The 57,671-nt window shown below is 35.0% G+C and carries 60 protein-coding genes (1 of these 60 running past the window's edge); 40 read left to right on the top strand and 20 right to left on the bottom strand.

Translation table 11 applies throughout. The features are described 5' to 3' along the window. Positions 1-963, top strand: partial view of an EamA family transporter gene (locus J7E44_RS05265; RefSeq protein WP_214826303.1) — the 3' portion only. The gene continues 21 nt to the left of window position 1, outside the view; 963 of the gene's 984 nt are visible here — the last part of the coding sequence; its start codon lies beyond the left edge, outside the window; its stop codon occupies positions 961-963. Positions 964-1,042: 79 nt separating this feature from the next. Beyond that, positions 1,043-2,038: an alpha/beta fold hydrolase gene (locus tag J7E44_RS05260; RefSeq protein WP_214826302.1), complete on the top strand. Its 996-nt coding sequence runs from the start codon at positions 1,043-1,045 to the stop codon at positions 2,036-2,038. 130 nt (positions 2,039-2,168) lie between these two features. On the opposite strand, the gene rplS is transcribed toward J7E44_RS05260, so the two are convergent. Continuing rightward, positions 2,169-2,525, bottom strand: coding sequence for a 50S ribosomal protein L19 (gene rplS / locus J7E44_RS05255; protein WP_214826301.1), 357 nt, complete (start codon positions 2,523-2,525; stop codon positions 2,169-2,171). A gap of 298 nt (positions 2,526-2,823) precedes the next feature. Here rplS and J7E44_RS05250 point away from each other — a divergent pair, with 298 nt between their 5' ends. Further along, positions 2,824-5,559, top strand: a complete 2,736-nt coding sequence (locus J7E44_RS05250) for a fibronectin type III domain-containing protein (protein ID WP_214826300.1) — start codon at positions 2,824-2,826, stop codon at positions 5,557-5,559. 91 nt (positions 5,560-5,650) lie between these two features. Here J7E44_RS05250 and J7E44_RS05245 read toward each other — a convergent pair whose 3' ends face one another. The 3 genes from J7E44_RS05245 to J7E44_RS24205 all read right to left on the bottom strand — a co-directional run bounded on the left by J7E44_RS05245 (position 5,651) and on the right by J7E44_RS24205 (position 7,868). Next, the gene (locus tag J7E44_RS05245) at positions 5,651-7,180 is read right to left on the bottom strand and encodes a membrane-binding protein (protein ID WP_214826299.1); all 1,530 of its coding nucleotides are present in this window, start codon (positions 7,178-7,180) and stop codon (positions 5,651-5,653) included. 310 nt (positions 7,181-7,490) lie between these two features. Beyond that, positions 7,491-7,709: a DoxX family protein gene (locus J7E44_RS24210; RefSeq protein WP_502757489.1), complete on the bottom strand. Its 219-nt coding sequence runs from the start codon at positions 7,707-7,709 to the stop codon at positions 7,491-7,493. Between the two features lie 12 nt (positions 7,710-7,721). Further along, positions 7,722-7,868: a DoxX family protein gene (locus tag J7E44_RS24205; protein ID WP_353050446.1), complete on the bottom strand. Its 147-nt coding sequence runs from the start codon at positions 7,866-7,868 to the stop codon at positions 7,722-7,724. Positions 7,869-8,212: 344 nt separating this feature from the next. Here J7E44_RS24205 and J7E44_RS05235 point away from each other — a divergent pair, with 344 nt between their 5' ends. Beyond that, positions 8,213-8,824: a hypothetical protein gene (locus J7E44_RS05235; protein ID WP_214826297.1), complete on the top strand. Its 612-nt coding sequence runs from the start codon at positions 8,213-8,215 to the stop codon at positions 8,822-8,824. Positions 8,825-8,993: 169 nt separating this feature from the next. Further along, on the top strand, positions 8,994-9,695 hold the full coding sequence (locus J7E44_RS05230) for a CoA transferase subunit A (RefSeq protein ID WP_214826294.1): 702 nt from the start codon (positions 8,994-8,996) through the stop codon (positions 9,693-9,695). Between the two features lie 64 nt (positions 9,696-9,759). Here J7E44_RS05230 and J7E44_RS05225 read toward each other — a convergent pair whose 3' ends face one another. Next, a complete protein-coding gene (locus J7E44_RS05225) occupies positions 9,760-11,562 on the bottom strand; it encodes an ABC transporter ATP-binding protein (protein ID WP_214826292.1) in 1,803 nt (600 codons plus the stop codon). A gap of 121 nt (positions 11,563-11,683) precedes the next feature. On the opposite strand from J7E44_RS05225, the gene J7E44_RS05220 reads away from it, so the two are divergent. Next, positions 11,684-12,337 carry a CoA transferase subunit B gene (locus J7E44_RS05220; protein WP_214826290.1) on the top strand — a complete coding sequence of 218 codons (654 nt, stop codon included), beginning with the start codon at positions 11,684-11,686 and terminating at the stop codon, positions 12,335-12,337. Between the two features lie 74 nt (positions 12,338-12,411). On the opposite strand, the gene J7E44_RS05215 is transcribed toward J7E44_RS05220, so the two are convergent. Then, the gene (locus J7E44_RS05215; RefSeq protein ID WP_214826288.1) at positions 12,412-13,230 is read right to left on the bottom strand and encodes a DUF4197 domain-containing protein; all 819 of its coding nucleotides are present in this window, start codon (positions 13,228-13,230) and stop codon (positions 12,412-12,414) included. Positions 13,231-13,334: 104 nt separating this feature from the next. Here J7E44_RS05215 and J7E44_RS05210 point away from each other — a divergent pair, with 104 nt between their 5' ends. The 7 genes from J7E44_RS05210 (at position 13,335) to J7E44_RS05185 (ending at position 21,689) form a co-directional block, all read left to right on the top strand. Continuing rightward, the gene (locus tag J7E44_RS05210; protein WP_214826286.1) at positions 13,335-15,602 is read left to right on the top strand and encodes a glycoside hydrolase family 20 protein; all 2,268 of its coding nucleotides are present in this window, start codon (positions 13,335-13,337) and stop codon (positions 15,600-15,602) included. A gap of 44 nt (positions 15,603-15,646) precedes the next feature. After that, positions 15,647-16,642, top strand: a complete 996-nt coding sequence (locus tag J7E44_RS05205) for an isoaspartyl peptidase/L-asparaginase family protein (RefSeq protein ID WP_214826284.1) — start codon at positions 15,647-15,649, stop codon at positions 16,640-16,642. A gap of 89 nt (positions 16,643-16,731) precedes the next feature. After that, entirely contained in the window at positions 16,732-17,394 is a 663-nt protein-coding gene (locus J7E44_RS05200; RefSeq protein WP_214826282.1) for a copper homeostasis protein CutC, read from the top strand. A 339-nt stretch (positions 17,395-17,733) separates the two neighbouring features. Then, complete coding sequence (locus tag J7E44_RS24200) at positions 17,734-17,874, top strand: GxxExxY protein (protein ID WP_315941742.1); 141 nt, start codon at positions 17,734-17,736, stop codon at positions 17,872-17,874. A gap of 38 nt (positions 17,875-17,912) precedes the next feature. Beyond that, the gene (locus J7E44_RS24195) at positions 17,913-18,125 is read left to right on the top strand and encodes a GxxExxY protein (RefSeq protein WP_353050450.1); all 213 of its coding nucleotides are present in this window, start codon (positions 17,913-17,915) and stop codon (positions 18,123-18,125) included. Next, a complete protein-coding gene (locus tag J7E44_RS05190; RefSeq protein WP_214826280.1) occupies positions 18,118-20,598 on the top strand; it encodes a beta-mannosidase in 2,481 nt (826 codons plus the stop codon). The genes J7E44_RS24195 and J7E44_RS05190 overlap by 8 nt, the downstream gene beginning before the upstream one ends. A gap of 182 nt (positions 20,599-20,780) precedes the next feature. Then, positions 20,781-21,689, top strand: a complete 909-nt coding sequence (locus J7E44_RS05185) for an AEC family transporter (protein WP_214826278.1) — start codon at positions 20,781-20,783, stop codon at positions 21,687-21,689. Here the strand turns inward: J7E44_RS05185 and J7E44_RS05180 are convergent, their stop codons facing one another. After that, positions 21,690-22,439, bottom strand: a complete 750-nt coding sequence (locus J7E44_RS05180) for a sulfite exporter TauE/SafE family protein (protein ID WP_214826276.1) — start codon at positions 22,437-22,439, stop codon at positions 21,690-21,692. 104 nt (positions 22,440-22,543) lie between these two features. On the opposite strand from J7E44_RS05180, the gene priA reads away from it, so the two are divergent. The 7 genes from priA (at position 22,544) to J7E44_RS05145 (ending at position 31,633) form a co-directional block, all read left to right on the top strand. Further along, positions 22,544-24,991, top strand: a complete 2,448-nt coding sequence (priA, locus tag J7E44_RS05175; RefSeq protein WP_214826275.1) for a replication restart helicase PriA — start codon at positions 22,544-22,546, stop codon at positions 24,989-24,991. 161 nt (positions 24,992-25,152) lie between these two features. Next, positions 25,153-26,625: a D-alanyl-D-alanine carboxypeptidase/D-alanyl-D-alanine endopeptidase gene (dacB, locus tag J7E44_RS05170; RefSeq protein WP_214826272.1), complete on the top strand. Its 1,473-nt coding sequence runs from the start codon at positions 25,153-25,155 to the stop codon at positions 26,623-26,625. 159 nt (positions 26,626-26,784) lie between these two features. Next, positions 26,785-28,638, top strand: a complete 1,854-nt coding sequence (locus J7E44_RS05165) for a M1 family metallopeptidase (RefSeq protein ID WP_251040495.1) — start codon at positions 26,785-26,787, stop codon at positions 28,636-28,638. Between the two features lie 128 nt (positions 28,639-28,766). Next, positions 28,767-29,681 (top strand): T9SS-dependent choice-of-anchor J family protein, encoded by a 915-nt coding sequence (locus tag J7E44_RS05160; protein WP_214826267.1) that lies wholly within the window; start codon positions 28,767-28,769, stop codon positions 29,679-29,681. Between the two features lie 396 nt (positions 29,682-30,077). Next, positions 30,078-30,395 carry a hypothetical protein gene (locus J7E44_RS05155; protein WP_214826266.1) on the top strand — a complete coding sequence of 106 codons (318 nt, stop codon included), beginning with the start codon at positions 30,078-30,080 and terminating at the stop codon, positions 30,393-30,395. Between the two features lie 55 nt (positions 30,396-30,450). Then, positions 30,451-30,903, top strand: a complete 453-nt coding sequence (locus tag J7E44_RS05150; RefSeq protein ID WP_214826265.1) for a hypothetical protein — start codon at positions 30,451-30,453, stop codon at positions 30,901-30,903. A gap of 154 nt (positions 30,904-31,057) precedes the next feature. Beyond that, positions 31,058-31,633, top strand: coding sequence for a dihydrofolate reductase family protein (locus J7E44_RS05145; RefSeq protein WP_214826264.1), 576 nt, complete (start codon positions 31,058-31,060; stop codon positions 31,631-31,633). A gap of 63 nt (positions 31,634-31,696) precedes the next feature. Here the strand turns inward: J7E44_RS05145 and J7E44_RS05140 are convergent, their stop codons facing one another. Continuing rightward, positions 31,697-32,566: a cupin-like domain-containing protein gene (locus tag J7E44_RS05140; RefSeq protein WP_214826263.1), complete on the bottom strand. Its 870-nt coding sequence runs from the start codon at positions 32,564-32,566 to the stop codon at positions 31,697-31,699. Between the two features lie 160 nt (positions 32,567-32,726). Here J7E44_RS05140 and kbl point away from each other — a divergent pair, with 160 nt between their 5' ends. The 5 genes from kbl (at position 32,727) to gldG (ending at position 37,577) form a co-directional block, all read left to right on the top strand. Next, on the top strand, positions 32,727-33,923 hold the full coding sequence (kbl, locus tag J7E44_RS05135) for a glycine C-acetyltransferase (protein ID WP_214826262.1): 1,197 nt from the start codon (positions 32,727-32,729) through the stop codon (positions 33,921-33,923). Positions 33,924-33,942: 19 nt separating this feature from the next. After that, on the top strand, positions 33,943-34,476 hold the full coding sequence (locus J7E44_RS05130) for a hypothetical protein (RefSeq protein ID WP_214826261.1): 534 nt from the start codon (positions 33,943-33,945) through the stop codon (positions 34,474-34,476). A 66-nt stretch (positions 34,477-34,542) separates the two neighbouring features. Further along, positions 34,543-35,097, top strand: a complete 555-nt coding sequence (locus J7E44_RS05125; protein ID WP_214826260.1) for a CopD family protein — start codon at positions 34,543-34,545, stop codon at positions 35,095-35,097. Positions 35,098-35,176: 79 nt separating this feature from the next. Further along, the gene (locus tag J7E44_RS05120) at positions 35,177-35,905 is read left to right on the top strand and encodes an ABC transporter permease (protein ID WP_214826259.1); all 729 of its coding nucleotides are present in this window, start codon (positions 35,177-35,179) and stop codon (positions 35,903-35,905) included. A 4-nt stretch (positions 35,906-35,909) separates the two neighbouring features. Continuing rightward, positions 35,910-37,577 carry a gliding motility-associated ABC transporter substrate-binding protein GldG gene (gene gldG / locus J7E44_RS05115; RefSeq protein WP_214826258.1) on the top strand — a complete coding sequence of 556 codons (1,668 nt, stop codon included), beginning with the start codon at positions 35,910-35,912 and terminating at the stop codon, positions 37,575-37,577. Between the two features lie 68 nt (positions 37,578-37,645). Here the strand turns inward: gldG and J7E44_RS05110 are convergent, their stop codons facing one another. The 3 genes from J7E44_RS05110 to J7E44_RS05100 all read right to left on the bottom strand — a co-directional run bounded on the left by J7E44_RS05110 (position 37,646) and on the right by J7E44_RS05100 (position 39,337). Continuing rightward, a complete protein-coding gene (locus J7E44_RS05110) occupies positions 37,646-38,089 on the bottom strand; it encodes a DUF1801 domain-containing protein (protein ID WP_251040494.1) in 444 nt (147 codons plus the stop codon). A 37-nt stretch (positions 38,090-38,126) separates the two neighbouring features. Further along, positions 38,127-38,495 carry a helix-turn-helix domain-containing protein gene (locus J7E44_RS05105; RefSeq protein WP_214826257.1) on the bottom strand — a complete coding sequence of 123 codons (369 nt, stop codon included), beginning with the start codon at positions 38,493-38,495 and terminating at the stop codon, positions 38,127-38,129. Positions 38,496-38,968: 473 nt separating this feature from the next. Continuing rightward, positions 38,969-39,337, bottom strand: coding sequence for a hypothetical protein (locus tag J7E44_RS05100; RefSeq protein ID WP_214826255.1), 369 nt, complete (start codon positions 39,335-39,337; stop codon positions 38,969-38,971). A 380-nt stretch (positions 39,338-39,717) separates the two neighbouring features. Between J7E44_RS05100 and J7E44_RS05095 the strand changes: the two genes are divergently transcribed. Beyond that, positions 39,718-40,161, top strand: coding sequence for a hypothetical protein (locus J7E44_RS05095; protein WP_214826253.1), 444 nt, complete (start codon positions 39,718-39,720; stop codon positions 40,159-40,161). Between the two features lie 312 nt (positions 40,162-40,473). On the opposite strand, the gene J7E44_RS05090 is transcribed toward J7E44_RS05095, so the two are convergent. The 5 genes from J7E44_RS05090 to J7E44_RS05070 form a co-directional block, all read right to left on the bottom strand. Next, positions 40,474-41,211 (bottom strand): SDR family oxidoreductase, encoded by a 738-nt coding sequence (locus J7E44_RS05090; RefSeq protein ID WP_214826251.1) that lies wholly within the window; start codon positions 41,209-41,211, stop codon positions 40,474-40,476. A 75-nt stretch (positions 41,212-41,286) separates the two neighbouring features. After that, positions 41,287-41,856, bottom strand: a complete 570-nt coding sequence (locus tag J7E44_RS05085; protein ID WP_214826249.1) for a Crp/Fnr family transcriptional regulator — start codon at positions 41,854-41,856, stop codon at positions 41,287-41,289. Between the two features lie 656 nt (positions 41,857-42,512). Then, positions 42,513-43,703 carry a spondin domain-containing protein gene (locus tag J7E44_RS05080; protein ID WP_214826247.1) on the bottom strand — a complete coding sequence of 397 codons (1,191 nt, stop codon included), beginning with the start codon at positions 43,701-43,703 and terminating at the stop codon, positions 42,513-42,515. 198 nt (positions 43,704-43,901) lie between these two features. Then, positions 43,902-44,711, bottom strand: coding sequence for a hypothetical protein (locus tag J7E44_RS05075; RefSeq protein WP_214826245.1), 810 nt, complete (start codon positions 44,709-44,711; stop codon positions 43,902-43,904). Positions 44,712-44,896: 185 nt separating this feature from the next. After that, positions 44,897-45,343: a hypothetical protein gene (locus J7E44_RS05070; RefSeq protein ID WP_214826242.1), complete on the bottom strand. Its 447-nt coding sequence runs from the start codon at positions 45,341-45,343 to the stop codon at positions 44,897-44,899. A 618-nt stretch (positions 45,344-45,961) separates the two neighbouring features. On the opposite strand from J7E44_RS05070, the gene J7E44_RS05065 reads away from it, so the two are divergent. From J7E44_RS05065 to J7E44_RS05010, 12 genes are all read left to right on the top strand, one after another. Next, positions 45,962-46,177: a RebB family R body protein gene (locus tag J7E44_RS05065; RefSeq protein ID WP_047400697.1), complete on the top strand. Its 216-nt coding sequence runs from the start codon at positions 45,962-45,964 to the stop codon at positions 46,175-46,177. 17 nt (positions 46,178-46,194) lie between these two features. Then, positions 46,195-46,695, top strand: a complete 501-nt coding sequence (locus tag J7E44_RS05060; RefSeq protein ID WP_214826240.1) for a hypothetical protein — start codon at positions 46,195-46,197, stop codon at positions 46,693-46,695. Beyond that, on the top strand, positions 46,692-46,943 hold the full coding sequence (locus tag J7E44_RS05055; RefSeq protein ID WP_214826238.1) for a hypothetical protein: 252 nt from the start codon (positions 46,692-46,694) through the stop codon (positions 46,941-46,943). The genes J7E44_RS05060 and J7E44_RS05055 overlap by 4 nt, the downstream gene beginning before the upstream one ends. Next, positions 46,921-47,730 carry a hypothetical protein gene (locus J7E44_RS05050; RefSeq protein WP_214826236.1) on the top strand — a complete coding sequence of 270 codons (810 nt, stop codon included), beginning with the start codon at positions 46,921-46,923 and terminating at the stop codon, positions 47,728-47,730. The genes J7E44_RS05055 and J7E44_RS05050 overlap by 23 nt, the downstream gene beginning before the upstream one ends. 42 nt (positions 47,731-47,772) lie before the next feature. Next, positions 47,773-48,153, top strand: a complete 381-nt coding sequence (locus J7E44_RS05045; protein ID WP_214826234.1) for a hypothetical protein — start codon at positions 47,773-47,775, stop codon at positions 48,151-48,153. 29 nt (positions 48,154-48,182) lie between these two features. After that, positions 48,183-48,404, top strand: a complete 222-nt coding sequence (locus J7E44_RS05040) for a RebB family R body protein (protein ID WP_214826233.1) — start codon at positions 48,183-48,185, stop codon at positions 48,402-48,404. Between the two features lie 471 nt (positions 48,405-48,875). Continuing rightward, positions 48,876-49,136 carry a RebB family R body protein gene (locus J7E44_RS05035; protein WP_251040493.1) on the top strand — a complete coding sequence of 87 codons (261 nt, stop codon included), beginning with the start codon at positions 48,876-48,878 and terminating at the stop codon, positions 49,134-49,136. Positions 49,137-49,217: 81 nt separating this feature from the next. Then, positions 49,218-49,478 carry a RebB family R body protein gene (locus J7E44_RS05030; RefSeq protein ID WP_251040492.1) on the top strand — a complete coding sequence of 87 codons (261 nt, stop codon included), beginning with the start codon at positions 49,218-49,220 and terminating at the stop codon, positions 49,476-49,478. An 80-nt stretch (positions 49,479-49,558) separates the two neighbouring features. Further along, positions 49,559-49,819: a RebB family R body protein gene (locus tag J7E44_RS05025; RefSeq protein WP_214826232.1), complete on the top strand. Its 261-nt coding sequence runs from the start codon at positions 49,559-49,561 to the stop codon at positions 49,817-49,819. Between the two features lie 82 nt (positions 49,820-49,901). Beyond that, positions 49,902-50,162, top strand: a complete 261-nt coding sequence (locus J7E44_RS05020; protein ID WP_251040491.1) for a RebB family R body protein — start codon at positions 49,902-49,904, stop codon at positions 50,160-50,162. A gap of 78 nt (positions 50,163-50,240) precedes the next feature. Further along, positions 50,241-50,501 (top strand): RebB family R body protein, encoded by a 261-nt coding sequence (locus tag J7E44_RS05015; RefSeq protein WP_251040490.1) that lies wholly within the window; start codon positions 50,241-50,243, stop codon positions 50,499-50,501. A gap of 102 nt (positions 50,502-50,603) precedes the next feature. Further along, positions 50,604-51,317: a hypothetical protein gene (locus tag J7E44_RS05010; protein WP_214826231.1), complete on the top strand. Its 714-nt coding sequence runs from the start codon at positions 50,604-50,606 to the stop codon at positions 51,315-51,317. Positions 51,318-51,569: 252 nt separating this feature from the next. Here the strand turns inward: J7E44_RS05010 and J7E44_RS05005 are convergent, their stop codons facing one another. From J7E44_RS05005 to J7E44_RS04990, 4 genes are all read right to left on the bottom strand, one after another. After that, entirely contained in the window at positions 51,570-52,250 is a 681-nt protein-coding gene (locus J7E44_RS05005; protein ID WP_214826230.1) for a response regulator transcription factor, read from the bottom strand. Positions 52,251-52,316: 66 nt separating this feature from the next. Further along, a complete protein-coding gene (locus tag J7E44_RS05000; protein ID WP_214826229.1) occupies positions 52,317-53,066 on the bottom strand; it encodes a sensor histidine kinase in 750 nt (249 codons plus the stop codon). Continuing rightward, positions 53,036-53,581 carry a hypothetical protein gene (locus tag J7E44_RS04995; protein ID WP_214826228.1) on the bottom strand — a complete coding sequence of 182 codons (546 nt, stop codon included), beginning with the start codon at positions 53,579-53,581 and terminating at the stop codon, positions 53,036-53,038. The genes J7E44_RS05000 and J7E44_RS04995 overlap by 31 nt, the downstream gene beginning before the upstream one ends. Before the next feature lie 85 nt (positions 53,582-53,666). Continuing rightward, a complete protein-coding gene (locus J7E44_RS04990; protein ID WP_214826226.1) occupies positions 53,667-54,374 on the bottom strand; it encodes a hypothetical protein in 708 nt (235 codons plus the stop codon). Positions 54,375-54,801: 427 nt separating this feature from the next. On the opposite strand from J7E44_RS04990, the gene J7E44_RS23895 reads away from it, so the two are divergent. After that, a complete protein-coding gene (locus J7E44_RS23895) occupies positions 54,802-55,707 on the top strand; it encodes a RebB family R body protein (protein ID WP_251040489.1) in 906 nt (301 codons plus the stop codon). 297 nt (positions 55,708-56,004) lie between these two features. Continuing rightward, complete coding sequence (locus J7E44_RS04980) at positions 56,005-57,573, top strand: type I restriction-modification system subunit M (protein WP_214826224.1); 1,569 nt, start codon at positions 56,005-56,007, stop codon at positions 57,571-57,573. Positions 57,574-57,671: the final 98 nt, after the last annotated feature.

Genomic DNA, 57,671 nt, shown 5'->3' with positions numbered 1-57,671 from the left:
AAAGGAGTGTTATTTGTCGGTATTGGAGCAAGTGTATACGGTATGTTGGCCACATTTGTTAAAATGTCTTATCAGGAAGGATACACTACATCTGAGGTTACTACATCTCAGTTTATGTTAGGATTGATCGGGCTTTTAATGCTCAATTTCATCCAGACTGTCACCTCAAAATCAAAATTACCATCGCCTACCCGTAAAGAGGTTAAAATGCTTTTGGTAGCGGGTACATCTTTAGGTTGTACAAGTTTATTTTACTATATCGCAGTTCAGTATATCAATGTTTCAATAGCCATTGTATTACTTATGCAGTCTGTATGGTTCAGTGTTGTTGTAGAAAGTTTTTTGACCAAAAAATTTCCTAATGCAAGAAAAATAATAGCTACAATCATTGTTCTATTGGGAACCGTATTAGCAACCAATCTTATCAATGTTGATATAGAGCTAGACTGGCATGGTGTCTTTTGGGGATTAATGGCAGCCTCATCATATACATTAACGATGTTTACATCAAATACGCTGGCGACTCATTTACCTGTTCTCAGAAAAAGTATGATTATGCTTACGGGAGGTTCTATTGTGGTTCTGGCATTTTTATTCTTTGCTCAGATTGGGCCACTTTATTTTGATGGATTAAGATCAGTTTATTTAAACTTCACTGAAAACACGCAACATATCCATTCATTTGACTATTCTATATTTTGGACCTACGGATTTATTCTTGCCGTGTTTGGAACTATTATTCCACCTATTTTATTTAATATGGGATTTCCGAATACAGGATTGGGATTGGGAAGTATTATTTCTTCATTAGAGCTTCCGGTATCCGTAACCATGGCTTATGTTTTATTGGGTGAAAAAGTAATTTTGGTTCAGTGGGCAGGAATTGCACTCATTCTTTTTGCTATTGTCTTGATGAATTTACCAGCCAAAAAGGAATTGAAAGTGGCTGAACAATTATCTTAAGCTTATAATTAAAATAAAAAAATAAAAAACCGTTTCTTTTGGAACGGTTTTTTTAATTTTAATACACAAATAAGATTTCATGATGTATTTTAAAAATGTAATCACGCTTATGCTGTTTTTGATAGCACCAACTTTAGTATTTTCCCAGTTGAAGCCCTTGGATGGAATGCTTACTAATTATCAGTATCCCTATGAAGTTCATTTTGTTGATTTGAATTCTCAGAATCAGAATTTGAAAATGGCTTATATGGATGTACAGCCAAAAAATCCCAATGGAAAGATCATTATGCTTCTTCATGGGAAAAATTTTAATGGAGCTTATTGGGAACAGACTGCAAAAGATCTTTCAGATAAAGGGTTTAGAATAATTATTCCTGACCAGATCGGATTTGGAAAATCTTCAAAGCCCAAAAGTTATCAGTTTTCTTTTGCACAGCTCGCTGTCAATACAAAGGCTATTTTGGATGGACTTAAGATTAATAAACTAATTGTTCTGGGGCATTCTATGGGTGGAATGGTTGCAACGAGATTTACACTGATGTATCCTGAAGTAGTAGAGAAGTTAATTCTTGAAAATCCTATAGGTCTTGAGGATTATAAAGTTTTGGCAAAATATCAGACAATCGATGCAGCTTACCAGTCTGAATTGAAAAATACTTATCAAAGCTATAAAGACTATCAGTTGAAGTTTTATTACGATAACCAATGGAAACCTGAATATGATAAATGGCTGGATCTGTTAGCAGGCTGGACATTAAGTAAAGATTATCCTTCAGTCGCATGGAATGCAGCATTAACCACCGATATTGTATTCAACCAACCCGTAGTATATGAATTTAAAAATATTAAAGTGCCCACGCTATTAATTATAGGAACAAGAGATCGAACGGCAATAGGAAAGGACAGAGCTCCCAAAGAAGTTCAGGCAAAAATGGGACAGTATCAGGAATTAGGAAAGAAAACCCAACGTGAAATTATAGGATCAAAATTGGTTGAACTTGATAATGTAGGACACCTTCCTCATATTGAAGTGTATCCAAAGTTTTTTGATGCTTTGTATAACTTTATTAAATGAGAATAAAAATAAGGTTGTTTCGAATTTAACAGTCATTATTTCTAAATCTTACATTTTTTAAAGATATGAATAAATAAAAAGAGGCTTTCTAAATTTAGAAAGCCTCTTTTTGTATGTATTGTTGTCTGAATTATTTCTTTTTGTAAGCAGCGTCTTTGATTCTAGCTTTCTTACCTCTAAGATCTCTGAAGTAATAAATTCTAGATCTTCTAACTCTACCTTTTCTGTCAACTTCAATTTTTTGAAGAGCTGGCATATTGATAGGAAATACTCTTTCTACACCTACATCACCACTCATTTTTCTGATAGTGAAAGTTTTTGTAGAACCTGTACCTCTTAATTGGATAACTGTTCCTTTGAAGAACTGAGTTCTTGTTTTTTGTCCTTCTTTAATTTCGTAATACACTGTAATTGTATCACCTGCTTTGAATTCCGGGAATTCTTTTTTTGCAATGTACTTCTCTTGTACGTACTTTAATAAATCCATTATTAATGATAATATAATGTTAAGGCTAAGCAACTTACACGTTTTTCGTCAGAGGTTGAATAACAGGTTGCAAATGTACAAAATTACTTTTATATAATCCAAATAATTTTATATTATGAAACAAGATATTTTCAGTGGGTTTCCGGTCTAAAACTTAACACAGCGTTTACTTTCCCATGAGCCTGAGTTTACATAGGAAATCTACTTTTGCAAAAAAGTAAAAATAACGGGATATTTCTTTTCAGATTTATCGGAATACAGTAATACCCCATTCAACACCACCTAAAATTAATCCATTATGAGAATTTGTTTATTTCTTCTTTGTTTTGTCGTCCAGATGGCATTTGGACAGGCATTATTTCCCTATTTACAAAATCCGACACCCAATTCAATGATCGTCAATTGGAAAACCGGATCGAACAGTGAAACGACAGTGCTTTATGGTACTTCATCAACAAATTTAAATGTTACCGTAACCGGAACGACCAATATTTTTTCAGATACAGGTTATAATAACAATTATTTTTATCACACCGCTAAGATTACCAGCCTGCAACCTAATACCAAGTATTATTATAAAATAAAAACGGGTACAAGTGAATCTGCGATATATAATTTCAGAACCCTTCCTTTACCAGGACAAGCTACTACTGCAGATGGTAAAATACGCTTCCTGATTATGGGAGATAACCAGATCAAAGCAGAACCAAGATATGATACCCTTACCTTAAATGCATTTAAAAAATTAAAGCAAAAGTTTGGTGCGAACTCAGATCCCTCAGATAATGTGGCTCTTACTTTTATGGTAGGAGATCAGGTAGACGTCGGGACGTTAGATCATTATGAGAATGTTCATTTTAAAAAGAATATTAAACTATCACCATACCTTCCTATTCAGACAACAGTCGGAAATCATGAAACATATGGAACATTAGGGATGAATTCTTACTATGCTCACTTTTATATTGATGAAATTAAATACAATAATATAAGCTCAGGAAATGAAAATTATTATGCTCAGCAAGCTGGAAATGTATTATTTGTAAGTTTAAGCTCTGAACATACGGGTGCAGCACAACAAACGTGGTTGCAACAAATTTTAACAGAAGCCAATAATGACCCTAATATAGATTGGATTATTTCTCTAAGTCACAGACCCTATCAGGCAGAACAATATGTAGGTGATATTTCAACATGGGTGCGAAACAATGCAGTTCCTCTTTTAACTTCATCAAGCAAATATTTAATGCATGTTGGAGCGCATCATCATTTGTATCACAGAGGACAGTTAAAAGATACTCCGAATTATCAGATTATTTCAGGTGGAACTGCCTGGGATCAGTATTGGGGAATGTCTACAGAACAGGATTTTGATGATGTTCAGAAAACACTAACAGACTGGACCTATCAGATCGTAGAAGTAGATGTAACCAATGGTAAAGTAGATGTAGAATGCTATTCTATTGGTGGTGTTTATACTAAGAAATATAATGAACTTGTAGATTCTTTTCACAGATATAAAAATCAGCCGAAACCAACAAAACCAAGTATCACCAATACTTTTTCAGGTCCTATAACATTACCACTAACCCTAAACGGAAGTGCTTTTGCATCACCTAATGGCGAACTTTTAAATACCACACAGTTTCTAATCAGTAAAGCAGCAGATTTTTCTGTTATTGAAAAAGAATTTTATCGTGATTATGAAAACTGGTTTGGAAAAGATGGAACACCGGATAAGGCTAAGAACCTTAATGCGGGAGTGGATATTACAAAAGTTACTTTCCCTGCCAATTCAATTTCTAATGGAATTTATTATGTAAAAGCCCGTTACAGAGATAGAAATTTAGAATGGAGTGACTGGAGTGATGTAAAACAATTCCAAGTTTCTGGAAGTGTAGTTTCAAATCCTACATTTACTTTAAATGCCACAGAATACCTGCAAAATACTCCAATTATCGCTACCTATACTGGTGGACCTGGAAATCAAACAGATTGGGTCGGAATTTATAAAAAAGGGCAGGTTCCTGCTACTGTAACTTCTCAGACATACCTTTATACCAATGGTCAAACTGCAGGAACTGCGACTTTCAATAATGGATTAGCTGTAAAAGGGCAATATTTTGCTGGATTTTTTGCTAATGATGGGTATACCGAAATTACACCGAGGAAAAATTTCTATGTTGGACCAAAAGTAGTATTACAGGCAACAGCAGATACTTATCCTGTAGGCGGAACTGTGAAAATTAACTTCACGAACGGACCAAATTTAGTAAAAGACTGGATTGGGATTTACAAAATGGGACAAAGCCCGGGAACTAATACTTCAGCAACTTATCAATATGTAACAACTGCTGCAGGAAGCCTTAACTTTACAGGACTTCCAAAAGGATATTATTTTGCACAGTATTTCCTTGAAGATGGGTACACCGCGATTGGTGAGAAAGTTTTCTTTAAAGTAGGAGATATTGTCACCGAATTATGGATCAATAAACCTGTTTATACTTTAGGGGAAAATATTACTGCTTCATGGACCGATTCTCCGGGAATCATCAAAGATTGGTTGGGAATCTATCCTCAGAGTGTTCAGACACCAGACGACAACTTTGTTTCCTATACCTATTTTGACGGAATAACTCAGGGAACAAAAACATTAAGCGGTGCAGCATTACCTACAACTCCCGGAAATTATTATATGGTTATGTTTACCAATGATTCTTATACTGAAGTTTCAAACAGAAAGCAATTTCAGGTTACTTCATCAACTTTAGGAACTGATGATGTGCAAAAAAGCACTGAAAAAAATGTAGTATTATATCCAAATCCTACAAAACCAGGTGAACCTACATTTATTAAGAGTGATTATCCAATTGATAAGATTGAATTATTATCCGCAACAGGCGATTTATTGTATGAATCTAAAAACGTACATAATCAGCGTTTCTCTTTAGTGAATGAAAACCTTCCAAAAGGAGTGTATTTTGTGAAAGTTCACACCAGAAAACTATTTACATTAAAACTTATTATACAATAATAGTTCTATTACACTAATAAAAACCGCCACTTAAATTTTAAGTGGCGGTTTTTTATTTTTCTGAAACTCTTATTTAAAAGACTATTTATATTTAAAAAATATTATACAATAAATTATCTTCCGATATACCGGTCTGGGGGCTATAATTTGTTTCATCCTGTTCCGAATCGGCTAAAATTTTCGAATCCTGAGTAAGTTTTCCATTGGAATCATAAATCTTTAATAATATCCATTTTCCACTGCGTTCTATTTCTTTTGTGCCAGAATCTATTTTAAGTTTAATCTTTCCACTTTGAAGAATTCCATTTTTTACAACAGCTTTGTTGGCCGGTTTACCATTGATATATTGTGCAATTTGTGCCGTAAAAAGATAGCTTTCATCCACTGGTTGATTATAAACGTAAAGAATAGCTCCCTTATCATTATAAACAGTTGCTTCATATGTGTTTTTATCAGCGTTTAATTTCTTTTCGTATTGCAGTTTAGTTCCTTCAAAAAATGTCTTCGAATGAACTAAAACCCCATCTTTATAAAGTTGTTCATTATGGTCATCATATGAAGTGCCATTATAAGGCAGATCGTTTTTGTAGGTAATATTGGATTTTAAAGTGCCATTATCATTATAGTATTTCATTTCCTGTACAGAATCATCTTTAAGAATTTTCTCTGAGTATAACTTTCCATTATCACTAAAGCTTTTATTTAATACAAGTGACCCGTTTTTATAAACATCAATGGTAGAAATTTGCAAATAATCATAAGTAAATTGATAATCTTCACCTTCGTAAGGTGTAAGATATTCAGCTTCTGTATTTGATTTATATACTAAATTTCCTATTTTTTTTCCGGATTCATCGTAGGTTGTTTTGTATCCGTCTTTTTTGTTTTTTTTCTCTTCTTGTAAAAGATTTCCATTTTTGCCAAATACAGTACTCTCAATTACATTTCCATTTTTATATTTTTCAATTTTAGAAACCCGCATTGGATTATAATAATATTCTACAACAGTACCACTATTGGTTGTGGATGAAGAATAGCTGTTACTACCAAGTGATTTACCTTTATCCCCGTAGTATTTAGTTTCAGAATCTCCATTTTTCTCAATGCTCGTCTCATATCTGATTCCTTTGATGTCTTCATCGTAAATTATTGTTTTATATACTTCAGGACTTTCATATATGGTTAGAGAATTAAAATAAGATGAATTTTCAACATCTTTGTAAGCGTAGCTCTTTCCCTTATAGCCGCCATCTGAATTATAGGTGAAATCCTCAAGTATTCTTCCTTTCTCATCAAATGATTGAGCTGGACCCAATTGTTTTCCTTTAGAAAAAGTGGTAGAATTGATTACTTTTCCTTCTTTTGTATACCAGGTCACTTTTCCTTCATATACTTCATTTTGTGGAGTTATATCTGAAGCTAAGCCTTCCATTTGAAGAGTTCCGTTTTTGTAATAATCTTTTATTAAGGTAAACTTACCTTTTGGTTCAGTTTCCCGATAATATTCCATTTTATTTTGAGTGGTCTTTTCCCAGTTTTCATCAAAATAGATTTTCTCTTGTGAATAGACCTTTATTGTAAATAGTAGCGCTAATAGCGTTAGGGTAAATAATTTTTTCATGTATACATTAATTTTTGTAAAGGTGAAGTTTAAAAATTGATCTCGATGAATTTCTTCATCTTAGGTCATATATTCTTTGGAATTAAATAAGAAGATATTTTTATCTGTGATTAGATATAGAGTAGGAGAAACGGCTAAGCTGCAGTTAGGTATTTTTTTTCTCATGGAATTAATTTGTGTTTGCTAAATAATTAATATACTAACTATATTAACAGGTCTGAATATGTGGTAAATAATTTTCACCAAATATAGACCAATTTTAGAAAAAAAATAAGGAAAAAGTTCTGGTTATTGGCTTTCTAAAAAATATTTAATCCTTTGTAGATTTTAGTGCCCATGCTATCAATGGAGCCTGCATGAAAAGCCTTGCCAATCTCTGACTATCTGTATTAAGACCAAAAGAATCCCTTCTGTTCCTATATTGAGCAATATTTCCGGGAAGAACGGCCACAAAGAATCCAGCGAGAACTTTTCCCATTGTTTTCCTATACTTTTGAGGAGTCACAATCGCTGCTGTTCCTAAAAGGATTTCTGCGATTCCTCAATATACTACAGTATCATCTTTTTTTAAAGGAACCCACTCCGGAACCTGAGCCTGAAATTCCTTTCTCGCAAACGTAAGGTGACCTATTCCTGCTGAGATGAGAAATGCACCAAGTGCTACCCTTGATATATCTTTTGTTTCCATAATACTGTTTTTTTGCGGCGCTTGTCAGTTGAACCTTATAATTACTTATTGTATTAGTTCCAAAATCTAGACCATTAAAAAAAGTAAATAATTTTTTTAATATGTAATCTTAATATACTCAGTTAGATAGGATTGTCGTTATAAGACCTGGACGGAACTTTTTTTTGTACCTAAAGAAAATTTGGTCTGCAAATTGTCGCATTAATTCTAATTACCGGATTTTATGATGTTAATTATAAATGTTTTTTCTGCTTAAAATAAAATGATTTTAAAAAGAAAAAAATAAAATAGTTTGATATTCAATATTTGGATTGATAAAAACGTTCAATTTTAAATTTGATATAATGAAGCCAAAAAAAATTCCTGGAATACCACTACAAAAAGAAGGCGGATTTCATGACACTGAAAGTCAAAAGTATTATAATGATGCCGTATTGGCAGCAGAAAAGTTTAGTATTTTAAAAGAAAGATTCTTCTCGGTCAATCAATGGCAACAGTTTAGCGGAGAAAATACATCAGATTTTAAACTTTTTGATTCCAACGGAAAGCCTCTCGACCGTTCTCCTGAAATAGGAGATTTTATTAGGATTAATATACCTGGTCCCGGTGAAGCAGAAGCAAAAGGATATGATTGGGTAGAAATTGTTAATATATTTCATCAGGTTGCTGATGAGTTTGAGAGTTTTTTAGTAACCTGCAGCCCATCGAAAATCCCAGGGAATGACCAAAATGATCATGTTGCACATTTTTACAGTGATAAAGCGACATCAACTTTTCTTATTTCAAGAAATGGCAAAGAACTGACGGCTGCGATATATGGACGGAATGAATCTCCAAATTATAATGCTGCATTCGTTGATAAACTTAGAAATATGATGATTGGTTTAGGAGGAATGGTGGGAATATCAAAAATCCAATGGAAAGCACTTTCAGACGGATTACTTGATTTTGAATAATGTAAAGTAAGATCTGCCTACTGAATCTGATCTCTATAAAAAAGTATGTAAACTGATTTTTAAATCCTGTTTTTTCGAATATGAACTTTTATAAGTTCAAATAAAAATCCAGACTACCACAGTTACGAGAAAAATTATTAAATTTAGCCAACAGAAAATCTAATATTTAATGATTGATAAAAGAGTAAAAAATGCACAGGAAGCCATTGAAGGTATTCAGGATGGAATGACTTTAATGTTAGGTGGATTCGGTCTTTGTGGTATTCCTGAAAACTCCATTAATGCATTGGTAGAAAGCGATGTAAAAGACTTGACATGTATTTCCAATAATGCAGGAGTTGATGATTTTGGATTAGGATTACTGCTTCATAAAAGACAAATTAAAAAAATGATTTCTTCCTATGTTGGAGAAAATGCAGAGTTCGAAAGACAGATGCTTTCCGGAGAATTAGATGTTGAACTTACTCCTCAGGGAACGCTTGCTGAAAAATGCAGAGCAGCTCAGGCTGGAATTCCTGCTTTCTATACTCCTGCAGGATATGGAACAGAGATCGCTGAGGGTAAAGAAGTAAAAGATTTCGATGGTAAGCCTCATATTTTAGAACATGCCTATAAAGCTGATTATTCTATTGTAAAAGCCTGGAAAGGAGATTATGCCGGAAATTTAATTTTCAAAGGATCTGCAAGAAACTTTAATCATCCAATGGCGGGCGCTGCAAAAATTACAATTGCTGAAGTGGAAGAATTAGTAGAAGATGGAGAATTGGATCCTAATCAGATACATATTCCCGGAATTATGATTCAGAGAATTTTCCAGGGTGAAAAATTCGAAAAGAGAATTGAACAAAGAACTGTTAGACAAAAAGAATAATTTCTTTTGAAAAACAACATTTAAAATAAAAACAAAGCGCTGAATAATTTATTCAGCGCTTTGTTTATTCTTCCGAAATAAGCATTTTTCTTTCTCCGATTTGTTGTCGCCACATGGCATAATACAATCCTTTTTCGGCAATTAGATTATCATGAGATCCCATTTCTATGACTTGTCCGCGTTCAAGTACATAAATTCGGTCTGCATGCATAATAGTGCTTAAACGATGGGCGATAAGAACTGTAATTTGTTCCTTTTCCTTTGAAATATTTTTTATGGTGGATGTTATTTCTTCTTCAGTAATACTGTCCAAAGCTGAAGTCGCCTCATCAAAAATCAATAAATGGGGCTTTCTTAAAAGTGCCCGAGCGATAGCGATTCTTTGTTTTTCCCCACCACTCAATTTCAGCCCTCCTTCACCAATAACCGTTTCAATACCTTTTTCTGCTCTTTCTAATAATGCAGTACAACTTGATTTCTGTAAAGCGATTTCCAAATCCACTTCTGTAGCTTTAGGATTTACAAAAAGAAGATTTTCTTTGATCGTTCCTGCAAAAAGCTGAGTATCCTGGGTTACAAAACCAATTTGATTTCTCAATTCATCAAAGTCAAATTCTTTTCCATTAATTGTATTGTAAAAAATATTTCCTTCCTGTGGCCTGTAAAGCCCAACCAGTAATTTTACCAATGTACTTTTCCCTGAACCACTAGGTCCTACAAAAGCAATGGTTTCTCCATTTTTCACATCAAAAGAGATATTATTTAAGGCTTTATACTGTGCCGACTGATGTTTGAAGGAAACATGTTTAAATTCTAATTCTTCAATAGCACCAATTTGTTTTGGATGAAGTGGTTTTTCTTCCACCTCTTTTTTCATTAAACGATCAAAGTTATTAAGAGATGCTTCTGCCTCACGATAAGAAATGATAATATTCCCAATTTCCTGCATCGGTCCGAAAATAAAAAAACCATAAAACATCAGAGACAGGTATTGTCCGGGAGTAACAATATTTTTGAAAATTAATAATAACAGGGTCAGGGTAATCATCTGTTGAAGAAAATTGACCATCGTTCCCTGGATGAAACTTAAAGAACGGATACTTTTAACCTTTCTAAGCTCAAGTCCAAGAATCTTATACGTATTATTATTTAAACGGATAACTTCTTGATTGGTTAGTCCTAAACTTTTAACAATTTCTATATTTCTTAAACTTTCTGTAGTACTTCCAGCTAAAGCCGTTGTTTCTGAAACAATATTTTTCTGAATGTTTTTTATCCTTTTGCTCAATAAATTGGTGATAAAAGCAATCAGGAAAATTCCACAGATATACACAGGCATAATCGACCAATGTAAACGAATAGCATACACGGAAACGAAAATAATACTGACTAATATTCCGAAGAATATATTAATGAAACTGGTGATGAATTTCACCGTATCCTCTCGTACTTTCGTTAAGATCGATAAGGTTTCACCACTTCTTTGGTCCTCAAATTCCTGGTAGGGTAATGCCATTGAATGCTTTAGACCATCAGTGAATATTTTCGCACCAAACTTTTGGGTAATAACGCTTACCGCATAATCTTGAAATGCTTTGGCAATTCGGCTTATCATTGCTGTTCCGATAAGCAATGTTAAAAAATAAAACGCCCCGTGGTAAATTCCATTTCCATATAAATATTGATTCAGATTTCTGGGAATGAGTTTTTCCTTATCAAAAAAATTAGGATGGGTAACCAGCTGATCAAGGATATTACCGGTAATTGCCGGTGCAAATAAAGAAAAAACCTGATTAATGGTGGCCAGTAACAAAGAAAGGGCAATCAACCATTTGTAAGGTTTAAGATATCTTAAGAGTATTTTCATTCGATTAAATAATCCTGCAAAATTAAAGATATTATTTTGACTTATGATGTTAATAATTTGGAATAATAAAGACCTTTTGTATTCAATTGAAAATATTTAAATTGCAGTCTAAGTTTTTATTATGCTCACAAAAGAACAAATTGCTAAAAGAATTTCAAAAGAACTGAAAGACCGCTACTATGTAAACCTGGGAATAGGGATTCCTACTCTGGTTGCCAACTACGTTCCAGATGGTATAGACGTAGAGTTTCAGAGTGAAAATGGAGTTCTCGGAATGGGACCTTTCCCTTTTGAAGGCGAAGAAGATGCCGATATTATTAATGCCGGAAAACAGACGATTACGATATTGCCAGGAGGATCATTCTTCGATTCTGCTTTCAGTTTTGGAATGATCAGAGGTCAGAAAGTAGATCTAACCATTCTTGGAGCGATGGAAGTTTCTGAAAATGGAGATATTGCCAACTGGAAAATTCCAGGAAAAATGGTGAAGGGAATGGGTGGTGCAATGGACTTAGTAGCTTCTGCTGAAAATATCATCGTTGCAATGATGCACGTAAACAAAGCAGGAGAAAGTAAAATTCTAAAGAAATGTACGCTTCCATTAACAGGGGTAAACTGCGTGAAAAGAGTAGTAACAGAATTAGCAGTACTGGATGTCACTCCTGCAGGTTTCAAGCTCGTTGAAAGAGCACCAGGAATTTCAGTAGAACATATTATCAAATCTACAGAAGCAGATCTTATCATTGAAGGGGATATTCCTGAAATGCAATTCTAAATAAAAAATAAAGGCTGTTACAATTTCTGAAGCAGCCTTTTTTATATATATAATTGTAATTTTAAAATCTAAGATCATTTTCCATCCTGAGCTCCGAAAACCTTCTGCAATATACTTGTCGTTCTCATAGCCGGAGTATTTCTTATTCCACTTTCTTTTTCTGCCACCATTTTGAATACGCCATTAATAGTTTCTGTGGTAACATATTCGTTAAGATCAGTAGTTACAGACTGTCCAGTAAACATATTGTATTTTGAAATAAGATTTTTCCAAACCGTATCAGCTCCTACTTTTCCTAAAGAAGCCTGTACTTTTGGCTGGAAAGCGGTAAACAGTTGGCTTTGGGTTTTAGTCTGCAAATAATTGGTTGCTGCATTATTGGAACCTAATAAAATATTTTTAGCATCCGTAATGGTCATGGAAGTAATGGCATTCGTGAAAATAGGAGCGGCTTCTGTTACCGCATCTTCAGCAGCTCTGTTTAATAATTTTACCCCCTCATCTGCTAGTTTACCCATTCCTAAAGAACGTAACGTAGTGTCGACTTTCCGTAATTTTTCAGGCATTAAAATTTTTACAGCCTCATTTTTTAAAAATCCATCAGTTAAAGCCAGTTTTTTTACACCATCAGTTACTCCAAGACTTAAAGCTTCCTTTAATCCAGATGAGATCTGTGATGAGGTAAGATTGTTCAGATTAATAGAGGACGATCTATTGGGAGATGAGGTAGATATGGCAGTCGTATTGGATGTAGTGGTATTTTTTGTTTTACCGGGATTGTTTAGATCAACTCCCGTTTTATCCTTAACAGTAGATTTTATAATGTCTAAAAGTTGGGCTTGAGATGAAACTGAAAATAATAATCCAGCAGCCAGAAAAATAGTTTTTCTCATTGTATTTTTTTTGCAAATTTAGATGTTTTATTATTTAATAAGTTAAAATGAGCAAAAGAGTTTTAGAAAATAATTATCTTAGCTAAAACCTTAATCATACTTAAATGCGACGTTTTCTATTTATATTTTCTGCTATTTTTTCCACTGTTTTTCATGCTCAGAAGAAACCAAATTTAATTCCTTATCCACAAAGTGTAAATATGCAGGCCGGGAAGTTTGAAATTCCAGAAACACTAATACTGAATGATAAACTTCCGAAAGAAGAAACAGAATATTTAAAAAAACGTCTAGGTTCCCAGGTTAAATTTAAATCCAGTAGCAGTACAGAAAAAGTTCATGTGATGCATTTGCTGTTTCCACAGCCAAAAATCCCAATTAATGCTGAAGCAGATAAAGAAAAGTATTCTATTTACATTTCTCCCAAAAGAATTTTGATAAGTTCCTATACCAAGCAGGGGTATTTTCTTGCACTTCAAACGTTGATTCAGTTGTTTGAAGAGCATAGGGAAGACAAGCAAATTCCTGCTATGGAAATTAATGATTCTCCAAAATTTGCATGGCGTGGAATGCATCTGGATGTTTGTCGTCATTTTTTTACCGTGGATGAAGTGAAACAGTATATCGATTATCTGGCGATGTATAAGCTGAATACTTTTCACTGGCATTTAACTGATGACCAGGGATGGAGAATTGAGATCAAAAAATATCCAAAGCTTACCGAAATAGGTTCTAAAAGAAAAGAATCGATGATCGGAGCTTATGTTGATAATACATTTGACGGAAAACCATATGGCCCCTATTTTTATACCCAGGAGCAGATTAAGGAAGTGGTTAAATATGCTGAACAAAGACATATCACTATTGTTCCCGAAATTGAAATGCCGGGTCATGCTTTAGCTGCACTTTCAGCTTATCCAGAATTAGCTTGTACAAAAGGACCTTTTGAAGCTGCTACGAAATGGGGTGTTTTTGATGATGTATTTTGTCCAAAAGAAGAAACTTTTACATTTTTGGAAAACGTTTTGGACGAGGTTATGCAACTTTTTCCATCTCAGTATATCCATATTGGTGGCGACGAGTGCCCGAAGACCAGATGGAAAGAATGTGCACATTGTCAGGAATTAATAAAGAAAAATAACCTGAAAGACGAACATGGTTTACAAAGTTATTTTATTCAGACCATTGAAAAATATGTGAACAGCAAAGGAAGAAAAATAATTGGCTGGGACGAAATTTTAGAAGGTGGATTAGCTCCAAATGCAGCTGTAATGAGTTGGACAGGGGTAAATGGAGGAATTGAAGCGGCGAAATCCAAACATTTTGCCGTGATGACTCCCGGAGCTTTCTGCTATTTTGACCATTATCAGGGAGATCCACAATCGGAGCCAAATGCTTTTGGTGGATTTACTCCTTTAGATAAAGTGTATTCCTATGATCCTATCCCTTCGGAATTAAATGCTGAGCAGGCAAAATACATTTTGGGGGTTCAAGCTAATTTATGGACTGAATATATTCTCGATTTTAAACAGGTGCAGTATATGATTTTTCCAAGGTTAATGGCACTCTCAGAAGTTGCTTGGGGAACAGCGGATTCTAAAAATTATAAAGATTTTGAAAACAGGGTCATACAGCAGTTTAAGGTTTTAGATAAAATGAAGGTGAATTATGCTAAAAGCATTTATAATATTTCCGGAAAAGTAATTCCTGCAGTGAATGGTGTTGCTTATGAATTGTCAACTTCTCAAAATTCCAATGGAATAAAATACACAACGGACGGAACAGATCCGACAATAAATTCTCAATCTTATCAGGGGGTTATTCCTGTATCTAAGGCCATGACAGTGAAGTCTGCCTATTTTGAAGAAGGTCAACTAAAAAGTGTTGTTTCCACACAACAGTTTACCCCTTCCAAAACGACAGGAAAGAACATTAGCCTGGAACAACAGCCAAGTGAAAATTACTCTTTTGGAGGCGCTTTCACTTTAGTGGACGGGATTATTGGAAATCAAAAGCAGTTAGGGAAAACATGGTTAGGATTTAATGGAAAAGATGTTGTAGCAGTTATTGACTTAGGACAGAAAACACAGTTTTCAGAAATCTATTTCAATACTCTGGAGAATAAGGGAAGTTGGATTCATCTTGCTAAATCGGCACAGATTTTTGTTTCCGATGACAACACTAATTTTAAAATGATCAAAGAAATTGGAAAAGAAGAAATTCAGAACTCAAAAGGAAAAGTAAGATTGAATATAGGAAATCAGAACTCAAAATATATTAAAATTAAAATAGAAAATGCAGGAATTATACCAGCCGGAAATCCGGGAGCTGATTCTAAAGCTTGGCTTTTCGTAGATGAAATAGGAGCTTTATAATTATAAATAATAAAAATATTCCTGCAACCTAATACCAGAAAAATATGAACTCAAGAAGAAAATTTTTAAAAAATACAGCACTTGCTTCTTCAGCATTATTAATGAATCCTTTGGATTTAATAGCTAAAGAGCTTCCTGAAAATAATAAAATCATCAATAAACCCATTGTACTTTCCACATGGAACTTTGGCTTAAAAGCCAATGAAGAAGCATGGACAATTCTTGGTAAAAACGGAAGAGCATTAGATGCTGTTGAAAAAGGAGTACGTTTGGTAGAGTTGGATCCTACGGAGAGAAGCGTAGGTTATGGTGGACGTCCCGACAGAGATGGAAGAGTAACACTAGATGCCTGTATTATGGATGAAAATTATAATATCGGATCTGTTGCCTGTATAGAAAACGTTAAAAATCCGATTTCTGTTGCAAGAGCGGTTATGGAAAAAACACCCCATGTTATGTTGGTGGGAGATGGTGCCCTTCAATTTGCCTTATCACAGGGTTTTAAAAAAGAAAATCTATTGACCCCAGAGTCTGAAAATGAGTGGAAAGAATGGTTGAAAAGCAGCAAGTATCAGCCGGTTGTCAACATTGAAAATCATGATACGATAGGAATGATCGCATTAGATGCACAGGGAGATCTTTCCGGAGCATGTACAACTAGTGGAATGGCTTTTAAAATGCATGGAAGAGTTGGAGATTCTCCAATTATCGGTGCCGGTTTATTCGTAGATAATGAAGTAGGCGCCGCAACAGCTACGGGGCATGGAGAAGAAGTGATCAGAACAGTGGGAACGCATCTGGTAGTAGAACTAATGAGACAAGGGAGAAATCCCCAGCAAGCCTGTAAAGAAGCAGTAGAAAGAATTGTAAAGATTGCACAAAGAAGAAACAAAAACCTAAAAGATATTCAGGTGGTTTTTATAGCTTTAAATAAAAACGGGGAATATGGATCTTATTGTATCCAGGATGGATTTAATTTTGCGGTTCATGATCAAAAAGGAAACCGATTGGAAACTCCTGAATTTGCATTAAAAAAGTAATTAAAAATCAATAGAATAAATTAATTTCATTTTTGGAATTACAAGAATGAAATTAGTTTTAGCTAAAATATAAACAGTAGAATTTAAGAATGTCAAAGATAGAAATAGCCTGCTTTAACCCACAGTCTGCAATAATTGCTTTTGAAAATGGCGCAGACAGAATAGAATTTTGTGATGGATTAAGTGAAGGTGGTACAACACCAAGTTTTGAAACAACAAAAGAACTCAGAGAAAAAATAAACATTCCGGTTTTTGTAATGATTCGTCCTCGTGGGGGAGATTTTACCTATTCTGAAGCAGAATTTGAACAGATGAAGAACGAGTTGACCCAATTGAAATCATTAAATGTTGATGGCTTTGTTTTCGGAATTTTAGATGAAAATGATGAGGTTAATATTGAGCAAAATAAAATTTTGGTTCAATTAGCTCAACCTCTTCCATGTACTTTTCATCGTGCTTTTGACAGAGCAAAAGGATTGGCGGATTCTTTGGAAAAAGTAATTGATTGTGGTTTTAAAACCATTCTTACTTCTGGACAAAAGCCTAATGTTTCTGAAGGCAAAGAAAACCTTAAAACATTAGTTGAGCTGTCTGATGGGAGAATAGAGATTCTTATTGGCGGAGGGCTAAGGTCTACAAATATTCAGGATATCAGGGAATTTACCAGTGCTGGATACTTTCATTCTTCAGCTATTACTGATGGTGGACAATTTGCGAATGCAGATGAAGTAGTTGCTTTGAAGAATAAGTAGTTTCAAGTTATTAGTATACTCAACATTTATTATTAATGACTGTTTTTGTCATTCAGAATGAAGCGGAATGAAAGAATCTCAACATAGCTAAATAGAGATTCCTTCGTTCCTCTGAACGATGGATGAGATTGAATATTTTTTAAACGCAAAGATTTAATATTATACTTTATTGTTTTAAGGAGCAAAGCATTGCGACAAAGTCGCTGATTAAGCTGCTGCATATAACATTCGCTTCATCAAATCAATTTTAATTGATTAAAAACTTTGCTAACTTACGATGTGAAGGAAAAAAAATAAAACTTTGCATTAAAAAATAAAGTAAACACAAAACACAAGTGAATGACAGAAAATGAATTGTCCTATAAAATTATAGGTGCAGCGTTAGAAGTTCATAAAAATATAGGAGTTGGACTACTAGAGAATGCTTATGAGACTGCATTGGCTTATGAATTAACAAAGATGGGCTTACATTACATGTAGAGAAACAAATTTCCTTGCCATTAAGATACAAGGAAGTAATGATTGAAAATTCGTATAGAATTGATATCATGGTTAATAATAAGGTAATAATTGAAGTAAAGTCGGTGCTAGAAATGAATCCTATATTTTATTCGCAAGTATTGACTTATTTAAAACTGACAAATATTAAACTTGGATTACTGATTAATTTTAATTGTCCTCTTATCAAAGATGGAATCCATAGAATTGTAAATAAACTTATTAATGAATAAAACGTTCCTTTTTATTTTTCTATTTATCCAAAATCTTTTTTTTGCACAGTTTTCAGAGCGCAGTTTGTCCTCTGAAAAATGGCAGTTTAAAAATTCAAAAGAACAAAAATGGCTTCCTGCAAAAGTGCCAGGAACGGTTCATTTGGATCTCATGAATAATCAATTGATTCCGGATCCTTACAAGGATGAAAATGAGAAGAAATCTCAATGGATAGAAAATGAAGATTGGGATTATCAGAGTAGTTTTAAAATTTCATCTAGAGAATTAGATAATCAAAATATAGATCTTGTTTTTGAAGGATTAGATACGTTTTCTGAAATCTACCTTAATGGAAAACTCCTTAAGAAAACGGATAATATGTTCAGAAAATGGGAACTTCCTGTGAAAAAATATGTAAAGATAGGTGACAATCTTCTACAGATTAAATTCAGATCAGCAGTAAATGTAGGAAAAGAACTGGCAAAAAAGGTTCAGTTTACGATGCCTGAAAGTCCAAGAAGTTTTGTGAGAAAGGCGCAATATCAATTCGGATGGGATTGGGGTCCTAGATTAGTGACAGCAGGAATTTGGAAAGATGTAAAACTGAGCTTCTGGAATAATGCTAAACTTGAAAATGTAAAATTTGAACAAAAAGGCCTAACCAAACAAATGGCTGATTTAAATTTTCATTTTGAAATCTTTGCTGATAATGAAGGCATCTATGAAATTTCGATTGATAATAAAAAAAATCAACTCCAATTAAAGAAGGGAAGCAATAATGTAGATATTCCTTTTACAATAGAGAATCCCAAATTATGGCAGCCAAATGGATGGGGAGATCCTAATTTGTATACGGTTAAAGTTTCCTTACAAAAAGATTCAAAAATTATTTCAAATGAGGATTTGAGAATCGGATTGAGAACGATAGAATTAATTCAGGAAAAAGATGGAAAAGGAAAGTCTTTTTATTTTAAAGTAAATGGACATCCATTATATATAAAAGGAACCAACTGGATTCCGGCAGACAGCTTTTCACCAAGAATTACCAAGGGGAAATATCAGCAATTGATCAAAGATTCTAAAGAAGCAAATATGAATATGATTCGTATCTGGGGAGGTGGGATTTATGAAGATGATGAATTCTATAGAGCCTGTGATGAAAATGGAATCCTGGTATGGCAGGATTTTATGTTTGCTGGCAGCTTTTATCCAGCTGATGAGGACTTTTTGAATAACGTAAAAGAAGAAGTCAGAGGCCAGGTTAATCGATTACAAAATCATCCTTCTATTGCTTTATGGTGTGGGAATAATGAGGTAGATGAGGCTATTGTTAATTGGGGATATCAGAAGCAATTTAAATATTCAAAAGAAGATTCCCTACAGGTTTGGAAAGATTATAAAAAGGTTTTCCATGAAGTAATTCCAAATACTTTAAAAGAGAACTTAGCTGCTGATAAAAATATCTATTGGCCAAGTTCACCATCCATTGGTTGGGGTCATAAAGAAAGTTTAACAGAAGGTGATTCTCATTATTGGGGTGTTTGGTGGGGTGAGCAGCCTTTCGAAATATATAATGAAAAAGTAGGTCGCTTTATGTCGGAATATGGTTTCCAGGGAATGCCAAGTCTGGAAACGACTGAATCTATGTTTTCTGGAGATCCTGATCTAAGCTTGCAAAGTCCTACGATAAAAGCTCACGAAAAGCATGGAAGAGGTTGGGAGATCATTAACAAATATATGGAGCGCGATTATCCTGTTCCAACTGATTTTGTAAAATATAATTATGTTTCTCAATTGCTACAGGCTCGAGGAATGCAAATTGCAATTGAAGCCCACCGTCGTGCAAAACCCTATAATATGGGAACTTTATACTGGCAGCTAAACGATTGCTGGCCCGTTGTTTCATGGTCTTCCATTGATTACCTGGGAAATTGGAAAGCTTTGCACTATCAAATAAAAAGAAGTTTTGAACAGCAGGTTTTATTGACTGAAGAAAAAGAAGGGACTTTGAATTTGTATGCTATCAATGATAATCAGAATGTATTTAGGAATCTGACTGTTGAAATAAAGGTTGTTAAGTTTAATGGAGAAGTGATCGGGACAGTGAGTTCTGAAGAAAAAACGCTGAATGAAATTGTAAAATTTGATCCAGTAAAAATAGATCGTTTAATTTCTGATTCATCTAAAAATGAAGTCTTTTTAAAGTTGACCTTAAAAGGCGAGAATGCTAAAATAGTAGCTGAAAATAATTTCTTTTTTGGAAAACCTAAAGATTTAAAGCTGACTAAACCCAATATTACAATCAGGAAAATTTCACCAACTGAAATTGAAGTCTCTACTGATGTTCTGGCAAAAGATGTTTATTTATTAGGGGATATTCATTTTAGTGATAACTTTTTTGACTTACTTCCAAAAAGCTCAAAATGGATTAAACTATCAAAATCTTTAGAAAAAGTTGAGGTAATGAGCTTGTGGAACACAGTTAATCCCTGATTAAATCTAAACAGTCCTATATGTTAAATCAATTAAATCCGATAAAACATAAAGATCTGCGTAATCCGCAAAATCTGCGGGAGATAAAATAGCCATCGCATAGCATATCAATAAAAAATAGATTGATTTTCACGGTCAACTAAAAAATCAACCTTAAATTTGCGAGATAGTCCAACACAATTATGGTGAATTTTGTTTTGATCGCGGTATGTATTTTGGCTGGAATGCTATTGAAAGCAACCAAATCCATCCATCCTGATGCTCACAAAGGGATCAATACCTGGATCCTCTACCTTGCTCTTCCAGCGGTTTCATTCAAATATTTGCCGAAAGTTCATTGGACACTGGAAATGCTTTTTCCTATTGTTGCTACATTTCTTATTGCTGTGTTCTGTTTTGTTTTTATGGCGGTTTATAGTAAGAAAAAAGGGTATTCAAGGCGTTCGCAAAGTACGATGGAACTCATTAGTGGATATAGTAATACTTCTTTTATCGGCTTTCCTTTGATCAGTGCTTTTTATGGAGAGCGTCTTTTAAGTATTGCTGTAATTTGTGATCAGACCATGTTTTTCAGTCTTTCGACTTTAGGAATTATTGCAGCAGTAAAAGGCGGGAGCACCTCAGGAAAGGTTGGTGCTCAGTTTATTTTAAAAAGGCTGATCACCTTTCCGCCATTGGTAGGATGTATAAGTGCAATCATTCTTTCTCAGTTTATTGATTTTACAGTGGCAGAACCATTGTTTGACAAATTAGCAGCAACGGTGAGCCCATTAGCTTTGTTTTCTGTAGGATTGCAACTTAAATTCAACGGTTGGAAAAAACTTATCCCTCAAATGTCGGTTTCCATGTTATATAAGTTAATTTTAGCACCAGCTATTGTTTTGGGATTGGCCCTGTTATTAGGAATAAAAGGAGATGTTGCTAAAATTACTATTTTCGAAGCAGCTATGCCTACTGTTGTTACTTCAAGTATTATTGTTGAGCAGTTTAGACTCAATACCAAACTAACTAATTTGACCATTGGTTTCAGTATTATCGTAGGGTTTTTAACAACTGCTGTCTGGTATAGAATAATTGAAATGTTCTTTTAATTAAAGATATGTTTTGATAAAGAAAACTGTAGTAATTATAAAATTAAAAATAACGATTCCCATTCTTAATTTCGCAGGATCGAGTTTTTTTGTAAAATGTGCCCCAAAATAGCCTCCCAGAATTGTTGCCGTCATCATGGTACAGGTTTCAGGCCAGTATACTTTTCCTGCCCAAATAAACAGAATAACTGCCACAGCATTAGCTATTCCTGTAAAAAGAGTCTTATTGGCATTAATGACTTTAATATCTGACAATCCGAATAGCGCCCAAACAGCCATCATCATAATTCCAACTGCTCCACCAAAATAACCGCCATATATTCCTAAAAGAAATTGTGCTCCAAGTACCAAACCAGCACTAATATGCATTCTTTTTCTAAGCCAGTTACCAGCTTGTTTTCCAAATGCAAAGGCCAGAGAACCTAGTAAAAGCAACCAGGGAACAACGAGATTAAAACCACTTGATGGGGTATATAACAACAATAGACCTCCCGCACAGCCCCCTAACAAAGTAAGGATGATCATTGCGGTGATTGAAATATCAGGAAAAGGCTTAATATATTCTTTGAATTTCCAGGCACTAGCGAGGCTTCCGGGAAATAAGGCAACCGTACTTGATGCATTGGCCTGAATGGGAGGAACCCCTGCATAAATAAGCGCCGGGAAAGTAATAAACGATCCGCCTCCTGCTGCCGCATTGATCGCTCCAGCCATGAGTCCAATAAAAAATAACAGGATATAATTTTCCATGAACAAAGAATGATTAACAAAGATAAGGTACAGAACATGGAATCACGAATAAAAAATTGCAGTTCTGTAAAGAATGATTTAATTTTACACTTTAATTACTTCTCTTGCGATACGCCCAAATTGTTTTACCATTAAATTTAAAAGGTTCTTTCACTTACAAAGTACCTGAAGAGCTAATGCCTGCAATACAAACGGGAATGAGGGTTTTGGTGCCATTTCGTGGAAAAAAGATCTATACTGGAATTGTTTTTGAAATTCATGATATTGAACCGGAAGGGTTTATACCAAGAGAGGTTATCAGTATTTTAGATGAGTTTCCAATTTTGCCAAAGGAACAAATTGATTTCTGGAACTGGCTTTCAGGATATTATTTATGCAGTTTGGGTGAGATCTATCGTTTTGCATTTCCATCTTCTTTGAAATTGGAAAGTGAAACTTATTTAAAATTAAAACCTAATGTAACGGTTGATTTTGAAAATCTGGACGTTAACGAAATGTATCTTATCCAGGCACTTGAAGTAAGACAGCTTATTAACCTTACTGATCTGGAAGCATTTATTCCGAAAAAAGATATTATTAAAACCATCAATTCATTAATTGATCTTCAATATATAGAGATTGATGAAAAAATAGGTGAAAAATATAAAGCCAAAGAAGTAGCTTATGTGAAGATCAATAAAGATCTTTTAGATAATGAAAGTCTTACAGCCATCTTGGCAAAGTTGAATAAAGCACCTAAGCAAAAAGACCTTTTTTTAATTATTTTATCTCAACAGACAGAAAGCCCGGATAGCTTTATCAAAAAATCTGATCTTTTTGAAGATGGCACTTTTGGACATTCTCATTTAAAGCCACTGATAGATAAGAATTTTGTTGAAGAATATTATTTACAAAAAGACAGATTAGAAAGCTATGAAGGAGAAATTGAAGAGATAGAAGAGCTTTCTGAATCTCAGAAAGTAGCAAAAAAAGAGATTGACGAAGCTTTTGAAGAAAAGAGAAACGTACTGCTTCATGGGGTAACTTCTTCTGGGAAGACTCATATTTATTTAGAGAAAATAGAAGAGTGTGTAAATAATGGTAAAAATGTATTGTTTTTACTTCCTGAAATTTCCCTGACAAAACAAATTACGCAGAGGCTTGAAAAAAAATACGGAAGAAAACTAGGGTTCTATCATCAGAAATTAACCGATTTCGAAAAGGTAGAAGTTTGGCGAAGAATTAAAAATAATGATATTCAGATTCTTATTGGAACAAGGAATGCTTTATTCCTGCCATATCAGAACATAGGATTGGTTATTGTAGATGAAGAACACGATTCTGCTTACAAAGCGAGAGAGGTATCACCATATTTTAATGCTAAAGATTCTGCCCTGATATTTGGAAGTTTCTATGATGCACGGGTGATCTTAGGTTCTGCCACCCCTTCCGTTGAGAGTTATTATCTGGCTCGAAAAGAGAAAATGAAGTATATTTTCCTTAATGAAAGATTTGGAAATGTCCAGCTTCCTGAGTTTGAATTGATTAATTTTAAAGAAGCCCAGGATTCTAAAAAAGTTTCCGGAAATTTCTCTTTACAGTTGATTGATGAGATAAAAAAAACATTAGAAGAAAGAAACCAGGCGATGATTCTTCACAATCGCCGGGGTTATGCTAATGTTTTAGAGTGTGAATCTTGTGGATATGTTAATTATTGCTCCAATTGTGATGTGGTTATGACCTACCATAAAGCGGCTAACGAAATGAAATGCCATTATTGTGGTCAGCGGGCTTCCAAACCAAAAGCCTGTCCAAAATGTCATTCCGAAAATCTAAATGAAAGGGGAGTAGGTGTTGAGCAGATTCATGAAGAAGTTTCTAAATTATTCCCGGATAATGAAGTGGATAGGATGGATGTTGATTCTATGCGGAAGAAATTTGCCTATGAGAAATTATATGAAAAAATAGAAGACCGCGAAACGGATATCGTTGTAGGTACACAAATGATCTCTAAAGGGCTGGATTTCGATCATATCGAATTGGTAGCCATTCCGAAGGCTGATTCCTTATTATATGTTCAGGATTTTAGAGCAGAAGAGCGCGCTTTTCAGTTGATTACGCAGGTTGCAGGAAGAGCAGGAAGAGTTTCCGGGAAGGGTAAGATCTATATCCAGACCTTTAATCCCGAACATTCTGTTTTTCAGCTGCTCAAAATGAATAAGGTTTCTAAGATCTATTATTATTTTTTAAAAGAACGTCAGAAATTTCATTATCCACCTTTTACAAAGCTTATTATGATCGAGCTTAAACATAGAAAAGAAGATAAAGTAAATCGGGCATCTCAGTTTTTAGGTTCTGTATTAAGAAAATATCTTCCTGAAGAATGTGTCTTAGGTCCGGAAAGATCTCAAATTGCACGAATCAATAATCTATATCAGTTTCAGATTTTACTGAAGCTTCCCCGAGGTAAAAACTATGAAAAGTATAAGAATCAAGTTTTGCTAAGTTTGAAAGATTTCGATGAAATTATTGCTTACCAAAGCATCAAAAAAGACGTTTTCGTGGATTTTTAACAATTTTTAACAAAATTTATAGGCTTTTATTAGACTATAATGGTCTGATTTCTAACAATATTTTCTACTTTTGGTCGTTGATTAATTGTTTGGCTCTTTTATTGGATGGTTATAACTAATCGTTTTTTATGAGACAGGCATAAAAACAAATACTAAGATAGATGGTAAATTTCAGAAAATATATTTCAAGTGTAGCGGTATTGGCTTCTGGGTTTTTCCTTGCTCAATCTACCGTTTCTACTGTTCTTTATTCTCAGGCTTACGACAATCAAAAAACGAATTTAAATTTACCTTCTCCGGTAACTTCGGTGGTTGAGAGGACGATTTTGTCGGCTAAAGAACTTGTAGATATTAATGTAAACACAATGGTGTCGGATCCCGTACTCAAAAATGCGGAGTGGGGATTTGTAGTGTATGACCCGAAAACTAAGAAAGTAATTTCTTCGTACAATGAAAATACTCCTTTAGTTCCGGCTTCTACAACGAAATTGTTAACCACTGAAACAGCTTTAAACCTGTTAGGGGAAAACTATCGTTGGATGACGCAGTTGGAATATTCAGGAAGTATAGATGAAAATGGAGTTTTAAATGGTAATCTTTATGTGGTAGGAAGCGGAGATCCGTCCCTTGGGACTAATAAAGGTGGAGCTCTATCATATAGAGAGATCGTTTCAGATTTCCTAAGTGGAATTTCACATGAAGGAATCAAAAAGATAAATGGTGATATTATTATTCAGACAGCGCTTTTCAAAGGTAATATTGCGAGGCTTCCGGAAAATGTTGTTTGGCTAGAGAATAATAATTACTATCTGCCTGTAGGAACCACCCGTGAAATCAGTCCGGCAAACGAAAAACTGATTGTGAAAAAAGCAGGTTCTTTCTCTTCTGATAAAAAGTATTTTTATGTTTCTCCTTATGCCAATCAAATGGTGTATGCAGATAAATATGAAGGGGAAGGTATATTGACAACCAAACTGCCTGATGCTCCTGCTTATTTAGCTAATACTTTAAGAGCTTCTATGGTAAAAAGTGGTGTGGCTGTTACAGGAAAAGTAACTCCTAGAATGACAGATCCTACACCTGAGAGCAGAAAATTGATTTCAGCGTATAAGTCACCTACTTTAGGTGATATTATTTATTATACCAACCAACATAGTGATAATTCATTAGCTGAAGCCTTATTGAAAACAGTAGGTTTTCAGAAGTTGGGAGATCAGACTTCAGAATCAGGGAGAACTGTAGTAACAACCCATTTAAGAGAAAACGCTTTTGATATTAATGGTTTAAGCTATATAGATGGAAGTGGGCTTTCAAGAAATAATACGGTTACTCCAATTTCACAGGCAAAGTTTTTAACTTCTTTAATGGAGCAGAAATACTATAAGACCTATTTGACTTCACTTCCGGTAGGTGGGCAGTCAGGAACTTTAAAAAGAATGTTTATAGGAACCGGGAATGGACAAATTTTTGCTAAAACCGGAACTTTAAATAAAGTAAAAACATTAGCTGGCTACATGAAAACGAACTCAGGGAAAACACTGGTTTTCTCTTTGATGGTTAATAATTACGCAGGATCTGTAGATATGGTGAAGAAAAGAATGGAAAAGCTCTTGGAACCAGCATTAGATCTTTAAAAATATTTAATTAAATATCATAAGAACCTTTTAATCAATGATTAGAAGGTTTTTTTTATCTTTGACCATATTATAAATTTAAAAATGAAAAAACTCTATCTGGTAATTTTGTGCATTATTTCGTTTGAATCATTGCGTAGTCAAAATCAAAATGTTGAAATGAAAGGATTAATAGCAAAAGAAATGAAATCCTTTACTCAAAAGATGACCGCTCCAAATGTCAATCCTAATACATTAAATTATGATTTGCAGTATCAAAGAATGGATGTGAGTTTAGATCCTGCTATCTATACTATTTCTGGCTCTGTTACTTCACATTTTAAACCCAATCAAAGTATGGCCAGTATCTATTTTGATCTTGCCAATACTCTGACGGTTTCTCAAGTGAAATACCATGGGAATAATCTTAATTTCCAGCAGTTAGCTACGAAAGAAGTGAAGATTGATTTTCCAGCTTCTCTTCCGGCGAATGTATTAGATTCTTTAACAATACAATATTCAGGTCCACCTGATACCGCTAATAGTGCATTTTCTACAGGTTCACAAAACGGTAGTCTAATTGTTTCTACATTAAGCGAGCCTTATGGAGCACAAGACTGGTTTCCAACAAAACAAAGTCTTAATGATAAGATTGATCGTTTTGATTTTAAAATAACCACTCCGAATCAATACAGTGTAGCAGCCAATGGAAAATTTATGTCTGAGATAGCACTTCCAAATAGCAAAAAACTAACATTCTGGAGAACTATGTATCCTACCAGTGCTTATCTGGTGGCTCTTGCAATTACAAATTTTGTTAAACTGAATGATACAATGGGAAATCCCCCGTTTCCTTTTGTAAATTATGTATATCCTACCACAATAAATAATCCAGCTGTAATGTCTAATATAGAATGGACAAAGCAGATCATGAATACCTTTGAAACTTATTTTGGTCCATATCCTTTTCGCAATGAAAAGTATGGGCATATGGAGTTTCAATATGGGGGTGTCTGTATGGAGCATCAGACAATGTCTTCTATGAGTAGTTGGGGAAGATCGGTTATTGCTCATGAGCTGGCACACCAATGGTTTGGTGATAAGGTAACCTGTGGTTCATGGAATGATATATGGTTGAATGAGGGGTTTGCAACATTTGGAGAACATCTTGCGAATGAAAAATTATTGATGACCCAATCTCAATTTATGGATTATCTGGAAGATCAGAAAGATTACGTTACAAGTGCTCCTGGAGGAAGTACATATGTGGCTGATGCTAACCTGGGAAGTCAAGGAACTATTTTCAGTGGAAGATTGTCTTATGCAAAAGGAGGGTATATTCTTAGAATGTTGAAATGGATTTTAGGTGATGCTACTTTTTATCAGGCCATTAAAGAATATCACTCCAGACCGAATTTAGCCTATAATTATGCGAAAACTGCAGATCTGACTGCTTCTTTATTGCAATCTACAGGTAGAGATTTTACTGGATTTTTCAATGATTGGGTGTATGGCGAGGGATACCCAACCTATGATATCCGATGGAGGCAGTCTTCGAATCAGACTATAACGATTAAGGTAGGGCAGACTCAAAGCAATGCTTCGGTAAGCTTTTATGAAATGCCGCTTCCAATAAAAGTAAATGGTACTGCAGGTCAGGTGGCCTATCTTGTTTTAAATAATACTTCAAATAATCAGTATTTTGTAGAATCTGTACCATTTCCTATTGCCAGTGTACAGTTCAATTATGAGTATCAGATTTTAGAGAACAACTCTACAGTAACAAATGATAATACTTTAAGTACTCAGGATTTTGAGAAAGATCAATTTGCACTGTATCCAAATCCGGCTAAAAACGAATTATACTTTAAAGGAATAGATAAGCCAACAGATTTTATCATCTATTCAGCTGAAGGAAGATTGGTGAAAACAGGAATTTATCAACCTGGTAAATCTATTAATGTTGCTGAATTAATTCCAGGAGTGTATGTATTTAAAATAAAAGAAAGGAATATTAAGTTTGTGAAGGAGTAAAAAATTAATCAGAATATCGTGTTTTTAATGAAATGCGATATTTTGATTAAATGTAACATTTTTATTGAAAAATATTTAATTATTGAAAATAATAGTTAAATTTGATATAACAAATAAATGAAAATGTTATGAAAAAAATTTTACTATTGCTGTCTTTGCTTAGCAATTTGATAGCGTATTCTCAGGTTATTTTTAGCCAGGGTTTCGATACTTTCAGTACTTTAGCAGCTGCGGGCTGGACTACAACTAATCAAAGTAATCCAGCAGGATTAAGTTTATGGGCGCAGGGTGGAGGTACTGCGTTTGCCGGTGGTGGGCAAGCTGGCGGTGCTACTTCTTTTACATTATGTAATTTTAATAGTGTAGATGGGAGTGGTACTATAAGCAATTGGTTAATTACACCACCAATTACTGTAAAAAATGGTGACGTAATCTCGTTTTACACAAGAAAAGGAGGAACTTCAGGAAATTTTCCTGATAGATTGGAGTTTAGATTAAGTGATCAGGGAGCAGCTTCAACAATCCCCGCGGGAGAGACTGGGGTGGGTTCTTTCACGAATTTGGCAGTTTCTGTTAATCCAAACCTGACGACAAATACAACAGCTGTAAATGGATATCCTTTAACCTGGACTCAATATTCTTATACAGTTACCGGATTAGCTGCAGATACCAGTATGAGAATGGCTTTCCGTTATTTTGTTACTGATGGTGGACCTGATGGAGCCAATTCAAATATTATAGGAGTTGATACTTTTGCAGTAACAAGAACTACATTGGCAACCAACGAAGTAGAAACAAAGAAAAGTCTATCAGTTTATCCTACAATAGCTGATAAAGAACTGAATGTAAGTCTAAAAAATGATCAGCAAATAACAGCTATTTCAATCTATGATATGTCAGGAAAGGCAGTTCAGGTAGTGAAATCTAATGTTATTGATAAGAGCCATTCTGTAATTGATGTTTCGGCTTTGACAAGTGGTAATTATATTGTGAATATTCTAACAAAAGACTCAAAATATACAAGCAAATTTATTAAAAAATAGCTTGAAATATCTAACTTTGAAAACTCAATCAAAAGCCTTCGTACGAAGGCTTTTGTATTGTTTGTAAATTTGAAAGAGTTCCTTTTTTGTGACAAGCATCTTGCTCGTATCTAAAATAAAATAACGAGTTATAAATTGGTCTGATACAATGAAGTTCTCAGATCTTCATTGTACTTTCGTTTAAATTTGTAATATATGAATAGGCAACGAGCGTGATCCTCGCGCCCGGGATTGTATCAATGACGAGAACAAATACTAGATTTTTTAAACCAGGCAAAAAATAATTATAAAATGACCTAATGGATGGAAATATAGTAGTGCAAGAAATTACTATAATGATGATCAGGAAATTTTGGAAATAGACTTAAATTTGTAATTAGTGAATGGGCTACGAGCGTGACGCTCGCGCCAGCGGGGGGGAAAGCTAGTTATGAATATGTACTCAATTTTCTGTCAGAATATCCTGCAATTGGCCATGATAGGAGGTATGATAATTTAGGAACAGCAGGAGCTTCAGGTTTATTAACAGATACAAGAGCAATCGGAGCAGATTATAATTTTGTTAAAGAGGAACTTTCAATTGCTATTAATCCATTTGTTGGAATTTTAGATAGAGGTGCAGCAGCAGTATTTGGTGTTGGTTTGGGTATAGCAGCAGCTCCAAAACAATCTTTAAAATTATTACACAACCACAATTTGGACCTATGCAGATAGAAAATGATTATAAAAAATCCAGTGTAGGTGTTACTAATATACCTAAAAGGTAATTATGAAAAAAATATTTATTATTAATTTAGTTTATTTATTATCAATCTTGTCTTGTAAAGACATCAATAAATTTTCAGGAGGTAGCTATCCCTATGCAGAGACATATGTAATTCCTAAGTCAGAAAAAGAAGTAATTAATACAATTATTAAATTAAAAGAAGATAATTTGGATTATAAAGTTCCCAAATTACAATGGGCAGGCAAAGAAACCGAATTATTAGATGGAAGAGATTCTCATTGGTATTACTTTTACTTTTATTTTAAAGATACAAATGATATTGTGGAGTTTTGGACAAGAGAAGGTAATGGGCCAAACGAAACGAAAGTAGGTTTTTTTAGTGTAAGTAAAGGACTAAATGGTTCAACGCATTTAATTAATAAAGATTTGTCAGAAAAGGAAAATACAGAGATCAAAAGAAAATTTGAGAAACATATTATTGATAAAATTAAGTAGTTTTCTAGGTGATGCAAACGTCCCACTTGTATTCAAATAAAGTAGACTAACAAATTATAAAGATCCGAGAAAATTTCTCGGATCTTTCATTATATTTTCCTTTAAATTTGTAATTCAACAAGATACACAAACACAATCACTAAAAACAATTCATATGAGAAAATTAAAATTACAGATGCAAATGACTATTGATGGTTTTGTAGCTGGTCCGAATGGCGAACAGGATTGGGTATGGCTAAGCCCACCGGATCCCATTGGCTTTCAGAAAATCGTTGAACTGGCTGAGACCAGTGATACACTTTTATTGGGACGCAAAATGACACGGGAGTTTATTGATCACTGGGAAAATGTAGCAGATAATTTACCAGACAATCCAACGAATGCTTTAGCAAAACTGATCGTTGATATGCGTAAGATTGCTTTTAGCCATACGGAAACCAATATTAATGGCAGGAATTTAGAAGTACAAAATGGAGACTTGACTGCTACGGTAGAAGCACTTAAAAAAGAACCAGGGAAAGATATTCTGGTGTATGGAGGTGCTGATTTTGTAAGTTCTTTGATCGATCAGGATCTTATTGATGAATACTATATTATCGTTAATCCAGTTGCCATTGGAAAAGGACTTCCTGTTTTTAATGGGAGAAAAGTTTTAAAATTAGAAAGTTCCCTTGCCCTTAATAGTGGGAAAGTACTTAATAAATACCTTCCGGTTAAGGAAAATCAATAAGAGTTGAATAAAAACTGAAAATTGGAACATAGAAAACAAGCCTTCATTATGAAGGCTTTTATTTTATCTTGAGATTTTTGAAACTGCTCTTTTCGCTTTCCTATGTGCTTTTCCTACTTTAAAATTAAACCATCTTTCTTTAAACAAATTCCGCATGGCATTATCGAAATGCCTGATCATCACAAGATTTTTAAAACCCCGCCACTTCTCGAGCAAGCTGGACGGCAGGGCTCTTATCGAAACAGAATACCCTTCTGTTTCATATTGGATATAATGCCACCATCCGGAAGGAATATAAAGCGTTTCGCCGGGATGAATGATCGCTTCATAGCCATTTACGTATTTCAGAGCAGGAAATTCATTATAGTCGGGTTCTTTGATATTGGCTAAACTGTGAAAATTATAAGGTAATTTATACATCAGACTCGATTGTTCCCATGGAAACAGCCATATTTTTTTGATGCCCTGAAACTGGGTAATGAAAACGTGGGACATATCAATGTCGATGTGATTTCTGGTAATGGATCCCTTACCTCCAAAGAACATAAACGGAAGCCATCTTAAAATTTTGCCATTGGTGACATCATTGTAATGGATATCACTTTTCATCTCCGGTTTTATCGTTAGGAGGTTAAAAAGGAAGAGTCTCTGCTCAGTAGGTTGGGAGCTGATCAGATCCAAATATTCAGAAAAAGGGGTCTGTGAAATGGGTTTACTGGCCACTCTGTCTAAAGATTCCAGGTCACTACCATAAATATTGACCAAATGATTCCCTGCAATCTCTTTAAAATAATCATAATTCCATTTTTTAAAAGCCGGACTTTCCGGATCTACAAAATCTTCCAGGATAACAGGCACGCAAGGTTTCATATATAAATTCAGGAAGTTTCTGGAGGGTATTTTTCTAACTTTTTGTACCGTTGTTAATTTCATTTTTAGAATTTAAAGGACAAATATAAAATTATTATCCTACTAAATTAGTAGACTATTTGTTAAAATGAATGTTTTACCTCAATTTTTTAGAATAAGAATCATAAAATAGAATAGTTTACCGCCTTTTTACTAAATTAGCGCATCTAAAAAATTACTAAAAATGATCTCTGAAAAATATCTTCAAAATTTACAGAACGAACTTAAAAATATTGAAAACGACGGGCTTTACAAGAGAGAAAGAATCATTACTTCTCAGCAAAGTGCGGAAATAGAAGCTAATGGTAAAAAGCTGTTAAACTTCTGTGCGAATAATTATTTAGGATTATCCAACAATCCGGAAGTCATGAAAGCTTCTCAGGATATGATAGGATCTCATGGATACGGGATGTCGTCTGTTCGTTTTATCTGTGGAACTCAGGATATTCATAAGCAATTGGAAGAAAAGATTGCTCAGTTTTTAGGATTAGAGGACACGATCTTGTATGCAGCTTGTTTTGATGCGAACGGTGGTGTTTTCGAACCGTTATTTACAGAAGAAGATGCTATTATTTCAGATGAACTGAATCACGCTTCAATTATCGATGGGGTTCGTCTTTGTAAGGCAGCGAGATACCGTTATAAAAACAATAATATGCAGGATCTGGAAGCTCAGTTAATTGCAGCTTCTGAAAAAAATCACCGATTTACCATTATCGTTACCGATGGGGTTTTCTCAATGGATGGTATCGTTGCTGACCTGAAAGGTGTTTGTGATCTTGCCGATAAATATGGAGCTTTAGTAATGGTGGATGATTCTCACGCAACCGGTTTCATTGGGAAAACAGGCCGTGGAACACACGAAGCCAATGAAGTAATGGGTAGAGTAGACATTATTACTTCTACTTTAGGAAAAGCATTAGGTGGAGCATTGGGTGGATTTACTTCCGGTAAAAAAGAGATCATTGATATGTTGAGACAGCGTTCCCGTCCATATTTATTCTCAAACTCATTAGCTCCTGGAATCGTAGGTGCAGCATTGAAAGTGTTAGATATGATCTCTGACGATACATCACTTCGTGATCAGGTAATGGAAAATGCAGAATATTTCAGAAAAGAAATGAAAGCTAAAGGTTTTGATATTCCTGATGGTGATGCAGCAATTGTTCCGGTTATGTTATACGATGCGCCTTTGGCTCAGAAGATGGCAGAGAAACTAATGGATGAAGGAATTTATGTAATCGGATTCTTCTATCCTGTAGTTCCGAAAGGAAAAGCTAGAATAAGAGTTCAGCTTTCTGCAGCTCATACAAGAGCACATTTGGATAAAGCAATCGCTGCTTTTGAAAAAGTGGGGAAAGAGCTGAGTGTGATTTCTTAAAACAAAAAAATACAGGCTTATGAAAAATATACTTTTGATTATCGGTTTTATCTGTTTTCAAAGTTTTTCTGCTCAGAATATTATGGATTTTGATCTTAAAAATGTTGAGCTTCAGGGAATGCAGCCTGTAAAAATAAATAAAGAAATGAAATCTATCGGGATTACCCAGGTACCATTTGTAACAGATAATCCCGGTATCATTTCAAAAATTGCCAATCAGGATATTGCCCCAAAAATTAAAAAGCTGTACGCGTTTCCTTACTACAGTCCAACAGATGAACTGAATGATGGTGGCGTTTATGTGTATCAGTTCGGTTCAAAGAAAGACTTGGATGAGTATCTTACCAAAAACTTTGAACAACCCAATTACAGGGTTTTGGTTAAAGATCTTTTTTATATCCGAATCTGGAGTGATTATGGGTATAATATTAAAGGAAAAGAAACCAGCGATGACCATTTGAATAAAATGGAAAAGTATTATACCAAGTTGGGCGCAAAAAGAATCATGTTAAAACCGGATCCAGATAGTACAGATACTGTGGTAACGAAGTAGATATAAAAACTAGAGTGCACTGATGAAAAAGGTGATTAGTTCCTAAAAAAAATAGAAAAGTTTAAAATGCTTTACACAATAATCAAGGCGCTGCACATTATTTTTATGGTCAGTTATTTTGCGGGAATTTTTTATCTCGTAAGACTATTTGTTTACTATAAAGATACCGATGAATTTGCTGAAGAGAAGAAGAAGATCTTAAGAGAACAGTATACATTCATGGCGAGAAGGCTGTGGAATATTATTACGGTTCCTGCAGGAGTTATTATGACCGTTTGTGGATTAGTCATGATCTGTCTTAATACAGGGTTAATGAAAACGCCTTGGTTTCATTTAAAACTCACTTTCCTGATAGGTCTTGCGATTTACCATTACTGGTGTTGGAAAAAGGTACTTCAATTAAAAGCCCTGAATGGAAATACTTTGGAAACGGCGAATATAAAACTGAGACAGGCAAATGAGATTGCTACCTTCATTTTATTTCTGGTGGTCTTCACGGTTATTTTAAAATCTTCAGTGATCGAATACTGGTGGCAATTAATTACCGGATTTTTCGTTCTTGTATTTTTAATCATGATGACCGTAAAACTGGTCAATAAAAACAAAAAGAAAAAATCTTAATCCCCCAACAATAGATTAAAATATAATTGATAAGGTAATTTTTGCTCTGCAACCTATTACCTAAACCCTAAATAAAACTATGATTGCAATTTTTAAAAAAGAACTTTGGAGTTACTTCGGGAACTGGAGTGCGTGGATCATCATCGCAGCTTTCAGTCTGATAGCGACTCTTTTTTTGTTTTTTTTCGATAACGATTCTAATATCTTTGAGATCGGAATGGCCTCTTTACAGAGCTATTTTGTTTTAGTCCCTTGGTTATTGATGTTCATTATTCCTGCACTTTCCATGAAAACATTTGCAGAAGAACAACAGACCGGAACTTTAAACTGGTTGTTCTCACAGCCTTTAAAAGTCTCAGATTTGGTATTAGGAAAGTTTCTTTCCGTTTGGGTAGTTGGGATCTTATGCCTGATTCCTTCACTGATCTATCTGTATACCGTGTATGTTTTAGGAGTTCCTGAAGGAAATATTGACCTGGGAATGACTTTCGGAAGTTATATCGGATTGATCATGCTTATTGCCGCTTTTTCGGGAGTTGGAATTTTAGCTTCATCGCTTTCTCAGAATCAGATCATGGCTTACCTGTTGGGTGTTTTCATGTGCTTTATCATGTATTTCGGAATCGAACAGTTAGCGAGTTATAAATTATTAGGCGGAGCCGATTTTATCTTACAGAATATAGGTTTTTATCAGCATTTTCTTGGATTTACAAGAGGGCTGATTGACTTTAAAGATGTAGCCTATTTTGTTTTCATCATTGGTGTTTCGTTAGTATTGTCCAATCATTTTATCAATAAAAAGAAGTAGAATTATGAAGAAGATATCATTCAAGTCTCCATTAGGAATTTTACTGTTTGTGATCCTGCCATTGGTTATTATTTTGGCCATTTCAGGAATCAGATTGGATTTAACCAAAGAAAAAAGATACACCCTTTCCGATAATACCATTAAAGTATTGGAATCGGTTAAAAAGCCTTTAACCGTTGAGGTTTATTTAGAAGGTGATTTCCCGGCAAGTTTCAAGCAGCTGCAGAGTGAAACAAAGTTTATGCTGGAAGAATTCAGAAAGATCAATCCAAAAATAGATTTTAAATTTATCGATCCCATTAAAACCAAAATGTCTCAGGATACGTTGATGGCTATGGGAATGCAGCCTTCCGTTCTTCCGGATGTAAAAGATGGTAAAGTTTCACAGATCGTATTGTTTCCGTATGCGGTGCTTAAATACAACAAAGGCGGAGTTTCTATCCCGTTGGTGGTACAGCAGGCGAACATCAATGCGGATGAGCAGCTGACGAAATCTATTGAGAATTTAGAATACAACCTTGTTTCCAATATCAAAAATATTGCGACCGATAAGAGAAAGAAAATAGGGGTTTTGGTGAATCAGGATGAATTAAGTCCCGGTGAATTCCAGGGTTTCATGCATTTGGCATTAGAAAATTATGATGCCGGACCGGTTATTCCTAAAAATCAGGTTGAGCTAAGTGCTGCGGATATTCCTTTGTTAAAGCAGATGAGCGCTTTAGTCATTGCAAAACCTAGAAAAGCATTTACAGATGGTGAAAAAGTGATCCTGGATCAATACATCATGAATGGTGGAAAAACATTATGGATGATCGATGCGGTGAATGCAGAAATGGATACGCTGACAAGATCTAAAAAAGTAATGCCTTTCCCTGTTGATATTAATATGACGGATTTCTTCTTTAATTACGGAATCAGGATCAATCCTGCTTTGGTAAAAGATGTAAAGAAATTTGCTTTGTTGAGACTGGTAACAGGAGAGGTGAGTGGTAACCCTCAATATACAAGCCTTCCATGGCCGTATTTCCCATTAGGAATTGCTGAAAAGAACGATCCGATTACTAAAAATATCAATCCGGTAAAATTTGAATTTCCGACATCGATTGATACTTTAGGCAGAAAAAATATCAAAACCAAAGTTCTTTTTGAATCCAGTGAAAGAACTTTATTGAAACAGGTTCCCAACTATGTTGATCTGAAAGAGATTTCAAGTGTTGACAGTCTGGGACAAATGGAAAAACCAAGTACTCCGAAAATCTTTGCCGTAGCATTGGAGGGGAAGTTTACTTCTGCATACGCATCAAGGATTGAAAGAAAATCATATCAAGGTTTTAAAGGTGAGAGCCCTAACAATAAAATGATCGTGATTGCGGACGGTGATGTAGGGAGAAATAAAGTGATCAAAGGAGAGCCTTTGCCGCTAGGAGTGGATCTGATGACGAATGAGCAATTCGGAAACGAACAGTTTTTAAGAAATGCTTTAGATTACCTTTTGGACGACAGTAACCTGATGGAATTGAGAAACCGAAACATCGAAGAAAGACTATTAGACAGACAGCGAATCACCGAAGAAAAAACCAACTGGCAGTGGTTTAACTTACTGCTTCCACTAGTGATCATAGGATTACTGGGCGGATTGTTCTTCTGGTTGAGGAAAAGGAAATTTAATTAGATGATATAAAAAAAGAGAAACTGTGGGGTTTCTCTTTTTTATTGTGATTAACTTTTGTCTACCTATTTTTATGACTCCAGGCTTTTCTCAACTCCATCTCGTATCGCCTCCCCAAGCACTTCAATATTGATATCCTTCAGTGCTTTGAACTTAATACAATACCCAGTTACACTCGCTTTTCCTATTTTTTTTCCATAGGTTTGAGGTAAATAGTTCTTATCATTAATTCCAAGAACATAAACAGAAATACCAGCTGTGTTGGCACTAATACCAATTTGATAAAAATCCCTGGTGCTTCCATCAGCATATTTCATGACATGAAACCCATATCCGATATTAGGATTGGAAACCGTTTCTCCCTTATCGTTTTTACCATCCAGAAACCATAATTTACATTCTGGCATAACTTGTAGAATGTAACGGTGCAAAGCTTCCATATCATTACGTTTAGACTCTGGTTGAATGGAAATATAATGGCTGATTTGTTCTTCTGTAGTCATATCGGATGTCATTATAAGAACTTAGGAATAGGATGAATAGAGAAAGACTCTACTTGCTTTTTAATTTCTGATTTTCCTCTTTTAAAGTTTCAATCTGCTCTTTTAAAACTTTAATATAATCCTGTAAATTTTCTATGACAGAATCTGGAATATTAAATTGTTGATTATAAAAATTACCGGAATTTGAGTTGTCGCTAAAAGTTGAATTATCATTATGTACAATACCTGTTGGTCTTTCTTCTTTTATCTCATCCACAGGTACATTTAAAGCTGTTGCCAACTTTTCCCATTCATCATCATATATTCTTATTTCTCCTCTTTCCTTACGAGAGTAATTGGAAGGATCGGTTGCGATGATGCCTGCCAGTTTTTCCTGAGAGAATCCTCTTTGTTTTCTTAGATTTCTTAGCTTTTCCATAATGAGATTGTATCCGTGTTTTGTACAAATATAGAAAAAAATGACTCAGAATTTTTAAGTTTTCTTTTTAATAGGTGGAAGAAGAATGATTTTAATAAAGGAGGTGTTTTTTTAACGCAAAGAAAAATTGAATGCATACATATAAAGGCAATAAAGACTTTAAATCAATGAAATTGATTTTTCAAAAGCCAACTTAATCGGCGACGAAGTCGCTATTCTTTGCAAACTTATAATAAAGCAGTTTGTAGATAAAACTTTGCGTTTAAAATTTAACCACAAAAGGTCACAAAAGTTTTTGAAAACTTAGTTAGATGAAATCAAGAAAGAGAAGCTCTGAGACTTCTCTTTCTATGATATTAATTAATATTTTTTATAAACTATAAATACCAGTTCAAGTATTGCTGAAAATAACGGATTTTAGAGTTAAGATTCAATCGAATCCGCTTTTAGTAATGCCTTGATTATAATAGCTTTTATTTCTTTTTTCTTTTAGTTCCATTGGGTTTTACCACTGTCTTTGTCTCTTCATTGTCAATCACAGTGGAGTGAGTTCCATCAGAATTTACGATAGTCTTTGTTTCTTCATCGTCGATCATAATAGAATGAGTTCCATTAGAATTTACTATGGTCTTTGTAGCTCCATTATCGATCATAGTGGAATGGGTTCCATTAGGATTTACAACGATACTGCCCATTATACTTGAATGAGTACCATCTGAGTTTACAATAGTGCTGCCCATTACGGTTGAATGAGTTCCGTCAGCATTTACCACCATTCCTTGGGCTTTCGCATTTGTCACAATGATTGTAGAAAATAATAAAATCAACAATATCTTTTTCATAATTTTTTTAGTAATTGTGTAGGTTAATAAAGTTGTACATATTCAATAAATATACCACTCTACCATTGATGTATATTTAAATATCTCCTTAGATTAAACCAATATTATTGATTTTCAGAAGCAAGCTTTATCAGTGACAAAGTCGCTACTCTTTGCCCTGTTACGATAAACGGTTTGGAAATAAAACTTTGTGTTTAAAAAAATAACCACAAAAGCCACAAAGGTTTTTGAATACTTTAGTTTCTTAAAGTTCATTAATGCTATACAAGGAGGTCACATAACTTGAAAATCAAAGATTTTCGAGATAGAATCCTTTTTCATTATTGGAGCTCTTTACCAAAATAAATTTTAAATTTATAAGATATTAAAAATGAAAATTTATGAAGAAAACATTATTAACATTTTCTTTATTAATGGCTTCTTTTTTATTTTCACAAGATGTAAATCCTCCAACAGTTAATAAACCTTCGGCAAATAATAAAATATTAGTTGATCAGTTAATTGAGTCTACGGATTTTGAAAATTATTTCATGGCATATTGCAAAAGAAAAATAGAACAAGCAGCTAAAAATAAGAATTGGGATAATAGTAAAAAGCAAAAAATAATTAGCTCTGTCGATTTTAAGTTATACAAAGACACTATTTACAATGCATTTTCTTTTGATTCTGATGAGGATTTAAAAAGTATGGTTGATTTATTTAAAAAGATAAATAAAGATCGCAATTATTCAATGTCAAAATTATTTCCTTTTGATGCTTTAATGCAATATAATTTAGAAGGATATGTTGAAACAGTAATTGACGAAAAATATATAAAACAATAGCAAAACACCACCACAATAATGTGGTGTTTTTATTTTAGAAAATGTTGAATTCTATCACTTCAAGGGGTAGAAACTTCTCGATACGATTTTCTTCAAAAATCTACTCGAAGTGACGACAACGCTTAGAAATCTGTATACATCGTCAGTTCGAGTGAAATGATTGGTAATGTAATGGAAAATCATTTGTACCAAGAACCTTAATTATTCTGCTTAGATCATCACACAAAAAAGAGAAACCGTCAGGTCTCTCTCATAATCATTAATACATTTTACTTTTTACATGGTACAAAAAATTACATTGTACAAAATCACCTACCACGGACTAATTCCTATCTCATCCTCAATATCATTACTGTAAAACTGTCCTGTTGGGGCGTTGTCATCAGTCAGCGTGTGTTTAATAATGAAAGATGCGGCGCTTTCTACAGAACCCGGACCACCGTGGGCATTGAAATCAGTTGCGGTATAACCGGGATCAATTACATTGACTTTAAAAGGAAGATCTTTTAATTCATACGCTAATACAATAGTGTAAGCATTTAAAGCTGCTTTTGATGTTCCGTATCCTGCTGTTTTAAAATTGTAATATTTCCAGGTAGGATCGCTGTGTAGGGTTAAAGAACCAAGTCCCGAGGTAATGTTACTGATTCTCGGACTGTCGGATTTTTTAAGTAAATCTAAAAAAGCCTGTGTAACACTGATCACTCCAAAGAAATTGGTGTCAAATACATGTTGGATTTCTGTAATGGAAGTACCTGATGCGGGTTGGGGATTTATTCCCAGAATACCTGCATTATTGATCAGGATATCCAGTTTTCCCTGTTCTTTTTCTACAATATTCTTAGCTGCAGCGACTGAATCGGGGTTGGTAACATCGATTTCAATGGCTTTGATATTCTGATACCCATTTTGATTAAGTTCCTCTACTACGGCTTCTCCTTTTTCGAGATTACGGCTGCCTAAGTAAACGAATAATCCTTTTGCTGAAAGTTGTTTTGTTATTTCAAGGCCAATGCTTCTGTTGGCTCCTGTTATTAATACTGATTTCATTTTCTTGTTTTATTTAATAATGTAAAGGTCAAACATTTGAAAATAAAATCTTTTGCCATTTGGCAAAAAGCGATCTTAACGTATGTTTTTTCTTATTCTACTGAGTGAAGACTGTGTAATGCCCAGATAAGATGCGATATAAGAAAGAGGAATGCGGTTAACAACGGTAGGATAGATCTCTAAAAACTTTAGGTAACGGGTGGTTGCATCTTCTGTAACCAAAGGGCTTCTTCTTTCCACCTTTTGAATCAGTGCTCGTGAGATGATTTTGTGAACAATAGCTTCCCATCCAACAATGGTCTGTAAAAGCTCAAGCCAGTCTTTCCTTGAAAAAACGATCATGGTACAGTCTGTAACTGCTTCAACATAGGTACTTGAACAGATTTCATTATCAAAACTTTCCAGATCGACGACCATATTATTTTCTTCAATAAAGTATTTGGTGATCTCTTCGCCTTTATTATCATAATAGCACACCCGTAAAATACCGTCCACGATAAATCCTATCTGACGGGCAATTTTTCCTGCTTCCGAAAAATAAGCATCTTTTGGAAGATGAAGTTCAGTGGCTTTACTGGTGATAAAGTCAATTTGCTGCTGGTTGAGGTTTCCAAATCTTAAAATAAAATCGAATAGTTCTTTCATGCCCGAAATTTAAACAAAGATAGTGGTTAAGTATTTGCCATTTGGCAAAAAGTGAATAGGTTACTGGTGTTAAAAATTAAGTAGGGAATGTTTATATGCAAAGACGCAAAGTTTTTTTTAGTTGTTGCGTTTTTAAGACGCAAGGATTTTTATCTGCGATAAAAATTTCAAACAATCTGTGTGATCTGCGAAATCTGTGGGAAGTAAAAAGCTCTTAAACACTTAGCTATTTTAAATTTAAATGATTATGCATTTGAAATATACATAAGATGAAAATCGAATAATTTCTTGTTTAAATTATCAAAATATTGATGTTAGATTCTTTCAGAATGACAAAGATTGAGGATCAATGAGTTATCGGATTTTAACAATTTTTCCACTTGATTTTTGAAGAAAATCAAGTGGAAGTGACGATAAGACTTTGATCGTTTTGTATACCGTCAGTTCGAGTGAAATTATTTGGAATGTAATGGAAAATAATTTTGTATCGAGAACCTTTTGCCGTAGTTTTGAATTTGTCATTAATTACATTTAATCTTCGATTTCACAATGAAGAAGAAAGTTAGTCATTTAATCAAAATCGACACGAAGTTACGTCTGTTCAATTCATTATTTTAGAGATTACTTACTTATAAGCAACTTTGCTGGAATGGTGGCTAGTGTGGTATTGGCATGGGTTGGTCATTAAGATTTTCTCCTACGTAATAATCATCAATAGTAAACATTTTGTTCTCCCATTTAGATTCAATTTTTTTTGAATCCTCTGGTCCATTATTCAATTTTTTATAGAAGATCGTCTGGGTCTTTGTGTCAAAACCAATTTCAAAATTTTTAAAATAACGGCTGGGATAATTAGCTTTGATACGTTTATTGTTGGCAAACCTTAAATACTTCCTTAGACTTCCATCGCTCTTTTCATCATAATCAACAGAATTTAATTTGAATGACCTCCCTTTAAATGCATTCATAGTTTTCCATTGATTGTTTTCAGTGCTTACAACAAATGCTCTCTGTCCATGATCTCCCATGTCTTCGACCAGTAAAATATGAGTGTTATCAATTGTCTCAAATTTTGAGATCGGGGCATTTGATGTTAGCGCCTTACTTTCAAAAACAATTTTGTTCTTTGCATTATCTTTTATGTAATAAGTGCCTTCTCCATTGAGTTTATAGTAATAAATTATATATTGCTTTTCACTTATTGTAAAGGGTTGAATATAAAATGAAACAAAATTGGATAACTGATAATCATAGATAGGATAAAGGACAACCTGATCATACACATTATTTTCTAATGATTTAAACATTGAATTGCCTTCGTAATGCAGATTTACTTTCATTAATGATGAGGCAGCTGCATAGGTATGACCTTGCGCATCAGTTCCTGATACTTCAGTGATATTCTGAGCCGTTGTTTCTGCTGTTCCAGGATGCATTACTGTAGATCCGGGAGTCTGGTTAATTCTTGTTCCGTTATCCCATAATTTGATCTGAGAAGAAACATCACCTTCAATAGGGGTGCCATTATCCTGGTATAATTTTATTCCCGGATTTTCAGGAGCGAAGAAAAGGTCATTTGACCAGCCGTACATGGTTGCAAAGCTTATCGCCTGTCCTTTTGCTGCAGAAAACTGAAAAGAAGTAGATTCTCCAGGCATAATAACAGGAGAAGCTCCGTTATGTTGAAAAACGCCCGATTCCACTAAAGGCTTAGAGTCGAGTACATTTTCTATGGTAATCGTTGACGGCATTCCGGTTTCCATAGGATTATCATCATTGTCGTCGCACGATAATAAAAAAAACGGTATGGCAGCCAGTACCAACCAGCTCGATTTTAATTTATTCATTTTCATCTGTTTAGATATTTATATTGTAGAGCAAAGGTATCGTTGTGCCCTATTATTATAAGTACCTGCATTTCCCGTTGTGTTGACGATATTTCCCGAATGTAAATGAACTCTTATAAAAGCCTGATCATAAAAAGGTGATCTGTTACAATAGAATGTAAAAATGAAAGTTGAAAGTTGAAATTGAGTGATGAAGTATTATAACTTTTTCATCATTTTTTTTAAAGCCGGTTCAATGGCTAAGATATGACCGTGCCCGAATGCTACCATCACCTTACCGTGTGTTTTCAATTCAGAAGAGATTTTTTCCAGTAATATAGAATCGCGGAGTATTTTAGAGTTTCTGCCTATTGTACAATAGGTACAGTTTGGATTTACATAGTCAAAAAGTTCAATATCAGGATTCATACTCAATTGAAAAGGATGACCCATTTTAGATTGATACAATTTTTTATATCCTTCAAAGTTTTGTAATTCCTTATCAACGGGAAAACCTTCCTGGATAAACCACTTTTGGATTGCTTTTGTATACAGCTCTTCAATTGTCTTATTGCCATAAGCACCATTTAGATGTGGGATTACGAGGCGTTCCATGATATAGTAGAGTAGGAGATCTTCCTTTGAATATTTTTTTAACATCAGTTTAAATTCAAGTGAGTCCTCAATATCTCCATTCATTAATGGTTTATGATCTATGTCACTTAAATATTTCAGCAAGCCTACTTCTCCATTTTGCTCTACAGCTTCTTTTTCAGAATCAAATTTCTTTGTGATCTGCCCACCTTCATTGATTGTAATATCTGGCTTGAATTGAAGATAAGTCTGTTTTATTTCGGATATCTGAGGATCATTATCATTGTAAGTATGGGAAACACCCATCGCGATAAGGTGCTTGTCACCTTGTTCTAAATCAATAATATAGGGTAGATGAACCGAATCCATGATCTTTCCAACCTCAACATAACTTCTCGAATATCTGACAAAGTTACCCGAGGTGCTGCAACCCATAAACAGAATTATGGGTAAGGAAATTAATACACGTGGAAATATTACTTTATATTTCACTCTTTATGCATACTTAATAATCACTGAAATGGAGGTGATCTTATGGAGGCTAACTTACGAAAAAAAGGGTGTAAAATTAAATAACCACTTCTATTTAAATAAATATCAGTGGTTTAAAATAAATAATATTAAGTAAAGGAATTGATCATACGCATATAGTCTTTATCAGTGATGTTTGAAGCTTTAAGCTTTACTCTGAGTGGATTTTCTTTCTGCTGGGTGTTCACCTCGACAACGATATTCTTTGCCATAAGAGACTTTTCGATCTTAAAAGCCCGTAATCGATTAACAGGATAATCTACCGATGGAAATATAATCCCTCTTTTTACAGGATGGTAGGACTTAATTGAAAATACAGCTCCCGTATTTTCAAAATGAAATACCCTTAAACGGATGATACGGCTTATGATCAGTAACAGAAATACAAGTGAGACACCCAATAAAGGTAATTGTAAATCTTCATGGATCAATGACCTTAAGACATATCCTGCTATCATTAAGAAGATATTCAGTATCAAAAGTGTCAAAAGAAGCCTCATCTTAAAGACAATTTTTTGTTTATTTGTTACAATCATGAAATTAGTATTAATTTATCCAAATTTTTTGTTTATTCAACAAAAATAATAAGATTATTTTATATTTAATATGTTAAATTTTATTTTTTTAATAAATAAAAAAATAAATGTGGTATCTGCTTGGTTAATACGATGTTTATGAGAAAAAAATTTTTTATTTGGAGGATGAAAATCTTATTTTGAAGGGCCTGTTTTTTTAAATAAGATTTGTATTTTGAATGTATAAAAAACATTATTAAGCTGTTTTACAGTATGTTATGTTCGTTATTTTGTAAATAAAAGAATAAAAAGACCGTCAATTTAGGGATTGATGGTCTTTTTTTATGAGGTGCTTTTTTCAGCAAAAGCCCACCCAGAGGGAGATCCAAGTTTATAAGCGCTTCTTTATTTTATCATTCATTTCACCTTTAGGAGAATTCCCTAGTTTTTGAAAATCAGTTTTTTCCCCGAGTGTTGACTTGTTTTAGTTTAAGACATTTGTAACAGACAAAAGAGAGAAAGTAACGATGCACTTGCGATTACAATCACAATATAAAATAAAAGATTGAATTGAGATGAGAGAAATCTTAGAGAATGTCAGAAAAAACTAAAACTAAAATAACCATTTAAACAAAAAATATGGCAGATACAGTAAACAATCAGACTACAGATGCAGTTACGCAGACTAATGTTACCGTGCTTGGTGAGTCTCCGGCACAGGCCATGAGTATGCTTTATCAGATGGCCACCCATGCAAGTGGGATTTCCATTCAGAATTCGGTGACGAATCAGCAAAACTTGAATCAGCTTAACCCTGCGATTGTTGCAGATGCCATTAAGATTTTAAAAGGATAATCTAAAACCTTACAACGATGGATGAGAACAACATTGAGAAACAGGAAGCCAATCCTACCACTCCGGCAGAGAAAGCGGTAGTGTTTGTGAATACCGAAGTACTATCGCCGCCGAAGGCCGATCCCATGACCGGAGCTGCGAAAATTATGATTGATCAGTCTACCGGAATGATGGTTCAGGATTTACAGTCCTTTTTAAAAGGATTTGAACAGGTGGGTTTAGTCGCATTAAGCAAATTAGCTCATAACTTCTTAACCTATGGAAATTATTTTCCACCAACGGGAGGTGTCGGAGCGAAGGCTGAAGGGGCTTCTGCCCAGGATCCAATGGGAGGAAACGGAAATGAAATCATGAAGGACTTATTTAAGATAGTAAGTGATTATGCTGAAGCAAAAACGAAAATTTCCGGTGCGATCTTCAATGGCAGTGCTTCACCGATGCCCGGCATGATCCAGAGTCCGCCCCCTTTTACAGATGTTTCCGCTGAAGAGGAGGATATGGAAAAAAAAAACGATTGACCCTACCGGTTACGGAAGAAACCTCATCACAGAAAGATAGTATGAGAAAAAATGTAACCGCGGCTGACCATGGGGATGGAATTGTGCTTAAATCTGTAAAATTAACCCAACCCCTTGTAAAACCTGAGATTAAAGAAGCGGTGGTTCCTGTAGAACAACATATAAGTGAACATACCAAGAAAACGATAACAACAAAACTAATCGATAAACTTAAAAAAATAAGAGATGAATTATTCAAGCGAAATTAAACCTGCCAAAATTTTAAACTTACGTTCCCTAAAAGAATTGAACGAAAGTATTTATCTGACAAGAACCAATGACAATGCCTATTTCAGTGTTAAGAAACTGGAAAATAACAATGACCGTGCGGTATTTAGTCTGGGAACATCAAGTATCAATATACAACCTATTTTAAGACAGGTGATCTGTACCAAAGGGAGAAGGTCTAATAGTTATCAATCATTTGTGATAGAGCCGAAAGACAAATCTACGGGAATAGCTGTGATCATGATCAAGCTCGAAGAGCATCACACTTTTCTATGCAACGTAAGAATTCTTCCACTGAGTACCCTCTCAGATATTGCAGAGCCCGAAACGGAATCAAAGCTGCTTACAGTAAATCTGGAAAAATCGAAATGTGTACTCAAAACAGATATTACCATTACTGCATCCAATACAGGTGAAGCCTTATATGCGGTTCACGATGTTGATGTAAGTGCGATTTCCGACCTGGTGACTCCGGATGAGATTATAGAATTGAAAAGAGAATTAGAATTTCAGGGATCTAAATTAATTGCCCATTATTTTCAGGAAATTCTGGATATTGTAATCAATGAAAATCCAGCAAATCCTGGCAGATCACCTTTAATCCCGGATGAGTATATCTTAACGCTTCCTCCGGAACAGTTGAAGCAAATGATGTCGGCGAATGCGATTGCAGGAAGTATTGCTTTAGAAATTATCGGAAGCAATGTTATTCAGAATCTCAACAGGGACTGGACTGCTGCAGGAGCTTTCATAGGCTATCTGCTCTAGAAGTGCATTCTGCGGAGAACCACCTTCTAAAAATTAAAACCTATGCGAAGACGAATCAATCATAGGGCTCGCCCCTCTGTCCCTGCACCACCTATTGTTGTAGAGGTGATAGAACATGAAGTGGTGGAAGATGTAATGCCTTTTGTTCTCAGTCATGAAGATGAAATCATTAATTATATCAAAGATAAAGCGACCAAAGAGACATTAAAATCATTGGCTCCCTTACTGGAAAAACTGGAAGAAGCTGTTAAACAGCAGCAAGCCTATCAGGCGTCTGCAACCACCAATCTGCCAACGATGAATTACGAAGAGCAATTGAAAAAGCTTCAGGAAACGTCGAAGGAAAAAATAAAAGAGAAAGAATTCAAGGTGGCGGAAAGAATGAACAAGCTGCAAATAAGGCTCGCTAATATGCGGAAATAATACATCTAATCACAAAAATAACAATTATTATGAGCGATATCAATACGATAGTTTTAGGAATGTCAACCTCGGTAACGAGTGCTATTTCTTCGCAGGTCAGTGCACAATCAACAGGATTAATGCATATGAATTCTGCAGTACATCAACAGCAAAACGGAATTTTGGGAATAAGCAATACGGTCATGGGAATTAAAAAGATGCATTCCGGAAAATTGCTCAAGGAATTAGCCATGCTAAAAAAGGGTCTTTAACCTTCAGTAAGAAATAATTACGGATGCGGTTTTCTTCTCTGTAGAATAGAAGCCGGTGCCCCTCAACATATATTAGGTCAAAATTTTCATCCTGCACCGGTTTTTTTAATGCTGTAGATTCCCAAAACGGGCAATCATGTGGAAATGCAATCTCAGCTCAAAGTGTATATTATGTACAGCAGTCTACCGTAGAAGAAAAGAAGGAACCGCATCCTTTTCTTTAGCCTCAGCCATGATCGCTGAAGTTCATCAAATACATCATTTTAAACTCTCGCAGATTTTACGGATCGTGATTTCAACCATTGTACAGAAGTCATCCATATATCCAATCCTCAGTTAGTAGTTTTTATCAATGCTTTGAAATCTGTTGCATTCGAATTATCTGCGATGAGGTTAAATACCATATAAAACTAGTTTAAATCAAATAATTTCTTAATCGAGAGTCAATCTCAAAAAAAACAATTAATCATTATGGCAACAGTTAACGAACAAATTACAGACGCAGTAACGCAGTCCAACGTAAAAGTGGTAGCAGAATCTCCTGCAATGGCTTTGAGTAACGTGTATCAGACAGCAGCACATTCAACAGGGATCATGTTTGAAAATGCGGTAAATAACCAAAACCAACAAAACATCCTGGGTCAGGCAGCGACTACACAGGGGATCACTCAGATCTACAGTATGGACACAGTAGCAGATGCTGTTTCTATTGCTAAAATACTGAAACCTTAAGACCTTCCTGTTAAAAGCAGAAAATAATCCGAGCAACCGGAGAATCCGGTTGTTTTTTAACCCCAATAAACAATAATCATTATGGCAACAGTTAACGAACAGATTACAGACGCAGTAACGCAGTCGAACGTAAAGGTAGTAGCAGAATCTCCTGCAATGGCTTTAAGTAACGTGTATCAGACAGCAGCACATTCTACAGGCATTATGTTTGAAAATGCGGTAAATAATCAAAACCAACAAAACATCCTTACTCAGGCGGCGACTACACAAGGTATTACGCAGATCTACAGCAAAGATACCATTGCGGATGGAATTGCTATGGCTAAAATATTGAAACCTTAAAAACCGTTCTGCTAAGCGGAAAAACAATCCTTACAGCTGGAAAAACCGGTTGTTTTTAAACCCAATAAACAATAATCATTATGGCAAAAGTTAACGAACAAATTACAGACGCAGTAACGCAGTCGAACGTAAAAGTAGTAGGTGAATCTCCTGCAATGGCGATCAGCAACGTGTATCAGTCAGCAGCGCATTCAACAGGTATTATGTTTGAAAATGCGGTGAACACTCAAAATCAGCAAAATATTGTAACTCAGGCAGCGACGACTCAAGGGATTTCGCAGATCTATAGTCTTGATACAATAGCAGACGCTGTTTCAATGGCAAAAATTTTAAAACCATAAAAATCTTTTTTGCGAAGCGCAGAAAAATAACCCGGCAACCGGAGCATCTGGTTGTTTTTAATCTAAATAACTAATAATCATTATGGCAACAGTTAATGAACAAATCACAGACGCAGTTACCCAGTCGAACGTAAAAGTGGTAGCAGAATCTCCAGCAATGGCTTTAAGCAATGTATATCAGACAGCAGCACATTCTACAGGAATTATGTTTGAAAATGCAGTAAACACTCAAAATCAGCAAAACATTGTAACTCAGGCAGCGACTACACAGGGTGTTACGCAGATCTATAGCCTGGATACAGTAGCAGATGCTGTTTCTATTGCTAAAATACTGAATCCTTAAAAAAGGGCAACAGTAAAAAAATAATCTTTGCAGCCGGAGCATCCGGTTGCTTTTTAACCCAAATAAACAATAATCATTATGGCAACAGTTAACGAACAAATCACAGACGCAGTTACCCAGACCAACGTAAAAGTGGTAGCAGAATCTCCAGCAATGGCATTAAGCAACGTGTATCAGACAGCAGCACATTCAACAGGAATTATGTTTGAAAATGCAGTGAATACACAAAACCAACAAAATATTTTAGGTCAGGCAGCCACTACACAAGGAGTGATCCAGATCTATAGCCTGGATACAGTAGCAGATGCTGTTTCTATCGCTAAAATATTAAATCCTTAGTTAAAAGCGTGTTTTTTAGGTTTCATGTCAGGGGGGACGTTATGGTTCTCCCTGATTTTTTTTAATCATTACAAAATCTTAATAACTTAAAATAAAATTGATATGAGAAATATAATGTATCCTTTATTGTTGCGGTCATCTCAATATGTCCGGGCCAACTGGAATAGTGATGAGCCTAATTATAAATACTTCTTAAAACTGGAACAGTTTGCTCCCCAACTTCGTTTTGTGGATGAGATAGTGTCTCCGGAAGGAAGGGTAGGATCCCTGGGAATGGAACCTCTCCGCATTTTTGGAAGATGGTTGGGTTGGAAGTTCTGCTATAATGAACACGATTTTGAGTTTAATGTACTGGTAGGTTCCGTTAGCGATAACCTTACTGCACGTTCGGTATATGATTTTTCAAAGAATTCTATTGGACGAACGGTGCCCGGTGCCTTGAGAGGCGGAGATGGACAGCTGATGGGACGAAGAACTCATGAAGGGGTGACGACAGCAATAATCGGTGGACAGGTAAGAACGACCCATAATGATGAAGATTTGACCATGCGAAATCTTGCAGAGCCAGGGCATTTTTTCAGTGGTGGCTACTTAGACCTCGAATTTTTTGAGAAAGATGGTAATGTATACATTAAGCTCAAAGGGGGTGGATTTAATAATTTTGCCTCTTTTAATCAGGTTTTTGGAAGCAGGTTGTTTCCTGACATGGCAAGAGCCAATGCAGCAGCATACAGAGCATCTCAAAATCTACCTCGTATAAGGCATACAGTAGAGGATCTTACTAAAAAGACCAGTTTTTTTGACTATACAGAGTAATGAGTTATCGGCAATATTATTTCATGGCATCCACCATAGTAAATTGCTCTTTAAATTAATTTCATGGTTTTGAAATCATAGGTATGACATCCATAAAAGGCCTGAAGCTAAACTCCTCAAAAAGATAAATACTGAGAAAGAATACAAATTTGTAATTCCATAATAAAGAGGTTTATGTTTTAGTAATCTTTTTTACGGGTTTATTAAAATTTGTATTCTATTCAGTATCAATGATCAATTATTTTACAGCTGTTACTTATCAAACAGCACAATTTCATTAGCGTCCACAATATTATTCTGAACGGCATAGATCACCAGTCCGGCCATGTTTTTCACACAGGTTTTGATCATCAGATTGGTTTTATGCGTTTCTACCGTTTTGGGTGAGATAAATAAAGCGTCGGCAATCTCTTTTGTACTTAATTGCTGGCAAACGAGTTTGAGAACATCAACTTCCCTGTCCGTGAGGTCATCCTTGGAGTAGGCGTGAAATTCAGGGAGTTTATTGGAAAGCTGACCCCGCATCACATCGATCTGCTCATCGGAAAAATAATGTCCTTTATGATAGACCGAATGGATAACATTTAAAAGTTCTTCCAGCTCAATTTCTTTAGACAGGAAAGCATGCGCTCCCATTTTCAGCATTTGTCCCATAAAAGAGCGACGGTAAAAACTGGAAAGGACAATGATCTTGGTGTCAGCTTCTTTTTGGGATAATGCAGACATCACTTCAAGTCCGTCACCATTAGCCATCCTCAGGTCTAATATCAAAACGTCCAAAGCATTATTGTCTGTTTCATTCAGAAAATGCTGACCACTTGTTGAGGTCAGTACCACCTCAAAACGTTCATCATTATTGATGTAATTTTTTAAAAGTTGTACAAAAAGAAGGTCATCATCTACGATGCCGATTTTAATTTTTAAATTTTCCATTTAATTTTTAAGTTTAATTTTTTATTTTCAATATTAATTTTTCAATTCAATTCAATTCTCAATCCCTCACTCCAACGCCATAGCCGCAATAAACTTCGTCCCCTTTTCCGGCCTTGATTTAAGCTTATAAACTGCCTGGATCTTCTGAGCTCTGGATTGGATATTTCTTAAACCAATTCCATTGTAATGAGTTTCTGGTTTAAAACCATTGCCATTGTCCTCTATCGTGAGTGTCAGATAATCAGGAGAGACCCGCAGCGAAACATCAATCCTGGTTGCATTGGCGTGTTTTAAAACGTTGGTGATCAATTCCTGTACGATCCTGAAGATGTTTAATTTAACGGGGCTGCTGAGGGCGGCTTCTGAAACCATATGATGGTAGGCGATCTCAATATTCTTGCTGATCTGATCGAGGTAATCGGCGATAAGATCCGTTAATTCAATTTCACTCAGATCCGGAGGGGTCAGATTATGCGACAATTCCCGGATCAGCTGCATGGAGGTTTTCAGATCCAGATTCAGTTCTTCCGTATTCTTGTTATTGATATTCAAACGAATGACGTTAAGGCGTGAGATGATATTGTCATGAAGCTCTTCTGCCAGACGTTCCCGGTCCCTTTCCTGTAAATGCAGTGTATTTTCCCAGCATTCCGTCTGTGTATTCCGGACCAGCCGCATTACTTTTTGCTTGTTTTTCCTGATGCTTTTCAGATAGTTGACGATCAATATCGTGATCAATAACGTCGTTAAAAAAAATAGCCCTATACCAATCCATATCCATCCAACTACCAAGCCCGGATTTTCCCACTGCGACATCCCAGATTAATAAAAGCAAGATAAAGGCACCACAGCAAAACCCCTCTGAAAAGCCAGATCGGGGCTACCCATTCCAGGTGGTTGGTGACTAAGAAATTAAAAGTGGTAGAGATCAGACATTCAACAGAAAAAAAAAGAAAGACGAATATATTAACGATAAACAGGCTTTTTTCAATCTTTCCTTTTTTAAGCATTTTCATAAAATAAGCGGCTGCGAAACTACAGATGATGATACTGCTGCTGATGTTGGAATAAAAAGTAGGGCACGTTCCCTTTTGTATATCCATCAGATTGATGATCAGGAAAACCGCCGCATAAAGATAAACGATCCACTTGATGGAGACCGGGAGCTTTATAAAATACCTGCTGTAAATTTCTGTGAGGATCACCAGGCTGAAAAACTGGCTCAATGCATAATTGTAGGTGTTCAATGTGTTCAGTTTCAGCAGGCGGTCTATCAGGTCTGTCAGCTCCAGGGTGAATTCTGCGACGAGAAATACCGTGATCACCGCCATTATTTTTATCCCTTTTTTTACAAGCAAGATCAAACCTGTAAGCAAAGTCAGGTTGATAAGTATTTGTAAATAGAGGGATAGGTTGTTATAAGAAAGCACCGCTTTTGAGCAAGAGTTGATAGTTGTCAACGGGATCAGCAACGGTAAAAGGAGGTCGAGGCGTGGAATAGTTTTCCGCGGTCCTGCTCATTTCATTGATCGTTAAATCTTTAACCGTAATGATCTCAATATGATACGCGAAATCAGTGTCTCCTTTTTCTGCTTCATCCGTTAATCCAAAGAAACACGTGCAGGATTCGCTATCCCCGAGGCCTAATCGTTCATAATCCTCAAACGGAATAGTGATCACCTGAACAAAAGGTTCGGTCTTCTGGGCTTTTAACCAGGCTGTAGCATACATATTCCATCGGAAATTGCGGTTGATCGCCGATTCTGAAGTGATGGGTGGCAAAATTTCCAGATTGGTGGTGTTCTGAGCCTGATCCTCCGGAGACTGGCGGGTAAATTCCTTGATAAAGATATTGTTGAAATCGGCCTCCCGGTCACTCTTGGAATCGATCAGAAAGAATTTAAGCTTGTTTTCATCGATGCCCAGATAAGCATGAACTCTTTTAGGATCCGCATTTTCAAGATTGGTCTTCCATAATGCGACCTCATTTCCGGAAACAGAAAAGTGAGTTCCCTGGTTTAAATAGCCCAGAATCTCCTTTTCATTCGCGTCATTTCCGCTCTTATAGGAATCAATTAAAGTTTTCCATTTTTTAATGGATAGGTAAATGTTCTCAGTTGTCATTGGTATTAGGTATTAGTGAATAATATTAAATTATTGTTGAAATTTACAAAAAAAATGGTTTTTAAATCACGTGGCTTAGAAATAGGATGGATTGCATTGGCAGACTGTTCATTACTACAGTGATCACTGACGTTTCGAAAAACCATATGATGAACTAAGGTTCTGAAGTATAATTCTTTACGGTCTTCTGTGATCATGCATTCAGGTATAGATTACTGTCACCGTTTTAACCATTTACATCCTGAGAATAGCATTCTTTTTTTTGAAAATCAGTTTTTCTACTGATTCGTGATCCTATTTTGTTTAATAGATTTGTGAGGAATAACCTGGAATGAAAAACCAGAAGATGAAAGTCACCTATACATCAACCGGAATTTTCATCTGAAAGACGACCACAAAAACTAATGAATACCTAACACCATAAGACATGAATCACGCTCACGAACCTCAGCCCGCTAAAATGACCAACCTGCGTTCCTTACAGGAATTAAGCAAAGCTTTCTCTTTTCAGAAAGAACAGGACCCGGCTTATTTTAGCAAGATTAATCCTGATCATAACAGCAATCGTTTTGTATTTAATGTACAAACCACTGAAATTGAAGCAATGCCAACCATAAGACTTGTTCATTGCATAAATAGCAATAGTACATCCGACGCTTATCAGTCATTTGTTGTAGAACCTAAAGATCAATCGACAGGAATTTCGGTTGTAATGATGAAGTGGGATGATTCGAAGAATCTGCATTGTCACATCGACATTCTTCCATTTAATAGTCTTGGGGATATTGCTGAACCGGAGAATGATTCGAAAATCCTTGGTATCAATATTGAGAAATCAAAAGTTGTTTTAAAAATGGATATTGAGATCAGTCAGTCTGACACCGATGAAGCGATGTACACGGTTCATGACGTCAATGTCAATAGCCTGGAGGATTTTGTAACCGCAGATGAGATTATTGAACTGAAAAGAATGTTGGAATTTCAGGCTGCGAAATTAATCGCACACTATATTCTGGAAGTATACCATATCGTACATAACGGGTATCAAAACAATACGGTTTCTCTGGTTTCTGAAAATGATCTTCCACAGATTCCTACTGATCAAACGAACGAGTTGCTTTCTGCCAATATCGCTGCGGGGAGTATTGCTTTGGGGAGTGTATATCAATCCTTGGCACATTCTACAGTAATCCTGTTTGAAAACGCAGTGAATAATCAGAATCAACAAAATTCGTTGACACAGGCTGCCGCTAATCAAGGGGTGATGCAGATTTATTATATAGATACTATGGCAGATGCGGTGGGTATTGCGATGATGTTGGGGATGGGGTGATTATGTGTTCTTTGGTGTTGCACTTTTTTTTTTGACCAATATAATTCCTCAAAGGATTATAAGCTGGATACTAAGGCAATGTCTGTGGTGTTTGTGTATTTTCCAATGTGGAGATTGAGAAGATGGGTATGTATGAGGATTAAAGCTGTCATAGTGGATGAACATTAAATTTAACAGTCATTCATTTATACTACAATACGTTACAATTAGGACTTCAACATTATATAAACTTTTCAGTTCTATTCTTTCTTTTTAATCTAAAATAAAATATCTTTAAAGTTTTTAATTAAGGATAAAATGTCAGAAGAACAGAAACGTCAATTGCAGCAGCAACTTTGGAATATAGCGAATACATTACGTGGTAAAATGGATGCGGATGAATTCCGTGATTACATTTTAGGATTTATTTTTTATAAATATCTTTCAGAGAAAATCCATTTTACAGCTAATAAAATTTTATTAGACTCGGGAGAAGAGGTTGATTACAACGACGTTGACGAAAATTCTGAAGATGGAAAAGAAATCGTTGAATCTATTTATGAAGAGGTAGTTGAAGATTTGGGATATTTTCTAAAACCTTCGGAACTTTTCAGTAATATTGCTAAAAAAGGACATCAGAAACAGGAAGGAAAGTCTAATTTCATCTTAGCTGAACTTACAAAAATTCTTAATAATATTGAGCAATCAACATTAGGTACCAATAGTGAAGATGATTTTGAAGGTCTTTTTGATGACTTAGATCTTACTTCGTCCAAATTAGGAAGAACAGAAGACGAAAAAAATACATTAATCTCCAAAGTTCTATATCATCTGGATGATATTGATTTCAATTTATCAGATACCAATGCTGATGTTTTAGGCGATGCTTATGAATATCTGATTGCACAGTTTGCAAGTGGAGCTGGTAAAAAAGCAGGAGAATTTTATACTCCACAACAAGTTTCTACTATTTTGGCGAGAATTGTGACTAGTAGAAAATCACAATTGAAATCTGTATATGATCCGACTTGCGGAAGTGGTTCGTTACTTTTGCGTGTTGCCCGTGAAGCAAAAGTAAGCGATTTCTACGGTCAGGAAATGAACCGTACAACATACAACTTGGCGAGAATGAATATGATTCTTCATGGTGTCAATTACAGCAATTTTGATATCCGTCAGGAAGACACGCTTGAAAAACCTCAACATCTTGATAAAACTTTTGATGCAATTGTTGCTAATCCGCCTTTCTCTGCAAAATGGAGTTCTAATGAACTTCTTTTATTGGATGAAAGATTCTCACAATACGGAAAATTAGCACCATCTTCAAAAGCAGATTTTGCTTTTATTCAGCATATGATTCATCATTTGGATGAAAATGGAATTATGGCAGTAGTTATGCCTCATGGTGTTCTGTTCCGTGGTGCAGCGGAATTGGTTATCCGAAAATATCTGATTAAAGAGAAGAATTATTTAGATGCTGTAATTGGTTTACCTGCCAATATTTTCTTTGGAACAAGTATTCCGACCTGTATCTTAATTTTTAAAAAATGTCGTGAAGCCGATGAAGATATTTTGTTTGTAGATGCCAGCAAAGAATTTGAAAAGCAGAAAAACCAAAATGTCTTGCTTAATGCCCACATCAATAAAATTGTTGATATTTATCAAAACCGTACAGTAACTGAAAGATTCAGTCATAAAGCGACATTGCAGGAAGTTGCAGATAATGATTACAATCTAAATATTCCTCGTTATGTCGATACTTTTGAGGAAGAAGAGGAAATTGATATTCAGGTGGTAATGGCAAAAATTAAGGAGCTTGAATCAAAGCGTTCCCAACTAGATTCTGAAATTGAAGTTTATTTGAAAGAATTGGGATTAGTCAGCTAAATTTTTTTGGCTTAACAAAATCCTCAAGGCTTAGAATTTTAACAAATAAATAATCAAGATGACAGAAGAAAATAAAAGTGTAAAGAAGTTTCCTAATT

It is taken from the genome of Chryseobacterium sp. ISL-6 (genome assembly GCF_018613715.1).
GTDB classification, from domain to species: Bacteria; Bacteroidota; Bacteroidia; order Flavobacteriales; family Weeksellaceae; genus Chryseobacterium; species Chryseobacterium paludis.
This window is presented reverse-complemented; position numbering and strand designations above follow the sequence as displayed.

What these genes read in the sequence shown, in the direction of transcription:
- J7E44_RS05260 (WP_214826302.1), top strand. Translation starts at nt 1,043, where the DNA reads ATGATGTATTTTAAAAATGTAATCACGCTTATGCTGTTTTTGATAGCA.
- rplS (WP_214826301.1), bottom strand. Translation starts at nt 2,525, where the DNA reads ATGGATTTATTAAAGTACGTACAAGAGAAGTACATTGCAAAAAAAGAA.
- J7E44_RS05250 (WP_214826300.1), top strand. Translation starts at nt 2,824, where the DNA reads ATGAGAATTTGTTTATTTCTTCTTTGTTTTGTCGTCCAGATGGCATTT.
- J7E44_RS05245 (WP_214826299.1), bottom strand. Translation starts at nt 7,180, where the DNA reads ATGAAAAAATTATTTACCCTAACGCTATTAGCGCTACTATTTACAATA.
- J7E44_RS24205 (WP_353050446.1), bottom strand. Translation starts at nt 7,868, where the DNA reads ATGGAAACAAAAGATATATCAAGGGTAGCACTTGGTGCATTTCTCATC.
- J7E44_RS05235 (WP_214826297.1), top strand. Translation starts at nt 8,213, where the DNA reads ATGAAGCCAAAAAAAATTCCTGGAATACCACTACAAAAAGAAGGCGGA.
- J7E44_RS05230 (WP_214826294.1), top strand. Translation starts at nt 8,994, where the DNA reads ATGATTGATAAAAGAGTAAAAAATGCACAGGAAGCCATTGAAGGTATT.
- J7E44_RS05225 (WP_214826292.1), bottom strand. Translation starts at nt 11,562, where the DNA reads ATGAAAATACTCTTAAGATATCTTAAACCTTACAAATGGTTGATTGCC.
- J7E44_RS05220 (WP_214826290.1), top strand. Translation starts at nt 11,684, where the DNA reads ATGCTCACAAAAGAACAAATTGCTAAAAGAATTTCAAAAGAACTGAAA.
- J7E44_RS05215 (WP_214826288.1), bottom strand. Translation starts at nt 13,230, where the DNA reads ATGAGAAAAACTATTTTTCTGGCTGCTGGATTATTATTTTCAGTTTCA.
- J7E44_RS05210 (WP_214826286.1), top strand. Translation starts at nt 13,335, where the DNA reads ATGCGACGTTTTCTATTTATATTTTCTGCTATTTTTTCCACTGTTTTT.
- J7E44_RS05205 (WP_214826284.1), top strand. Translation starts at nt 15,647, where the DNA reads ATGAACTCAAGAAGAAAATTTTTAAAAAATACAGCACTTGCTTCTTCA.
- J7E44_RS05200 (WP_214826282.1), top strand. Translation starts at nt 16,732, where the DNA reads ATGTCAAAGATAGAAATAGCCTGCTTTAACCCACAGTCTGCAATAATT.
- J7E44_RS24200 (WP_315941742.1), top strand. Translation starts at nt 17,734, where the DNA reads ATGACAGAAAATGAATTGTCCTATAAAATTATAGGTGCAGCGTTAGAA.
- J7E44_RS24195 (WP_353050450.1), top strand. Translation starts at nt 17,913, where the DNA reads ATGATTGAAAATTCGTATAGAATTGATATCATGGTTAATAATAAGGTA.
- J7E44_RS05190 (WP_214826280.1), top strand. Translation starts at nt 18,118, where the DNA reads ATGAATAAAACGTTCCTTTTTATTTTTCTATTTATCCAAAATCTTTTT.
- J7E44_RS05185 (WP_214826278.1), top strand. Translation starts at nt 20,781, where the DNA reads ATGGTGAATTTTGTTTTGATCGCGGTATGTATTTTGGCTGGAATGCTA.
- J7E44_RS05180 (WP_214826276.1), bottom strand. Translation starts at nt 22,439, where the DNA reads ATGGAAAATTATATCCTGTTATTTTTTATTGGACTCATGGCTGGAGCG.
- dacB (WP_214826272.1), top strand. Translation starts at nt 25,153, where the DNA reads ATGGTAAATTTCAGAAAATATATTTCAAGTGTAGCGGTATTGGCTTCT.
- J7E44_RS05165 (WP_251040495.1), top strand. Translation starts at nt 26,785, where the DNA reads ATGAAAGGATTAATAGCAAAAGAAATGAAATCCTTTACTCAAAAGATG.
- J7E44_RS05160 (WP_214826267.1), top strand. Translation starts at nt 28,767, where the DNA reads ATGAAAAAAATTTTACTATTGCTGTCTTTGCTTAGCAATTTGATAGCG.
- J7E44_RS05150 (WP_214826265.1), top strand. Translation starts at nt 30,451, where the DNA reads ATGAAAAAAATATTTATTATTAATTTAGTTTATTTATTATCAATCTTG.
- J7E44_RS05145 (WP_214826264.1), top strand. Translation starts at nt 31,058, where the DNA reads ATGAGAAAATTAAAATTACAGATGCAAATGACTATTGATGGTTTTGTA.
- J7E44_RS05140 (WP_214826263.1), bottom strand. Translation starts at nt 32,566, where the DNA reads ATGAAATTAACAACGGTACAAAAAGTTAGAAAAATACCCTCCAGAAAC.
- kbl (WP_214826262.1), top strand. Translation starts at nt 32,727, where the DNA reads ATGATCTCTGAAAAATATCTTCAAAATTTACAGAACGAACTTAAAAAT.
- J7E44_RS05130 (WP_214826261.1), top strand. Translation starts at nt 33,943, where the DNA reads ATGAAAAATATACTTTTGATTATCGGTTTTATCTGTTTTCAAAGTTTT.
- J7E44_RS05125 (WP_214826260.1), top strand. Translation starts at nt 34,543, where the DNA reads ATGCTTTACACAATAATCAAGGCGCTGCACATTATTTTTATGGTCAGT.
- J7E44_RS05120 (WP_214826259.1), top strand. Translation starts at nt 35,177, where the DNA reads ATGATTGCAATTTTTAAAAAAGAACTTTGGAGTTACTTCGGGAACTGG.
- gldG (WP_214826258.1), top strand. Translation starts at nt 35,910, where the DNA reads ATGAAGAAGATATCATTCAAGTCTCCATTAGGAATTTTACTGTTTGTG.
- J7E44_RS05110 (WP_251040494.1), bottom strand. Translation starts at nt 38,089, where the DNA reads ATGACATCCGATATGACTACAGAAGAACAAATCAGCCATTATATTTCC.
- J7E44_RS05105 (WP_214826257.1), bottom strand. Translation starts at nt 38,495, where the DNA reads ATGGAAAAGCTAAGAAATCTAAGAAAACAAAGAGGATTCTCTCAGGAA.
- J7E44_RS05100 (WP_214826255.1), bottom strand. Translation starts at nt 39,337, where the DNA reads ATGAAAAAGATATTGTTGATTTTATTATTTTCTACAATCATTGTGACA.
- J7E44_RS05095 (WP_214826253.1), top strand. Translation starts at nt 39,718, where the DNA reads ATGAAGAAAACATTATTAACATTTTCTTTATTAATGGCTTCTTTTTTA.
- J7E44_RS05090 (WP_214826251.1), bottom strand. Translation starts at nt 41,211, where the DNA reads ATGAAATCAGTATTAATAACAGGAGCCAACAGAAGCATTGGCCTTGAA.
- J7E44_RS05085 (WP_214826249.1), bottom strand. Translation starts at nt 41,856, where the DNA reads ATGAAAGAACTATTCGATTTTATTTTAAGATTTGGAAACCTCAACCAG.
- J7E44_RS05080 (WP_214826247.1), bottom strand. Translation starts at nt 43,703, where the DNA reads ATGAATAAATTAAAATCGAGCTGGTTGGTACTGGCTGCCATACCGTTT.
- J7E44_RS05075 (WP_214826245.1), bottom strand. Translation starts at nt 44,711, where the DNA reads ATGGGTTGCAGCACCTCGGGTAACTTTGTCAGATATTCGAGAAGTTAT.
- J7E44_RS05070 (WP_214826242.1), bottom strand. Translation starts at nt 45,343, where the DNA reads ATGATTGTAACAAATAAACAAAAAATTGTCTTTAAGATGAGGCTTCTT.
- J7E44_RS05065 (WP_047400697.1), top strand. Translation starts at nt 45,962, where the DNA reads ATGGCAGATACAGTAAACAATCAGACTACAGATGCAGTTACGCAGACT.
- J7E44_RS05060 (WP_214826240.1), top strand. Translation starts at nt 46,195, where the DNA reads ATGGATGAGAACAACATTGAGAAACAGGAAGCCAATCCTACCACTCCG.
- J7E44_RS05050 (WP_214826236.1), top strand. Translation starts at nt 46,921, where the DNA reads ATGAATTATTCAAGCGAAATTAAACCTGCCAAAATTTTAAACTTACGT.
- J7E44_RS05045 (WP_214826234.1), top strand. Translation starts at nt 47,773, where the DNA reads ATGCGAAGACGAATCAATCATAGGGCTCGCCCCTCTGTCCCTGCACCA.
- J7E44_RS05040 (WP_214826233.1), top strand. Translation starts at nt 48,183, where the DNA reads ATGAGCGATATCAATACGATAGTTTTAGGAATGTCAACCTCGGTAACG.
- J7E44_RS05035 (WP_251040493.1), top strand. Translation starts at nt 48,876, where the DNA reads ATGGCAACAGTTAACGAACAAATTACAGACGCAGTAACGCAGTCCAAC.
- J7E44_RS05030 (WP_251040492.1), top strand. Translation starts at nt 49,218, where the DNA reads ATGGCAACAGTTAACGAACAGATTACAGACGCAGTAACGCAGTCGAAC.
- J7E44_RS05025 (WP_214826232.1), top strand. Translation starts at nt 49,559, where the DNA reads ATGGCAAAAGTTAACGAACAAATTACAGACGCAGTAACGCAGTCGAAC.
- J7E44_RS05020 (WP_251040491.1), top strand. Translation starts at nt 49,902, where the DNA reads ATGGCAACAGTTAATGAACAAATCACAGACGCAGTTACCCAGTCGAAC.
- J7E44_RS05015 (WP_251040490.1), top strand. Translation starts at nt 50,241, where the DNA reads ATGGCAACAGTTAACGAACAAATCACAGACGCAGTTACCCAGACCAAC.
- J7E44_RS05010 (WP_214826231.1), top strand. Translation starts at nt 50,604, where the DNA reads ATGAGAAATATAATGTATCCTTTATTGTTGCGGTCATCTCAATATGTC.
- J7E44_RS05005 (WP_214826230.1), bottom strand. Translation starts at nt 52,250, where the DNA reads ATGGAAAATTTAAAAATTAAAATCGGCATCGTAGATGATGACCTTCTT.
- J7E44_RS05000 (WP_214826229.1), bottom strand. Translation starts at nt 53,066, where the DNA reads ATGTCGCAGTGGGAAAATCCGGGCTTGGTAGTTGGATGGATATGGATT.
- J7E44_RS04995 (WP_214826228.1), bottom strand. Translation starts at nt 53,581, where the DNA reads ATGGCGGTGATCACGGTATTTCTCGTCGCAGAATTCACCCTGGAGCTG.
- J7E44_RS04990 (WP_214826226.1), bottom strand. Translation starts at nt 54,374, where the DNA reads ATGACAACTGAGAACATTTACCTATCCATTAAAAAATGGAAAACTTTA.
- J7E44_RS23895 (WP_251040489.1), top strand. Translation starts at nt 54,802, where the DNA reads ATGAATCACGCTCACGAACCTCAGCCCGCTAAAATGACCAACCTGCGT.
- J7E44_RS04980 (WP_214826224.1), top strand. Translation starts at nt 56,005, where the DNA reads ATGTCAGAAGAACAGAAACGTCAATTGCAGCAGCAACTTTGGAATATA.